The organism is Mycobacterium sp. IDR2000157661, assembly GCF_022317005.1.
Lineage (GTDB): Bacteria > Actinomycetota > Actinomycetes > Mycobacteriales > Mycobacteriaceae > Mycobacterium.
On the sequence record NZ_CP081006.1, the window covers coordinates 917,568 to 973,500 of the forward strand.

Annotated in this window: 54 protein-coding genes, 2 tRNA genes and 1 pseudogene (1 of these 57 running past the window's edge); 22 read left to right on the forward strand and 35 right to left on the reverse strand. The window is 68.3% G+C overall.

What is annotated here, in order from left to right; genetic code table 11:
- The first annotated feature begins 169 nt into the window (after positions 1-169).
- Both K3G64_RS05270 and K3G64_RS05275 read left to right on the forward strand, forming a co-directional pair.
- Complete coding sequence (locus K3G64_RS05270) at positions 170-310, forward strand: hypothetical protein (protein WP_238889487.1); 141 nt, start codon at positions 170-172, stop codon at positions 308-310.
- The gene (locus tag K3G64_RS05275; RefSeq protein WP_238889489.1) at positions 294-1,481 is read left to right on the forward strand and encodes a N(5)-(carboxyethyl)ornithine synthase; all 1,188 of its coding nucleotides are present in this window, start codon (positions 294-296) and stop codon (positions 1,479-1,481) included. The genes K3G64_RS05270 and K3G64_RS05275 overlap by 17 nt, the downstream gene beginning before the upstream one ends.
- 28 nt (positions 1,482-1,509) lie before the next feature.
- On the opposite strand, the gene K3G64_RS05280 is transcribed toward K3G64_RS05275, so the two are convergent.
- From K3G64_RS05280 to K3G64_RS05310, 7 genes are all read right to left on the reverse strand, one after another.
- The gene (locus tag K3G64_RS05280; RefSeq protein WP_238889490.1) at positions 1,510-1,869 is read right to left on the reverse strand and encodes an HPF/RaiA family ribosome-associated protein; all 360 of its coding nucleotides are present in this window, start codon (positions 1,867-1,869) and stop codon (positions 1,510-1,512) included.
- 60 nt (positions 1,870-1,929) lie between these two features.
- Positions 1,930-2,082, reverse strand: a complete 153-nt coding sequence (locus K3G64_RS05285) for a DUF6307 family protein (protein ID WP_238889491.1) — start codon at positions 2,080-2,082, stop codon at positions 1,930-1,932.
- Positions 2,083-2,188: 106 nt separating this feature from the next.
- Positions 2,189-3,664 (reverse strand): glycoside hydrolase family 130 protein, encoded by a 1,476-nt coding sequence (locus K3G64_RS05290; protein ID WP_238889492.1) that lies wholly within the window; start codon positions 3,662-3,664, stop codon positions 2,189-2,191.
- Positions 3,661-4,683: a glycosyltransferase gene (locus tag K3G64_RS05295; protein ID WP_238889493.1), complete on the reverse strand. Its 1,023-nt coding sequence runs from the start codon at positions 4,681-4,683 to the stop codon at positions 3,661-3,663. The genes K3G64_RS05290 and K3G64_RS05295 overlap by 4 nt, the downstream gene beginning before the upstream one ends.
- Positions 4,680-5,858, reverse strand: coding sequence for a glycosyltransferase (locus K3G64_RS05300; RefSeq protein WP_370647105.1), 1,179 nt, complete (start codon positions 5,856-5,858; stop codon positions 4,680-4,682). Before K3G64_RS05300 ends, K3G64_RS05295 begins: the two co-directional genes overlap by 4 nt.
- Positions 5,859-6,040: 182 nt before the next feature.
- Positions 6,041-7,549 (reverse strand): serine/threonine-protein kinase, encoded by a 1,509-nt coding sequence (locus tag K3G64_RS05305; RefSeq protein ID WP_238889494.1) that lies wholly within the window; start codon positions 7,547-7,549, stop codon positions 6,041-6,043.
- A gap of 63 nt (positions 7,550-7,612) precedes the next feature.
- The gene (locus tag K3G64_RS05310) at positions 7,613-8,176 is read right to left on the reverse strand and encodes a YceI family protein (RefSeq protein WP_238889495.1); all 564 of its coding nucleotides are present in this window, start codon (positions 8,174-8,176) and stop codon (positions 7,613-7,615) included.
- Between the two features lie 152 nt (positions 8,177-8,328).
- Between K3G64_RS05310 and K3G64_RS05315 the strand changes: the two genes are divergently transcribed.
- Positions 8,329-8,541 carry a hypothetical protein gene (locus K3G64_RS05315; protein ID WP_370647106.1) on the forward strand — a complete coding sequence of 71 codons (213 nt, stop codon included), beginning with the start codon at positions 8,329-8,331 and terminating at the stop codon, positions 8,539-8,541.
- Here the strand turns inward: K3G64_RS05315 and K3G64_RS05320 are convergent, their stop codons facing one another.
- Positions 8,542-9,474 carry an NAD(P)/FAD-dependent oxidoreductase gene (locus tag K3G64_RS05320; protein WP_238889496.1) on the reverse strand — a complete coding sequence of 311 codons (933 nt, stop codon included), beginning with the start codon at positions 9,472-9,474 and terminating at the stop codon, positions 8,542-8,544.
- Positions 9,475-9,517: 43 nt separating this feature from the next.
- The gene (locus K3G64_RS05325) at positions 9,518-10,327 is read right to left on the reverse strand and encodes a DUF1206 domain-containing protein (RefSeq protein ID WP_238889498.1); all 810 of its coding nucleotides are present in this window, start codon (positions 10,325-10,327) and stop codon (positions 9,518-9,520) included.
- 142 nt (positions 10,328-10,469) lie between these two features.
- Between K3G64_RS05325 and ppk2 the strand changes: the two genes are divergently transcribed.
- Complete coding sequence (gene ppk2 / locus K3G64_RS05330; RefSeq protein WP_238889500.1) at positions 10,470-11,357, forward strand: polyphosphate kinase 2; 888 nt, start codon at positions 10,470-10,472, stop codon at positions 11,355-11,357.
- On the opposite strand, the gene nrfD is transcribed toward ppk2, so the two are convergent.
- The 3 genes from nrfD to fdh are packed head-to-tail and all read right to left on the reverse strand — an operon-like array spanning position 11,354 to position 16,436.
- Positions 11,354-12,298: an NrfD/PsrC family molybdoenzyme membrane anchor subunit gene (gene nrfD / locus K3G64_RS05335; protein WP_238889501.1), complete on the reverse strand. Its 945-nt coding sequence runs from the start codon at positions 12,296-12,298 to the stop codon at positions 11,354-11,356. The genes ppk2 and nrfD overlap by 4 nt on opposite strands.
- On the reverse strand, positions 12,295-13,200 hold the full coding sequence (locus tag K3G64_RS05340; RefSeq protein WP_238889503.1) for a 4Fe-4S dicluster domain-containing protein: 906 nt from the start codon (positions 13,198-13,200) through the stop codon (positions 12,295-12,297). The genes nrfD and K3G64_RS05340 overlap by 4 nt, the downstream gene beginning before the upstream one ends.
- Positions 13,197-16,436, reverse strand: a complete 3,240-nt coding sequence (fdh, locus tag K3G64_RS05345) for a formate dehydrogenase (RefSeq protein WP_238889505.1) — start codon at positions 16,434-16,436, stop codon at positions 13,197-13,199. The genes K3G64_RS05340 and fdh overlap by 4 nt, the downstream gene beginning before the upstream one ends.
- Positions 16,437-16,571: 135 nt before the next feature.
- Here fdh and K3G64_RS05350 point away from each other — a divergent pair, with 135 nt between their 5' ends.
- On the forward strand, positions 16,572-17,411 hold the full coding sequence (locus K3G64_RS05350; protein WP_238889507.1) for a glycoside hydrolase family 16 protein: 840 nt from the start codon (positions 16,572-16,574) through the stop codon (positions 17,409-17,411).
- A gap of 56 nt (positions 17,412-17,467) precedes the next feature.
- On the forward strand, positions 17,468-18,931 hold the full coding sequence (locus K3G64_RS05355) for a glycosyltransferase family 39 protein (RefSeq protein WP_238889508.1): 1,464 nt from the start codon (positions 17,468-17,470) through the stop codon (positions 18,929-18,931).
- Between the two features lie 3 nt (positions 18,932-18,934).
- Here the strand turns inward: K3G64_RS05355 and K3G64_RS05360 are convergent, their stop codons facing one another.
- Entirely contained in the window at positions 18,935-19,489 is a 555-nt protein-coding gene (locus tag K3G64_RS05360) for a hemerythrin domain-containing protein (RefSeq protein WP_238889510.1), read from the reverse strand.
- Positions 19,490-19,613: 124 nt separating this feature from the next.
- Here K3G64_RS05360 and K3G64_RS05365 point away from each other — a divergent pair, with 124 nt between their 5' ends.
- Positions 19,614-20,615: a TerC family protein gene (locus K3G64_RS05365; RefSeq protein ID WP_238889511.1), complete on the forward strand. Its 1,002-nt coding sequence runs from the start codon at positions 19,614-19,616 to the stop codon at positions 20,613-20,615.
- A 17-nt stretch (positions 20,616-20,632) separates the two neighbouring features.
- Here K3G64_RS05365 and K3G64_RS05370 read toward each other — a convergent pair whose 3' ends face one another.
- The 4 genes from K3G64_RS05370 to selA all read right to left on the reverse strand — a co-directional run bounded on the left by K3G64_RS05370 (position 20,633) and on the right by selA (position 26,867).
- On the reverse strand, positions 20,633-21,997 hold the full coding sequence (locus tag K3G64_RS05370; RefSeq protein WP_238889513.1) for a glucose-6-phosphate dehydrogenase: 1,365 nt from the start codon (positions 21,995-21,997) through the stop codon (positions 20,633-20,635).
- A 5-nt stretch (positions 21,998-22,002) separates the two neighbouring features.
- Entirely contained in the window at positions 22,003-23,832 is a 1,830-nt protein-coding gene (locus K3G64_RS05375; RefSeq protein ID WP_238889515.1) for a glycoside hydrolase family 15 protein, read from the reverse strand.
- Positions 23,833-23,919: 87 nt separating this feature from the next.
- Positions 23,920-25,599: a selenocysteine-specific translation elongation factor gene (locus K3G64_RS05380; RefSeq protein ID WP_238889517.1), complete on the reverse strand. Its 1,680-nt coding sequence runs from the start codon at positions 25,597-25,599 to the stop codon at positions 23,920-23,922.
- Positions 25,587-26,867: an L-seryl-tRNA(Sec) selenium transferase gene (gene selA, locus K3G64_RS05385; RefSeq protein ID WP_238889519.1), complete on the reverse strand. Its 1,281-nt coding sequence runs from the start codon at positions 26,865-26,867 to the stop codon at positions 25,587-25,589. The genes K3G64_RS05380 and selA overlap by 13 nt, the downstream gene beginning before the upstream one ends.
- Positions 26,868-26,911: 44 nt before the next feature.
- On the opposite strand from selA, the gene K3G64_RS05390 reads away from it, so the two are divergent.
- On the forward strand, positions 26,912-27,067 hold the full coding sequence (locus K3G64_RS05390; protein WP_238889521.1) for a hypothetical protein: 156 nt from the start codon (positions 26,912-26,914) through the stop codon (positions 27,065-27,067).
- 12 nt (positions 27,068-27,079) lie between these two features.
- Here the strand turns inward: K3G64_RS05390 and K3G64_RS05395 are convergent.
- Positions 27,080-27,174: transfer RNA gene (locus tag K3G64_RS05395), tRNA-Sec, on the reverse strand.
- A gap of 39 nt (positions 27,175-27,213) precedes the next feature.
- Here K3G64_RS05395 and selD point away from each other — a divergent pair.
- On the forward strand, positions 27,214-28,206 hold the full coding sequence (gene selD, locus K3G64_RS05400) for a selenide, water dikinase SelD (RefSeq protein ID WP_238889522.1): 993 nt from the start codon (positions 27,214-27,216) through the stop codon (positions 28,204-28,206).
- A 99-nt stretch (positions 28,207-28,305) separates the two neighbouring features.
- Here the strand turns inward: selD and K3G64_RS05405 are convergent, their stop codons facing one another.
- The 4 genes from K3G64_RS05405 to K3G64_RS05420 all read right to left on the reverse strand — a co-directional run bounded on the left by K3G64_RS05405 (position 28,306) and on the right by K3G64_RS05420 (position 33,874).
- Complete coding sequence (locus tag K3G64_RS05405) at positions 28,306-28,509, reverse strand: cold-shock protein (RefSeq protein ID WP_238889524.1); 204 nt, start codon at positions 28,507-28,509, stop codon at positions 28,306-28,308.
- Positions 28,510-28,662: 153 nt separating this feature from the next.
- Entirely contained in the window at positions 28,663-29,157 is a 495-nt protein-coding gene (locus K3G64_RS05410; RefSeq protein WP_238889526.1) for a DUF5994 family protein, read from the reverse strand.
- A gap of 303 nt (positions 29,158-29,460) precedes the next feature.
- The gene (locus K3G64_RS05415) at positions 29,461-31,269 is read right to left on the reverse strand and encodes a bifunctional serine/threonine-protein kinase/transporter substrate-binding domain-containing protein (protein WP_238889528.1); all 1,809 of its coding nucleotides are present in this window, start codon (positions 31,267-31,269) and stop codon (positions 29,461-29,463) included.
- Positions 31,270-31,408: 139 nt separating this feature from the next.
- Positions 31,409-33,874 (reverse strand): CocE/NonD family hydrolase, encoded by a 2,466-nt coding sequence (locus tag K3G64_RS05420; protein ID WP_238889530.1) that lies wholly within the window; start codon positions 33,872-33,874, stop codon positions 31,409-31,411.
- 403 nt (positions 33,875-34,277) lie between these two features.
- Here K3G64_RS05420 and K3G64_RS05425 point away from each other — a divergent pair, with 403 nt between their 5' ends.
- Positions 34,278-34,616, forward strand: a complete 339-nt coding sequence (locus tag K3G64_RS05425) for a hypothetical protein (protein WP_238889532.1) — start codon at positions 34,278-34,280, stop codon at positions 34,614-34,616.
- A gap of 1 nt (position 34,617) precedes the next feature.
- On the opposite strand, the gene K3G64_RS05430 is transcribed toward K3G64_RS05425, so the two are convergent.
- Positions 34,618-35,997 carry a cytochrome P450 gene (locus K3G64_RS05430; RefSeq protein ID WP_238889534.1) on the reverse strand — a complete coding sequence of 460 codons (1,380 nt, stop codon included), beginning with the start codon at positions 35,995-35,997 and terminating at the stop codon, positions 34,618-34,620.
- A gap of 41 nt (positions 35,998-36,038) precedes the next feature.
- Entirely contained in the window at positions 36,039-37,025 is a 987-nt protein-coding gene (locus tag K3G64_RS05435; RefSeq protein WP_238889536.1) for a PQQ-dependent sugar dehydrogenase, read from the reverse strand.
- A 163-nt stretch (positions 37,026-37,188) separates the two neighbouring features.
- On the opposite strand from K3G64_RS05435, the gene K3G64_RS05440 reads away from it, so the two are divergent.
- From K3G64_RS05440 to K3G64_RS05455, 4 genes are all read left to right on the forward strand, one after another.
- A complete protein-coding gene (locus K3G64_RS05440) occupies positions 37,189-38,850 on the forward strand; it encodes an alkaline phosphatase D family protein (protein WP_238889538.1) in 1,662 nt (553 codons plus the stop codon).
- Positions 38,851-39,043: 193 nt separating this feature from the next.
- On the forward strand, positions 39,044-41,419 hold the full coding sequence (locus tag K3G64_RS05445; protein ID WP_238889540.1) for a flippase-like domain-containing protein: 2,376 nt from the start codon (positions 39,044-39,046) through the stop codon (positions 41,417-41,419).
- 253 nt (positions 41,420-41,672) lie between these two features.
- The gene (locus tag K3G64_RS05450) at positions 41,673-42,614 is read left to right on the forward strand and encodes a cyclopropane mycolic acid synthase family methyltransferase (protein WP_305071276.1); all 942 of its coding nucleotides are present in this window, start codon (positions 41,673-41,675) and stop codon (positions 42,612-42,614) included.
- A gap of 128 nt (positions 42,615-42,742) precedes the next feature.
- Positions 42,743-43,594 (forward strand): cyclopropane mycolic acid synthase family methyltransferase, encoded by an 852-nt coding sequence (locus K3G64_RS05455; protein WP_238889542.1) that lies wholly within the window; start codon positions 42,743-42,745, stop codon positions 43,592-43,594.
- 4 nt (positions 43,595-43,598) lie between these two features.
- Here the strand turns inward: K3G64_RS05455 and K3G64_RS05460 are convergent, their stop codons facing one another.
- A complete protein-coding gene (locus K3G64_RS05460; protein ID WP_238889544.1) occupies positions 43,599-44,849 on the reverse strand; it encodes a KasA/KasB family beta-ketoacyl-ACP synthase in 1,251 nt (416 codons plus the stop codon).
- A gap of 88 nt (positions 44,850-44,937) precedes the next feature.
- Here K3G64_RS05460 and K3G64_RS05465 point away from each other — a divergent pair, with 88 nt between their 5' ends.
- A complete protein-coding gene (locus K3G64_RS05465) occupies positions 44,938-45,324 on the forward strand; it encodes a DUF2237 family protein (RefSeq protein WP_238889545.1) in 387 nt (128 codons plus the stop codon).
- A gap of 11 nt (positions 45,325-45,335) precedes the next feature.
- Here K3G64_RS05465 and K3G64_RS05470 read toward each other — a convergent pair whose 3' ends face one another.
- Entirely contained in the window at positions 45,336-45,584 is a 249-nt protein-coding gene (locus tag K3G64_RS05470; protein ID WP_238889546.1) for a hypothetical protein, read from the reverse strand.
- Between the two features lie 203 nt (positions 45,585-45,787).
- On the opposite strand from K3G64_RS05470, the gene K3G64_RS25525 reads away from it, so the two are divergent.
- Positions 45,788-46,120 (forward strand): helix-turn-helix domain-containing protein, encoded by a 333-nt coding sequence (locus tag K3G64_RS25525; RefSeq protein WP_255728076.1) that lies wholly within the window; start codon positions 45,788-45,790, stop codon positions 46,118-46,120.
- Positions 46,121-46,196: 76 nt separating this feature from the next.
- Positions 46,197-46,367, forward strand: a complete 171-nt coding sequence (locus K3G64_RS05480; RefSeq protein WP_238889547.1) for a hypothetical protein — start codon at positions 46,197-46,199, stop codon at positions 46,365-46,367.
- A gap of 3 nt (positions 46,368-46,370) precedes the next feature.
- Here the strand turns inward: K3G64_RS05480 and K3G64_RS05485 are convergent, their stop codons facing one another.
- The gene (locus tag K3G64_RS05485; protein ID WP_238889548.1) at positions 46,371-47,486 is read right to left on the reverse strand and encodes a 6-phosphofructokinase; all 1,116 of its coding nucleotides are present in this window, start codon (positions 47,484-47,486) and stop codon (positions 46,371-46,373) included.
- 165 nt (positions 47,487-47,651) lie between these two features.
- Positions 47,652-47,737 (reverse strand) — tRNA-Tyr (locus tag K3G64_RS05490).
- An 81-nt stretch (positions 47,738-47,818) separates the two neighbouring features.
- Between K3G64_RS05490 and K3G64_RS05495 the strand changes: the two genes are divergently transcribed.
- Together K3G64_RS05495 and K3G64_RS05500 are read left to right on the forward strand one after the other, a co-directional pair.
- Positions 47,819-48,310 (forward strand): YajQ family cyclic di-GMP-binding protein, encoded by a 492-nt coding sequence (locus K3G64_RS05495; RefSeq protein ID WP_238889549.1) that lies wholly within the window; start codon positions 47,819-47,821, stop codon positions 48,308-48,310.
- A gap of 179 nt (positions 48,311-48,489) precedes the next feature.
- Entirely contained in the window at positions 48,490-49,515 is a 1,026-nt protein-coding gene (locus tag K3G64_RS05500) for an NAD(P)H-dependent glycerol-3-phosphate dehydrogenase (protein ID WP_238889551.1), read from the forward strand.
- A gap of 4 nt (positions 49,516-49,519) precedes the next feature.
- Here K3G64_RS05500 and K3G64_RS05505 read toward each other — a convergent pair whose 3' ends face one another.
- The 3 genes from K3G64_RS05505 to grcC1 form a co-directional block, all read right to left on the reverse strand.
- Positions 49,520-50,059, reverse strand: coding sequence for a hypothetical protein (locus tag K3G64_RS05505; protein WP_238889552.1), 540 nt, complete (start codon positions 50,057-50,059; stop codon positions 49,520-49,522).
- Between the two features lie 92 nt (positions 50,060-50,151).
- Positions 50,152-51,036: a zinc metalloprotease HtpX gene (htpX, locus tag K3G64_RS05510; RefSeq protein WP_238889554.1), complete on the reverse strand. Its 885-nt coding sequence runs from the start codon at positions 51,034-51,036 to the stop codon at positions 50,152-50,154.
- An 81-nt stretch (positions 51,037-51,117) separates the two neighbouring features.
- Positions 51,118-52,125: a nonaprenyl/(2E,6E)-farnesyl/geranylgeranyl diphosphat synthase gene (gene grcC1, locus K3G64_RS05515; RefSeq protein WP_238889556.1), complete on the reverse strand. Its 1,008-nt coding sequence runs from the start codon at positions 52,123-52,125 to the stop codon at positions 51,118-51,120.
- Between the two features lie 63 nt (positions 52,126-52,188).
- On the opposite strand from grcC1, the gene menJ reads away from it, so the two are divergent.
- Complete coding sequence (gene menJ, locus K3G64_RS05520; RefSeq protein ID WP_238950425.1) at positions 52,189-53,403, forward strand: menaquinone reductase; 1,215 nt, start codon at positions 52,189-52,191, stop codon at positions 53,401-53,403.
- On the opposite strand, the gene K3G64_RS05525 is transcribed toward menJ, so the two are convergent.
- Positions 53,400-53,624 (reverse strand): hypothetical protein, encoded by a 225-nt coding sequence (locus K3G64_RS05525; protein WP_238889558.1) that lies wholly within the window; start codon positions 53,622-53,624, stop codon positions 53,400-53,402. The genes menJ and K3G64_RS05525 overlap by 4 nt on opposite strands.
- Before the next feature lie 21 nt (positions 53,625-53,645).
- On the opposite strand from K3G64_RS05525, the gene K3G64_RS05530 reads away from it, so the two are divergent.
- Both K3G64_RS05530 and K3G64_RS05535 read left to right on the forward strand, forming a co-directional pair.
- Positions 53,646-54,098, forward strand: coding sequence for a GAF domain-containing protein (locus K3G64_RS05530; protein WP_238889560.1), 453 nt, complete (start codon positions 53,646-53,648; stop codon positions 54,096-54,098).
- Between the two features lie 79 nt (positions 54,099-54,177).
- Positions 54,178-54,402: a hypothetical protein gene (locus tag K3G64_RS05535; RefSeq protein WP_238889561.1), complete on the forward strand. Its 225-nt coding sequence runs from the start codon at positions 54,178-54,180 to the stop codon at positions 54,400-54,402.
- Here K3G64_RS05535 and K3G64_RS05540 read toward each other — a convergent pair.
- The 3 genes and pseudogenes from K3G64_RS05540 to K3G64_RS05550 form a co-directional block, all read right to left on the reverse strand.
- A pseudogene (locus K3G64_RS05540) lies at positions 54,399-54,627 on the reverse strand (alpha/beta hydrolase fold domain-containing protein); the annotation flags it as partial. The gene K3G64_RS05535 and the pseudogene K3G64_RS05540 sit on opposite strands and share 4 nt — an antisense overlap.
- Before the next feature lie 167 nt (positions 54,628-54,794).
- Positions 54,795-55,481 carry a demethylmenaquinone methyltransferase gene (locus K3G64_RS05545; protein WP_238889563.1) on the reverse strand — a complete coding sequence of 229 codons (687 nt, stop codon included), beginning with the start codon at positions 55,479-55,481 and terminating at the stop codon, positions 54,795-54,797.
- Between the two features lie 61 nt (positions 55,482-55,542).
- Positions 55,543-55,933, reverse strand: partial view of a glycosyltransferase family 4 protein gene (locus K3G64_RS05550; RefSeq protein ID WP_238889565.1) — the 3' end only. The gene runs 815 nt beyond the window's last position; only the last 391 of its 1,206 coding nucleotides appear in the window; its start codon lies beyond the right edge, outside the window; it ends in the stop codon at positions 55,543-55,545.

Sequence of the window (55,933 nt, forward strand, 5' to 3'; positions counted from 1 at the left end):
GAGCGGACGACCGGTCGAGACGAAGGTGACGACGAAAGCGCGTCGGCGTTACCTTCACTGTACGTGGTACGGCGCGAGTGCCGGCCTCGCTTCGTCAGGCGGCTCAGGCCTGCCGGAGTAGAGTCGGGGGATCGGGACCACCCAGGCCCCCACGAGCAAGGGGTCAGCGATGTCTGACAAGTCCCCCCGGCACACGATGACCAAGAAGTCCGGCAAGTCCCTCAAGGAAAAGCGCGCCGTCAAGCATGCCAAGCAGCAGGCTGCCCGGGTCTCGTCGACCGAGGCTTTGCTCCATGTCAAGAAGCGCTGAGGCACAGCCGCTTTCGCTGGGCGTCCTGGCCCGCTACCGTAAGCCGGACGAGCGCCGGCTTCCGATCCATCCGGCGCATTTCGCCAAGATCGACGATCGCATCCTGCGCCGAACGCTCCTCGAGCGCGGCTATGGCGCGCACTTCGGGGCCACAGACGACGAGCTGGGGCAACTCGTCGCCGGGATGCGGACCCGCGAGCAACTGGTCGCCGAGTGTGACGTCATCCTGCTGCCCAAGATCCAGGCCGAGGATCTGGCCGAACTCAGGATGGGGCAGATCGTCTGGGGCTGGCCGCATTGCGTGCAGGATGCGGCGCTGACACAGGTCGCCATCGACCGGCGGCTCACGTTGATCGCCTTCGAGGCGATGAACCACTGGCAGGCCGATGGCGGTTTCGGGCTGCATGTCTTTCACAAGAACAACGAACTGGCCGGATACTGCTCCGTTCTGCACGCCATGCAGCTGGCCGGCATCACCGGAAGTTACGGCCGGCGTCTGCGCGCCTCGGTCATCGGCTTCGGTGCGACCGCCCGCGGCGCGGTCACCGCACTCAACGCCCACGGCGTCGACGACGTGCGGGTGCTCACCAATCGCGAGGTGGCCGCCGTCGCCGCGCCGATACACTCCACCCAAATCGTCCAGATGGGCCACGACGACGGAGCTGCGCCTGAAGCAACCTGGGCCGACAGTCCCGACGAGGGGGTCATACCGGTCGCCCGCGTTCTCGCCGACAACGACATCGTCGTCAACTGTGTGTTGCAGGACCCCGGCAACCCGTTGATATTCGCGACCGAGGGGGATCTGCCCTCCTTCGTCCCGGGCAGTCTCATCGTCGACGTGTCCTGCGACGTCGGCATGGGCTTCGACTGGGCACGCCCGACGTCATTCGCCGAGCCCGTCATCGAAATGTCGAACGGCGTGAAGTATTACGCCGTCGACCACAGCCCGTCACATCTGTGGAACTCGGCGACGTGGGAAATCAGCGAGGCGCTGTTGCCGCACCTCGAGACGGTGCTGAGCGGACCGGTGGCGTGGGACTCGACTCCCACGATCGCCCGTGCGATAGAGATTCGCGACGGTGTCGTCGGCAACCCCGCCATCCTGTCGTTCCAGCGTCGAGCCGATACCTATCCGCACCCGGTGCGCAGCGAACAGGCTGCGGCTCGGTGAGCGGCCGGAGCAGAGGCTTCCGGGCCGATCATCGGAGATCTTCGGCGTCCGAATGCGGCGGTGCGCTTGGGTGCCGAATGGTGGTACGCCTGCCCCGGCGGTTGTTCATGGGGTCCTGAGCGGACTTCTGGTGCTTGAGTTGACGAATCAGCTCCCGCTTGGCTTCACTCAACGCGTGGGCCACATCGGGGTTGTCGGCCGTCGCGACCAGCATCGGGAGCCCTGGCAGCCGCGCCCGCACCGTCACGCGTTGCTGGCTGCCACCCCGGTCCTGCAGAGAGACATCGATCTCCACATCGCGGGGGTCCCACTTGCCCAGATGCGGTCCCAACGCCGACAGCGACTCGAGCACGAACGAGCGCTCTTTGGCAACGAATCCCGTGCCCACGCGAATTGCGTTGTCACGAAATCTTTTTCGGTCGACTTCGGGCAGGCCGGGTATCATCGCTCAGCGCATCTTTTCCGGGATGGAGTTCAGCGCGTGCAACACATGCACGGCCAATTCCTCCGCTGCCGCTCCCTTGAGCTTCGAGTAGGTCATGATGGTGTCGGCTACCAGCTCGACACGTTCGGCATAGGGTGTGCGCAGACTTGTGGTCATCGTCGAATTTCCTTTGACTCTAGGGCATTTTGCGCTCGGAGCCGAGCTGCCCGATACCCTTTACGGTACACCCGTTTGCGGAGCTGGGTACCCGTAACGGGGTCGCTCACGACCTCAGCTCGGCGAGCAGAGCATCCATTGGCACCGTGGCGAAACCGACTGTCGCGTCGCCGATACCGTAGGGCAGCACCAACGTAGCGCGGTGTACCAGTGCGCCGCACGAGTAGACGACGTTGGGGACATAACCGTCCTGCTCGTCGGGGGTAGGGCTGAGCAGGGGCGCACGGAGTCGACCGATGACCCGGGTGGGTTCCTCGATGTCGAGCAGAATGGCCCCGATGCGGTAGGTGCGCATCGGACCGACTCCGTGGGTGAGCACCAGCCAGCCGGCTTCGGTTTCGATGGGCGGTCCGCAGTTTCCGATCTGCACAGCCTCCCAGGCGCGCGTCGGCTGCTGGCACGGTTGCGAGGTGGTCCACTCGAAGGGGTCGTCCGAGAAGGCGACGGCGTTGGATTCGCGGTCCGATCGCGACATGGCGGCGAACCGACCCCTTATCCGCCGGGGAAACAATCCCAGACCCTTGTTGGCCGCGGCCCGACCCACCATCGGAGTGGACGTGAACGAGTGGAAGTCGGTAGTCGTCAGCAGTTGCTGGCTGATGTGCGATCCGTCGTAGGCGGTGTAGCTCGCATAGAACGTCACGGTTCCGTCGTCCTCTACGAACCGGACGAACCGCGCGTCTTCCATCCCCGCTCGCTCGGCTTGCATCGCCGGCCAGAGGACCTGCTCACTGATCATTCCGGCGGACAGTTCGACGCCGTACATCCGATCCGCGATGGCGCGGATCAGCGAGATCGTCTCGGCGGCGCGACCGCGTGTACGGCGGTGATCCTGCAGCCGGTCGATCCGTTCATCGAGATCGGCTCGGGTGAACCTGCCGCCGAGGCCGTCGAGGACGAAGTCGGCCGCCTCACCGGTGCCATGCATGCGGCGCAACTCATTGCGGAACACCGGCCCCTCGAGCAGTGTCGGCACGACCGCGCCCACCGTCGCGAATTCGGGTGGATCGTCGAGCACGACCGCACCGAAGTCATCGACGATGCCCGTCCGAAATCCGATCGAGGAGATGTGTCCTTCACCTATCCCGCGCACGCTCATCACGAAGCGCAAGCTGTGGGCGGCCGTTCCCGCCTGGTCAGGGTGAGCCACCATGCTCGGATTGCACAAAGCTGCGCCTTCGATGGCGTACTCGCTGGTGAACACCGCTCCCATGAGGAGCAGCCGAGCCTCGGACGCCGCAGCGGCCGGGTCCAGGCGGTCGGCGATCTCATAGGCGTGCCTGCGAAGGATGCCGAGCAGATCGCGATGCCGTCCGTCGAACCGCGCGATCACATCGTCCAACGCCGTGTGCACCTCGTCCTCGTCGAGAGCCAGGACGCGGGCGAGCGCCGCGCCGGCACGGGAGTCCTGCTCCTCGAAGCCCTCCGCGCCCGGTACGAACAGGCGAGCGATCACCCTGGATCTGTTCGATGCGAGCCGGTGGGTGCTGCGCGTGACCTGCTCGGCGACGGCCGAAGTCACTGCGGCACAGTCGATAAGCGGCGCGCCTGCTGAAAGGTCGAGATGAGCGCCAACGTCGACTCCGCGCCCTGATTCTTGTTCACGCCGTGGGCGTGCAGCCCGTCGAATCCGCCTCCGGTGCGCGGGTCCCACATCGGTGTGCCCGCGTCGTTGTCACCAAGGAACCATGCCGCGGCGGCACGGATGCCGTCGCGCCAGATCGGGTCGGCGTCCACGGCGGCGGCGCGCGCGCAGGCGTCCGCGATCGTGGACACCTCGATCGGCTGCTGATCGAATGCGGGCCTGATGTCCTGCGGGCCCCTGCCCGCGACGGGTGTCGGTGACAAGCGGCCGTCGACCGACTCGGTTCGGATGAGCCAGGCCAGCAGGTCGAGGCCGCGTCGAGTCAGGATCGAGTCGTCCAGAGCGGTGCCTGCGGCGATCATCGCCTCGGGCAGAACGGCGTTCGCGTAGGTCAACCGGGGCTCGGGCCAGGGCCACGACGGGTCGGCACCGTCGGCGGGCACCGAAGCGGCGTAGTCGGTGATCAGCGCGCGCGCCGAACGGTGCTGCGGGTCGACCGCGAGTACTTCGGCTGCACCCAGGACCGCGAACGCGCTCGCGCGCGGCCACACCGACCGTTGCTGGGCGGCCCGGTCGAACTGCATCAGCGCCGACTGCCGGGCCCAGGCCACCGTGCTGTGGGCGGCCGCGGTGCCCAGACCCCAGAGACACCTCCCCCAGGCGTCTTCGAGCGCCGGTTCATCGGTCCACTTGCCGTCCCGGTCCATCCGATTGTGGCAGGGGCCGGTGAGGGTCTGAGCCTCGTCGAGGAACCGCAGCGAAAGTCCGGCAAGGCCGTTCAGCGCGCGGTCGCCGCCCGAGCCGCGAGTGGTCACGACCAGGACACGGGCGACATCATCGGTGCAGTACCCGTGCTCGGGCAGCGGTTCGGTGAGACATGCGTGCTCCAAGGTGCCGCGGCGGTCGGTCAGCCGCATCAGATGGTCGAACACCGGCGGCGGCGATACCGCGCTCATCTGCGTGTCTGTCGTTGCGCGAGCAATCGCTGCGCCACGTCGACATAGGTGCGCGCCACAATCGGCCACGCCATCTCCGGTGCCAGTCGTCGAGCCTCTGCCGCCATCGCCCCTGCCAGGCGTGGTTGCGTCAGCACCCGGCGCAGCGCGGCCTCCAGCGCTTCCGGGTCGTCGTGATCGACCACGATCCCGGCGCCGCTCGCCAGCAACTCGACCGCATGCGGGAACGCGGTCGCGACCACGGGCCGCCCGCTTGCTATCGCATCGACGAGGACCCCCGATGTCACCTGATCGGGCGAATCATAAGGCAGGACCACCACCGCTGCAGACCGCGCCAGCGCCATCAGCATCGCGACGTTGCGGTATCCGGTGTCGAAGACGACCGAGTCCGCTACACCGCACGCACGCGCCTGTTCGACGAGGGCGGCGCGATACGCCTCACCGTCGGCGGCCAGCACTTTCGGGTGTGTCCGGCCCGCAACCACATAACGCGGGCGACCGGGCAGGTTCCGCAGCGATCTCATCGCCTCGATCACTCGCTCAACACCCTTGCCCGGACCCAACAGACCCCACGTCAACACCGTCGGCCGGCTGCCCCGGGAGCCGTAGGCGCCCATCGGCACGGTCGCGCCGTGCGGGATGGTGGTGATCTTGCCGCTTTCGACGCCGAAGCCGGCGCGCAGCCGCTCGGTGGCGGCCTGCGACATCGCGATCAGCTGATCTGCCCGGGCCGCAACGGCTTTCAGAACCATTCGCTGGTGGCGCGTCGGGTCTCGAAGGACGGTGTGAGCGATGACGATCGACGGTACGCGCAGCCCGTCGAGAACATCGACGACCTCGTCGCCGTCCCTCCCGCCGTAGATGCCGTACTCGTGCTGGATGACCGCGACATCGCTGCGGTTCAGCAGGTCAGCACACCGTGAAACGGACGATGGTGAGCCGGTGTGATATTCGCCGATGACGCGACCACTGGTGGTGGGATCGCCATCGGCAAGACGCACGATGCCGACCTCGGCGCCCTGGGAAACCAGACCTTCGGCGAGCGCGGAACTGAACGTCGCCAGTCCGCAGGGCGTCGGTGGATAGGTGCTCAGAATGGCAAAGCTGGGAACTTCGGAGAAGCTCTCAGCGGCAACGGGGTTCGACAGGGTGGGAAACGTGGAAAGGGTGGTCAAGGTGATCCCTACGGGCGGTAGTCACCTGCGTACCCGGCGTGAGCGGTTGCTCGTCGTGGTCAGCGGTCAACCGGCTGACGCATCCCGGATTGGCTGGATTTCCAACTCTCTGAACCATACACGACGGCTTGCACCGGGCCGCGAAGCGCGTCCGCGGTTCCGTCGGGCCACGGACGGACCCGCTAGCCGGATGCGCCGTACTCCAGTGCCGGCTCGGCCGAGTCGACGGTGCCGTTGCTGATGATGGTCAGCATGTTCGGCTGCACGTCGTAGCGCGCGCCGTCGGCCGGGTTGGTGACGGTGAACCCGGCGCCCGAGGGTTGCGCGCCGGCCAGTTGGATGTTGGCGCCGTCGCTGAGGCGCTCGCCGCGGTAGACGTACTCGCCGTCGCCCGTTTCGCAGATCACCGCAAGTGACTGCGCCGTCCTGATCGCGGCGGCCGGGGCGTTGCCGGGTGCACAGCGGGCCGTGTGGCCGACGAAGCCCCGCGAGTCGGTCCCGGACACGCCGGCGATCGGCGGCCCGCTGGTCGTCGGTGTCGGGCTCGTGGTGGTGGCCCTCTGGCCGGACGGCGGGACCGTCTCGGTGGTGGTCGACGGCGGCACGGCCAGCCGGGTCTGCGGCGCGGTGCCGGAGTCCTGGCCGGTGAGGACGAGTACCGCGGCAAGCACCACCGCTGCGGTGAACATCACGATCGTGGCCACCACCAGCGCGACCTGCGTGTTGCTGGCGCGCTTCTTGGGCGGCGGCGGCGGGCGACGCTGATAAGCCGTGCGCGCCGGGTTCGGGTCGACGGCGGAGAATTGCCGCGTGCCGGGCGGCGGCGGCGGGGGTACCGGCGCCGCAACGGGTGGCTGGTCGGCGGCCGCAGCGGCGGCTTTGGCCAGGTCACCGGCGGTCGGGAACCGGTCGGCCGGTTTCTTCGCCATGCCCCGCGCGACGACGTCGTCGAACCCGCGGCCGACGCCGCGGCGCATGATGCTCGGCCGCGGCGGCGCGGTGAACAGGTGCGCGCCCATGACCTCGCGCAGGTCACCGGCCTCGAACGGCGCGCGGCCGGTGAGGCACTCGTAGAGCAGGCAGGCCAGCGAGTAGACGTCGGAGGCGGGGCCGCCACGCTCGCCGCTGATGCGCTCCGGGGCCATGTACGCGCAGGACCCGAGGACCAGGCCGGTCTTGGTGACGCTGGCCTCGCCGCCGCCGTGGGCGATGCCGAAGTCCACCAGGTAGACGAAGTCGTCGGGGGTGAGCAGGACGTTCTCGGGTTTGATGTCGCGATGCACCAGGCCGTTGCCGTGCGCGGCGTCCAGCGCGGCGGCGACCTGGCCGATGACGGACACCGCGCGCGACGGGGGCAGCGCCCCGGCGGTCCGCAGTAGTTCCTTCAGGCTGGCGCCTTCGACGAGGCGCATGTCGATGTAGAGGACGCCGTCGATGTCACCGAAGTCGTGCACCGGGATGACGTGCGGTTCCTGCAGGCGGGCGGCGACGCGCGACTCGCGGCGGAACCGTTCCTGGAAGTCGGGGTCGGCGGCCATGTCCGCACGCAGCACCTTGAGCGCGACCGTGCGCTCTCTTGCCGTGTCGTAGGCGCGGTAGACCTCGCCCATTCCCCCGACCCCGATCAGAGACTGCAGCTCATAGGGCCCGAACGTGGTGCCCAGGCGAGAGTCGCCGTCACGCGAGCTCACATGCAATCCTTCCGTCGGTCCCGGAATCGGGGCTTCAGCAGTGTTCCCGCATCGCGAGCCTGGTTAACGTGGCGAGGCGGTGGCCCGTTCCGCGGTGAACGACACGGTGACCGCGTCGGCGACCTTCATGGCGCCCATCAGCATCGAGTACGGCTTGACGCCGAACTCGGTCTGACGGATCTGCACGTCACCGGACATCTGCCATCCGCCGGCGGACTCCTCGACGTTGAGGTCGACCACGCAGTCCCGGGTTGTTCCGTGTATCTGCACTGTACCGGCGAGGCGGTAACCGGTTGGCGCGCGTTCGATCGTCGTCGTCTCGAACGTGATCTGCGGGAAGCGCTTGACGTCAAGGGTTTTCAGAGCGTTGGTGCGGGCCAGCATCTTCTCCGGACCGGTCAGCGGCGTAACGCCGCCTTCGCCGCCGATGACCTCAAGGGAGGCCACGTCGACGGTCATCCGAACCTCGGTGGGTTCGCCGTGGGTCCAGTCGACCCCGGCGTGCCAGCTGTTCATGGCGATGGTCAGCCGGTGACCCATCTTCGCTGCCCGGCCCGTGACGCCGGTGCGGACCAGCAGCCGGCCGTCGCTCTGGTCGAGGTGCCACGCCTGTGGTGTTTCTGACATCCCGCCATTGTCGGGTGTCGACGGGTGTGACGCGCTACTGACCGGGTAACCGCACCGCCAACACGATTCGGGGAGAACCGCATGAGCGTGGTGGACGGCGCCAAGGCGCAGGTGAAGCAGCTCGCCGAGAGGATCACAGAGAGAGTGTCCCGATGGGCATGCTGATGAACAAGGGGCTCACCCTGCGGACCGCCCAGCAGCACGGCCAGCGCTACATCAGGCAGTTCTTCGACCACGTGCAGCAGGGCGACCTGGAGCCCTCGATGCTGATCACCCACGACCTGCCGCTCAGCGAGGGGGTGCGCGCCTACGACCTGTTCAAGAACAAGTCCGACGGCTTCATCCGAGTCGCGTTGCGGCCGTAGTCAAGTGGGCGGATAGGGCAGCCCGTACTCGTCGGCGAGCAGGCTCTGCACCACGATCATGGCAGCCTGTGAGCCCGACTGGATCGCGCCGGCGATGTGCGGTTGCTCGGTGCACACGTCGCCCGCCGCGAACACGCCACTGGCCTCCGTGCGGTGGATCTGGTCGACGGCGATGGTGTCGGCGGCCAGCGGGCCGGGAGCGCACGTCGCCCCCAATTGCTCGGCGAGCGGCGTGCGTTGCCGCAGCGGCGCTTCCACGAGCAGGCCGTCGCGGGCCAGGCGGGTGCCGTCGGCGAACGCGATGGCGGTGAGCTTGCCGTCCTCACTGAGCAATTCGACGACACGACGGTCGTCGATCGTGACACCCGCCGACGTCAGCGCGTTCGTCTCGGCCGGCGAGAGATCGGTACGGCCGTCGGTGAGGATGACGACGTCGTCGCTCCAGCCCCGCAGCATCAACGCCGAGTGCACCGCCTCCTCCCCGGCGGCCAGGCTGGCCAGCCGGGCGTCGCGCATCTCCCAGCCGTGACAGAACGGGCACTGGAACACCGAGGTGCCCCACAGTTCGGCGAGCCCGGGCATATCGGGCGGGCAGTACTGCATGCCCGTGGTCAGCAGGACGCGCTTGGCGTGGATCTCGCCGCCGTCGGTTTCGAGGAGGAAGCCGCTGTCGACGCGGCGCCCGCTGCGGACCCGGCCGTGGCGGTATTCGACGCTGGGATAGGCCGCGAGCTCGCGGCGACCGGCGGAGTACAGCTCGGCAGGCGGCCGCTGGTCGTAGCCGAGCAGGCCGCCGATGGAGGCCGACGCCCGGTTGCTCTGTTCGTCGGCATCGACGACGACGGTGCGCCGACGGGCGCGGCCCAGCACCAGGGCTGCGCTCAGCCCGGCCGCGCCCCCACCGATGACGGCACATTCCCACTGCTCACTCATGGCCCGTGGGGTACCTCCCTGGCCGTTGCCGGAAACGCCGGGCTCACATGCGTGCGTAACGGGTCAACGCGAAACTGTAGAGCCCGTAGGCGGCGAACCCGGCGGCGGCGATCGACAGCAGCGCCGTGCCGAAGCGGGCGTGGCTGATCTGTTCGACCGCCCCGTCGAGACCCGTCGCCTTGGCCGGATCGCTCAGATAGGTCGCGCCGATGACGGACAGACCCGCGCCGAACAGCACCGCACCCTCGGCGACGTGACCGCACAGTCCGAGGGCGGTGACGAGCCGGCCCGGCGGCATGCACAGGTCGTCGAGGAACTTGCGGGTGGCGCCCTTGTGGACGTAGTAGGCGCCGATGACGGCGATGACCAGGCCGACGGCGACCATGATCACCTTGCCGCCGTCGGACTGCATCAGCCGCGCGCTCAGCCCCTCGGTCTGCTGACCGCTGCGCAGGCTCGCGCCCAGCGCGAACTGCACCGCGGTGTACGCCACCGCCGCGTAGACCAGTGCCAGTCCGAACGCCTTGAGCCTGCTCAAGACTGGTGATCGCCGGGTATGCGCGTGGGGACTCTCCCCCGGGTGCAGGCCGATAGCGGTCTCCGCGAGTCGCCACATCGCCAGGGCGAGCAAACCGGCGGCCACGAGCCACAGCGACACGGCTCCGCCGCCCTGGCGCGCCACGGTCGCCAGCGCCCCGTACTGGTCGGCGTCGCCCTCCGATCCCAGCGCGATCCGCCCGATCATGTAGGCCACGAGGACGTGCAGGACGCCGCTGATCGGGAATCCGGCCCGCGCGAAGTACTGCATCGCACGACTGTCGGTCGCACGGTTCACCGCGTACTTGACGCTCATAGGACGAGCAACACCGACTCGACGCGCTCGCTTTGCACGGGAGGCGGTTTCCCGAAGGCGGGGCACGGGAAACCCCCCGCCGTGTGGTGGGCGGCGTTTTCGGCTCGGCTCGGGCGGGAATTGAGTCGTCGAGGAGCCATCGATGACTGCTGAGACCATGATCGACCTCGACGCCCTGTCGACCGATGGGCACGGCTTCACCGTCGACGACCAGGACGACGACGATCCGGTGCTGCTGGACCGCAACGGCGACCCGATCCAGACCTGGCGGGAGCATTACCCCTACGACGGGCGCATGGACCGGGCCGACTACGAGAAGGTCAAGCGCCGCCTGCAGATCGAACTGCTCAAGCTGCAGCAGTGGAGCCAGCGCACCGGTGCGCGCCACGTGATCGTCGTGGAGGGCCGTGACGCCGCGGGCAAGGGCGGGACGATCCAGCGGTTCACCGAACATCTCAATCCGCGTGGCGCCCGCGTGGTGGCGCTGGAGAAGCCCACCGATACGGAGAAGTCGCAGTGGTACTTCCAGCGCTACGTCAACCACCTGCCCACCGCCGGTGAGATGGTGTTCTTCGACCGGTCCTGGTACAACCGTGCGGGGGTCGAGAAGGTGATGGGGTTCTGCACACCTGAGCAGCACGCCGAATTTCTCCGGCAGGCACCGCTTTTCGAGGAGATGCTGGTCAACGAGGGCATCCACCTGACCAAATTCTGGTTCTCGGTCACACCGTCTGAGCAGCGCACCCGGTTCGCGATCCGGCTGATCGACCCGTTGCGGCACTGGAAGTTCTCCGCGATGGACCTGGAGTCGCGCAACCGCTGGCAGGAGTACACCGAGGCCAAGGAGGAGATGTTCCTGGCCACCGACACCGACCACGCGCCGTGGATCGTGGTGAAGAGCAACGACAAGAAGCGCGGCCGCATCAACGCCATGCGCTACCTGCTGAGCAAGTACGACTACGACGACAAGGACCACGACGTCGTGGGCGAACCGGATCCCCTGATCGTCGGTCGCGCTCTGGAGGACTAAGCGCGAACGGACTCCGCCGCCGCGAGCCGTTCGCGTTGCGGCAACACCACGTACTTCGGATCCTTTGTCGACGCCTTCCCGGCTTCGAACACCGCGAACCGCTGCAAAGCGCTGCCGACGAGCAGCGCCGCGCCCGACGCCGCGACCACCGCACCCCGCCGGCCCACCACAGCGCCGACCGCCCCGCCGACCGTCAGCAGCTCCGACAGCCGGCGCAGCCGATGCGGCCTGCCGGTGGTGTACGCCTCGCCGACGAGGCCGAGACGCCGCTCCATCACCCGCGACGCGGCCACCTCCATGCCCGCGCCCAGCACCGCCATCCGGCGCGCCGGCGCCGACTCGCCGACGGGACCCAGCAGCATCCCGAGCCCGCCGCCGCTGGCCGCGGCCGACCCCGTGAACACGAACGGAAGATACGGGTGCGCCTCCCGCCAGGCCGGAACCGCCGTCTGCGACAACAGCACCGCGGTATACGACGCGACGCCCGGTGCCATCGCGGCCCCCCACGCTCCCGCGGGGCGGGCCAGCCAGCCGGCCAGCCGGCCGAGCCCTGTGCGCCGAACCCGCCGAGGCAGAAGCTCCGCGACCCCGGCCAGTCCCGCGCCCGGGCCGTATGCGAAGAGAATCCACGTGCCGACGCTCATCGGTGAACTCGGCTTGGCCACCCGCAACATGTGGTGGAAGCGCTCCGGGCGGCCGAGGTCGGCGATCAGGAAGTACAGGCTCGCGAGAACACTGAACAACGCACCGATCCGGCTCACCCGGCGAAGCCCGGGCCGGCCCGTCAGGTCCGCCCCGGCCGCCAGCATCGCCGACCCCGCCGACAGCCCGCCGGAGAACAGGTAGGCCGCGATCTTCCAGTCCCACACCGGCTTCTTCAGAATGGGCCGTCCGTAATATGACCGGAACTCGGCGTGCGGCACCGCCAGTTGGTCTCTCATGCCCGCCCCACGAACGCCGACACCGCGATACCGACCAACGCCGACGCGGCCATCCCCGCATAGCGCCACATCGCCCCAGCGTCGCGTGTCGGCACCACCGGATCCGGCGGCAGCCCATAGACTTCCGGCTCGTCGAGCAACAGGAAGAACGCGCCGTCGCCACCGACGCCGTCGTTGGGGTCCTCACCGTAGAGGCGGGCCTGCCTCACGCCGCGCGCGTGCAGATCCTCGACGCGGCGGGCGGCCCGCTCCCGCAACTCGTCGAGCTCACCGAACTGGATCGAGTCCGTCGGGCAGGCCTTGGCGCACGCGGGTTCCAGGCCGTCGCGCAACCGGTCGTAGCACAGGGTGCACTTCCACGCGCGGCCGTCACCTTCGCGCCGCTCGATCACGCCGTAGGGGCAGCCCGACACGCAGTAGCCGCAACCGTTGCAGATGTCCTGCTGCACAACGACGGTGCCGAACTCCGTGCGGAACAGCGCGCCCGTAGGGCACACATCCAGGCAACCCGCGTGCGTGCAGTGCTTGCATACGTCGCTGCTCATCAGCCATCGGAAATCGGTGCCGGTGTCGACGCTCATCGCCTCCCCGGGCCGCTCGAAGCCCGGCATCCCCAAGTCCACCGTCGGCTCATCGCTTGCAGGTTGCTCGATGAACGCCACGTGCCGCCACGAGTTGGCGCCCAGTTCGCCGGTGTTGTCGAACGACATGCCCAGCAGGTTGAACCCGGCCCCGGCTCGGGCGTCGGGCACCCCGTTCCATTCCTTGCAGGCCACCTCACATGCCTTGCAGCCGATGCACACCGAGGTGTCGGTGAAGAAGCCCATCCGCGGCGGATGATCGTCGTAGCCCGCCTCACCGGCCACATCGGCCAGCGGACCGTAGAAGCTGTTGTCTCTCATGGCTTCTCCTGTGTGATACCCGCACGCTGCCGATACTGTTCGAGGTAGGTCAGTAGCTCATGCCCGCGCGGCCGTCGGCCCGGCTGGATGTCGCACGTCGCCACCTTGCTCTCCTGGATGAAGACGTTCGGGTCGACCACCACTCCGAGGAGGTCGTTGACCACGTCGCCCTCGACCAGCCCGGCGTTGCCCCAGTGATACGGCATCCACACCTGGTGCACCGTGGTGTCCTCGATGCGCAGCGGCCGCATCCGCTCGGTCACGAACACCCGCGCGTCGACCGCCGCCCGGCTGGTCACCACGTGAGCCCAATCCATGTGCGCCAGGCCGCGTTCGGCAGCCAGCGCCGGTGACACCTCGACGAACAGACCGGGCTGGAGTTCCGACAGATACGGCAGCTGCCTGCTCATCCCGCCGGCGGTGTGGTGCTCGGTGAGCCGCGCGGCGGTGAACACGAACGGGAACACGTCGGTGTGTGCCACCGGCCCGGAGGGATTCGACGGGTTGTCGGCACGCGGGTAGGCCTTGCGCGCCGGGTTGCCCTGTTGGCGGTAGAAGGCGTTGCTCACCGGCGACTCGTGCGGTTCGTAGTGTGTGGGCAGCGGGCCGTCGAGCACACCGTTCGGCGCGAACAACCAGCCCTTGCCGTCGGCCTGCATCACGAACGGGTCGTCGCCGCGCAGCGCCTCCACGCCGACCGCGCCTTCGGGTGGCCGGTAGTCCGGCGGCTTGGTCTTCTCGAAGTCCGGTACGTCGTGACCCGTCCACTCACCGCTCGACTCGTCCCACCAGATGAGCTTCTTGCGCTCGCTCCACGGCCGGCCCAGCGGGTCGGCCGACGCGCGGTTGTAGAGCACGCGGCGGTTCATCGGCCACGTCCAGCCCCACTCGTTGTCGTAAGGGCCCTGCTGGTCATGGGGTTTGCGCCGAGCGGCCTGGTTCTCCTCGTCGGCGTAGACGCCGCTGTAGATCCAGCAGCCGCACATCGTGCTGCCGTCTGCCTTCAGCTCGGTGTAGCCGTCGACGGCGCGACCCGTGGTCAGGTCGATGCCGTTGATGCGCCGCAACACGTCCTCCGCGGACGGCTCGTCACCGTCCATCGCGTAGTCCCATGACAGGTCGAGCAGCGGTCGGTCGCGTTGATCCGTTGAGCCGGAGAGCTTCTCGCGCAGGATCCGGCCGAGGTGATAGAAGAACCACAACTCCGAGCGCGCGTCCCCCGGAGGTTCGACGGCCTGCTCACGCCACTGCAACATGCGCTGCGTCTGGGTGAATGTGCCCGCCTTCTCGACGTGCGAGGCGGCCGGGAACAGGAACACCTCGGTGCGGCACGTCTGCGGGGAGATCTCACCGGTCTCGATCTCCGGCCCGTTCTTCCAGAACGTCGCGCTCTCGATCTCGACGAGATCGCGCACCACCAGCCAGTCGAGGTTGGCCATGCCCAGGCGCTGCAGCCGTCCGTGCGCCGATCCGACCGCCGGGTTCTGACCTAGCAGGAAATAGCCGAACACCTTGCCGTCGACCATGTCCATCACCGTGCGGTACGTACCGTGGTCGCCGTTGATGCGCGGCAGGTAGTCGAAGCAGAAGTCGTTGTCGGCAGTCGCCTTCTCGCCCCAGTACTCCTTGAGCAGCGACACCAGGTAGGCATCGGCGTTGTGCCAGAAGCCCTTCTGGTTCTTGCCCCGGATGTCGTCGACGTACTCGGCCAGCGTCTCCTCGCCTGCGTGCGGCATCCGCAGATAGCCGGGCAACAGGTTGAACAGCGTCGGCACATCGGTCGACCCCTGGATGCTGGCGTGTCCGCGCAGCGCGATGATGCCGCCGCCGGGCCTGCCGATGTTGCCCAACAGCAGCTGGATGATCGATCCCGCGCGAATGTACTGGGCGCCGACCGAGTGCTGCGTCCAGCCGACGCTGTACACCAGCGCGGCGGTCCGCTCGCGGCCCGAGTTGGCCGCCCACGCTTTGGCGATCTCCAGGAACTGCGCGGCGGGCACCCCGCACACCCGCTCAACCATGTCCGGGGTGTAGCGGGCATAGTGCCGCTTGAGGATCTGGTACACGCAGCGCGGGTGCTGCAGCGTCGGGTCCGACGGGATGTGGCCCGCGCCGCCCTCGATCTGCGGCCCGCCCGACCCCTGCTGATCCGGCGCGGCCTCCTCCTTGGCGTCCTCACCGCGCTCCCCGGCTTCGCCGGCTTCGTCGCCGCCGGTGTCGGTCGACTCGTACTGCCAGGTCGCCGGGTCGTAGGCCGCCGACTCCTCGTCGTAGCCGGAGAACAGCCCGTCGAGATCCTCGGTGTCGGCGAAGCCCTCATCCACCAGGAAGGACGCGTTGGTGTAGGCGGCGACGTACTCGCGGAAGTCCAACTCGTTGCTCAGGATGTAGTTGATCACCCCGCCGAGGAAGGCGATGTCGCTGCCGGCCCGCAGCGATACGTGCCGGTCGGCCAGCGCACTGGTGCGGGTGAACCGCGGGTCGATGTGGACGACCTCGGCGCCGTTCGCCTTGGCCTCCATCACCCACTGGAAGCCGACCGGATGCGCCTCGGCCATGTTCGATCCCATGATGACGATGAAGTCCGAGTTGGCGAGATCCTGCTGGTAGTCCGTCGCCCCGCCGCGACCGAAGGAGGCTCCCAGACCGGGAACCGTGGCGCTGTGTCAAATACGCGCCTGGTTCTCGATCTGCAATGCGCCCAGCGCCGTGAAGAGCTTCTTGATCAGGTAGTTCTCTTCGTTGTCGAGGGTCGCGCCGCCGAGGCTGGCGATGCCCATGGTGCGCCGCAAGGTGTTGCGGTCGGCGTCGAACTGCTGCCAGCCCTTCTCGCGGGCGTCGAGAACCCGGTCGGCCACCATGTGCATCGCGGTGTCGAGGTCGATCTCCTGCCAGTCGGTCGCGGAGGGCGGGCGGTAGCGCACCTTCGTCAGCCGCTGCGGGCCGGTGACCAACTGCTTGCTCGCCGACCCCTTCGGGCACAGCCGGCCCCGCGAGATCGGGCTGTCCGGATTGCCCTCGATCTGGATGACCTTCTGGTCCTTGACGTACACCGTCTGCGCGCAGCCGACCGCGCAGAACGGGCACACCGAGTGCACGACGTGGTCGGCGTCGGCGGTGCGCGGCGCCAGGCCGGCCGATCGTGGTGATTGAGCGGCCTGCCCGCGGCCCAGCCGGTCGTCGCCGGTGAGCTGCCGGTACACGGGCCACGACCGGATCAGCTTGCCGATGTCCACCTGAGCCTCCTTACCCGGGCATGACGGGCTGAAACCATGCCGCGGACACTGTGAGGTTACTTCCGTCGATGGGAACTTCTCGTGATCATCGGCTCGACCCTTTATGGTGCTGGGGTGCCTGATTTGCATCGCCCTTTGGATCGACGAAGCATGATGATGATGTCCGGGATGGCCGCAGTGGGGGCCGCCGCGCTACCCACCGCGAACGCATCGCCAGTCCGCCCGTCCCCGCCGACGCAGCCACCGCCCGACGCCGCGGTGGGCTCCTACCTCTTCGTCGACGAGTTCGACGGCCCGGCCGGTTCGGCGCCGGATCCGGCCAACTGGATCGTGCAGGACTGGGACGACCCGGTGACCCCGCCGCTGGCCGGGCATTACCGCAACGACCGCCGCAACGTGTTCGTCGACGGCAACTCCAACCTGGTGCTGTGCGCCACCAAGGAAGAGAACCAGTACTTCAGCGGCAAGGTGCTCAGCCAATTCCGGGGCCAGATCGGCACCACCTGGGAGGCCCGGATCAAGCTCGACTGCATGCACCCGGGGCTGTGGCCGGCGTACTGGCTGCTGAACCAGGACCCGCTGCCCGACGGCGAGGTCGACATCGTGGAGTACTACGGCAACGGGCTGTGGCCGCCGGGGACGACCGTGCACGCCGCATCCAACGGTAAGACCTGGAAGGGCAAGTCGATCCCGGGACTCGTCGACCCGGCGTGGCACAACTGGCGCGTGTTCTGGGGCGAGGAGGGCTTCTCGTTCTGGCGCGACTACGTCGACGGCGCCGAGCCGTACTTCACGGTGAACAACAACCCGATCCCGGTCCACGGCCGGCCCGGCGACCTGCGCTGGCCGTTCGGCATCCCCGGCTACTGGATGCAGGCGATCCTGAACCTCGCGGTCGGCGGTTCGGGCGGCGGCGACCCCGCGCTCGCCCCCTACCCGTCGGTGATGCTGGTGGACTGGATCCGCGTCTGGTAGACGCCGGGTCCCGTGGGGCCGGCCGGCTGGCGCGCCTGGACCCGCTGATCGTCGCGGTGTTCGCCGCCGCGGTGAGCCTCGCGGGCGCCGCGCGGCCGTCGTTCTGGTACGACGAGGCGGCGACGATCTCCGCCTCGTACAGCCGGTCACTGTCCGACCTGTGGCAGCTGGTCGGCGAGGTCGACGCCGTCCACGCGCTGTACTACCTGCTCATGCACGGCTGGTTCGCGGTCGTGCCGCCCACCGAGTTCTGGTCGCGCGTACCGAGCGGCCTGGCCGTCGGCGGCGCCGCCGCGGGCCTGGTGGTGCTCGGCAAGCAGCTGTCGTCGCGGACGGTCGGCGTGACGGCCGGGGTGGTGTGCGCGATCCTGCCGCGAGCGACATGGGCCGGCATCGAGGCGCGACCCTACGCCCTGTCGATGATGCTCGCGGTGTGGGTGACGGTCGCACTGGTGTATGCGACGCGGCGCGCGGCGTGGTGGGCGTGGGCGGGATACGGCGCACTGCTCGCCGTGTCGATCCTGCTCGAGGTCTACCTCGCGCTGTTGGTGTTCGTCCACATCGTCTACATCGTCCACGTGGCGTCGTTTCGGCGCAGGCGCGCGGTGGTGGTGCCGTTCGCGGTCACGTCGGCCGTGGTGGTCGGCGCCACGGCTCCGTTCGTCGCGCTGGTCGCCGGGCAGGTCCAGCAGATCGCGTGGATCACACCCATCGGCGGGCGCACCGTCGAAGACGTTGCGGTGCAACAGTATTTCGATCGCAATCCGTACTTCGCGGCGATGGCCGCGCTGGTGATGCTGACCGCCGTCGTGGTGTGGGTGTGCACATCGCGACGCGCCGATCGCGAGGCGGTGGTGCTGTCGGCGGCCTGGCTGGTGATCCCCACGGCGTCGATCGTCGGGTGGTCGGCGGTCGCCGATCCGCTGTACACCCCCCGCTACCTGTCGTTCACCGCCCCCGCGATGGCGCTGCTGCTCGCGGTGTGCATCGCAGCGCTGTCTCGTTCGGCGTGGGTTGCCGCGGCTGTCGTCGTCCTCTTCGGTGTCGTCGCCGCACCCACTTACGTTGCGGTGCAACGTGGTCCCTACGCCAAGTACGGGATGGACTACAGCCAGGTGGCCGATCTGATATCCGCCAACGCCGCCGCGGGTGACTGCCTGTTGGTCAACGACACCGTCACCTTCCATCCGGCACCGATGCGGCCGCTGCTGGCGGCACGCCCCGACGCGTTCGGCGCACTGGCCGACGTCAGCCTCTGGCAGCGAGCGGTCGAGCGCCGCAACGTCTTCGACACGAACCTCATTCCGCAGGCCTCGGTCGGCCCGCTGCAGCAGTGCGGGACCGTATGGATCCTCACCCAGGCCGATCCCGCGGCGCCGGAACACGAGCAGGGTGTCGCGATCCCGCCGGGACCGCTGTTCGGCGGCACACCGGCGTTCGCGGTATCCCATGACATGGGGTTCCGGCTGACCGAGCGCCGGCAGTTCAACCTGGTTCAGGTCATCCGGGCGCAGCGCTAGCAGTCAGGCGTTGCGCCCGGAGAGTGCATCGCGCAGCCGGTCGACCAGACCGGCGCCCGGCGCGAGGATCTTGTTGGCCGGCGGACGGTCGGGAAAAAGTGGATGCGGCCGCGTCGGCGCCGTGCTCTTGGCCCGCTGAAACTCCGCGCTCAGCTCGCGCAGTTGTTCCGGCGGACACGTCTGGCGAAGTTTGGGCAGCAGATGCGTCTCCTCCTCCTCGAGGTGATGGCGCATCTGGTGGATCAGCTTGCGCACCAGATCGTCGTAGTGCGGGTCGTCGGCACCGGCCTTCTCGATGGCCTTCATGATGTCCTCGCCCTCGGCATGCTCCTCGATCTCGTGCTCGGTGACCTCGTCACCGTCGGTGAGTGCCTTTCGGGCCACCGGGTAGACGTATGTCTCCTCGGCGACGGCGTGGCGCACCAGCTCGGCGATGACATGGTCGACCAGCTCCGGTTGCGTACGGGGATCGCCGCCGGTTTCGATCTCGGTGAAGACGCTCTCGAACTCGCGATGGTCGGTGATGATGTCGTCGACGATGTTGCCGGTGTTTGCCATGTCAACCTCCTCTATGGCTGCGGGCGTACCCCGGTCAACGTCGGCCAAACCGGAGTGCTTTGACGGTACGGCCGATTGCAGTGAGGATGGATTCAACCGAAGCGACCGAGAGTTGGACCACTGAATGCTCAATATCAGCCTGCTGACGTGGGGCGTTACCGTCGCCGTGATCGTGGTCCTTCTCGCCGTGGATCTGACGCTTGCGGCGTTGCGACCACATCGGGTCGGGTTCCGCGAAGCCACCGCGTGGTCGGTGTTCTACATCCTCGTCGCTATCGCGTTCGGGGTGTGGTTCACGCTGGCCTACGGCACCGACCCCGGTACCGAGTACTTCGCGGGCTACCTCGTCGAGAAGAGCCTGTCGGTCGACAACCTGTTCGTGTTCGTCATCATCATGTCGACTTTCGCGGTTCCCGAGGAGCACCAGCACAAGGTGCTGACGTTCGGCATCATCCTGGCGTTGATCCTGCGCGCGATCTTCATCGCGATCGGCGCGACGCTGCTGTCGCTGTTCTCGTTCATGTTCCTGCTGTTCGGTGTGCTGTTGATCTGGACGGCCGTGCAGTTGTTCCGGCATCGAGACGAGGACCCCGACGTCGAGAACAACGTCGTGGTCAAGGCGACCCGGCGCTTCCTGCCCATCAGCAGCGAGTACGACGGCGGCAAGGTGTTCACCCGTGAGGACGGTCGCCGCGTGGTGACACCGCTGCTGGCGGTGCTGATCTCGATCGGCAGCGTGGACGTGCTGTTCGCGCTCGACTCCATCCCCGCCGTGTTCGGCATCACCGCCGAGCCCTACATCGTGTTCACCGCCAACGCTTTCGCGCTTCTCGGCTTGCGCGCGTTGTTCTTCCTCGTCAAGGGCCTGCTCGATCGGTTGGTCTACCTGTCGACCGGCCTGTCGATCATCCTGGCGTTCATCGGCGTCAAGCTGGTGCTGCACTGGGCGCACGTCGACATCGACGAGCGGATCCCGGAGGTGCCCACCATGATCAGCCTGGGCGTGATCGTGGTCATCCTGACGATCGTGACGGTGGCCAGCCTGATCAAGACCCGCCGCGACCCGACGGCCAAGGCCCACGCGGGTTCGTTGCGCGGTCACACCGAAGACGAGCACCAACGGTGATAAGAGCGGCGGCCGCGTTACCGGATCGGTGCGGACGATCCGGCCGGGTAGTCGCGCAGCGGCGCGACACCGCGTGACCATGCATCGAGCACCGGATCGATGATGCGCCAGGCTTCTTCGGCCTCGGCCGCGCTGATCGACAGCGTCGGGTCGCCGGCCAGCACGTCCTGCAACAGCCGTGCGTAGGCAGGCAACTTCTGCGGCGCGAGCGTCGTACTCAGGTTCGCCTGCTCCAGATCGAACGGGTCACCGGCGCCGTTGAGGTTCAGGCTCAGCCCGATGCGGTCGGGGTCGAGGCCCAGTTCCAGCACATTGGGCTCCGGGTCGTGGGGGTCGCAGAACACCAGGTGCGGCACACTGCGGAAGGTGATGGCGATGGCTTTGCGGCTCCCGCCGAGCGCCTTGCCCGAGCGCAGTTCGAACGGCACACCGGCCCATCGCCAATTGTCGATCCAGCAGGTCAGCTGCGCGTAGGTCTCGGTCTCGTTGGACGGTTGCACACCCGGTTCGGCCACGTAATCGGGAACCTCCCGCGAGCCGACGGCACCGCTGGTATAGCGGGCGCGAACCGTGTGGCGGGCGACATCGTCGTCACCCGGTGTGCGCACCGCCCGCAGCACATCGGCCTTTCGCGCATGGAAGTCGTGCTGGGTCAACGACAGTGGCGGTTCCATGGCGGTCAGGCAGAGCAACTGCAACAGATGGTTCTGCAACATGTCCCGCAGCGCACCGGTGTGGTCGTAGTAGCCGGCACGGCCCTCGAGTGTGAGTTCCTCGTCCCAGACGATCTGCACCCGCTCGATGTGCGCAGCGCTCCACAGCGGCTCGAAGATCCGGTTGGCGAACCTGAGCCCGATGACGTTCTGCACCGTCTGCTTAGCCAGGAAGTGGTCGATGCGGAACGTGTACGCCTCACCGGTCACCTCGGCGAGCAGGTCGTTGAGCGCGCGGGCGCTGCGCTGATCGGTGCCGAACGGCTTCTCCACCACGATGCGACTGCCCTCGGGCAGACCGGCCCGCTTCAGCGCCTCCACGACCGGCGCGAACACGCTCGGCGGCAAGGCCAAGTAGCAGGCCACCGGTCCAGGCAGCCCGTCGAGGGCGGTGGCGACGTCATCGGGATCGGCGGCGTCGGCTGGTACGTAGTCGAGCGTGGCGAGCACACCGTCCTTCGCCTCGCGGGGGACGTGCGCTGCGTGCTCGTCGAGTTTGTCCGACACCCGAGAGGCGAAGTCGGCGCTACCGTAGGTCTCCCGCCCCGCTCCGCGGATCCGCACTTCGTCACCGAGACCGCCGGCGGCACGCAGCTGCGCCAATGCGGGGAACAGGTACCGCGACGCCAGATCGCCTGTCGCGCCGAAGATCAGCAGCGATCGCACCATGTCGCTCACTGTGTCCTCCGATCGGCCAGGGACCGGGTCAAGTTGATGCCCGACGAGATCACCCCGATGTGGCTGAACGCCTGCGGATAGTTGCCCAGGAAGGCGCCGGTGCCCGGGTCGATCTCCTCCGGCAGCAGGCCGAGCGGTCCGGCGCGTGCGCACAGCGAGTCGTACAGCTGCAGTGCGCGGTCCAGCTCGCCCTGGTAGGCGAGGTTGTCGACCAGCCAGAAACTGCACAGGAGGAAGGCGCCTTCGTGGCCGGCGAGCCCGTCGGGTGAACTGTCGGGCAGATACCGGTACATCAACCCGTCGCCGGCACCGAGGCGGGCTTCCACCGCGCGCGTGGTGGCGACCATGCGCGGGTGCGTGGCGGGCAGCACGCGGCGCAGGGGCAGGGCGAGCAGGCTGGCGTCGAGCGCACCGCCCCCGAGTTGTTCGGTCAACGACTGCATGCCCTCGTCCCACGCATCCGCCAGGATCAGCTCACGCAATTCATCCGCTTGGGCGGCGAACCGCTGGATATCACAGGGCATTTCGAGGCTGCTGCCGAGCCGCGCGGTGCGGTCCAGTGCCACCTGACACATCGCCACCGAGTACGTGAACGGACGCCCGCTGCTGCGCACCTCCCAGATGCCGTGGTCGGGCTTGCGTACGTTGGCGGCCGCCGACTCGGCCATCGACAGCAGGTGACTCCAGATCTCGTCGTCGACGGCGTTACCGGCACGGGCCCACTGGTAGACGCAGTCGGCGATCTCGCCGTAGACGTCATGCTGGGTCTGCTCGGCCGCGGCGTTGCCCCACCGCACGGGAGCAGAGCCGCGGTAACCGGAAAGCTCCCGGTCGAGCACCTCCGGCGGCGGCGCGACACCGTCGAGCGTGTACATGACCCGGGGCACACCGTCACGCTCCACCGCGTCGAGGACCCAGCTCATGAACCGATCGGCCTCCTGGGGCAGACCGATGCGGCGCAATGCGTAGACGCTGAACGCCGCATCCCGCACCCAGGTGTAGCGGTAATCCCAGTTGCGCTCTCCGCCGATCTCTTCGGGCAGGCTCGAGGTCGGAGCGGCGACGATCGCTCCGTTCTGCGTGTAGTCGAGCAGCTTCAGGGTGAGCGCCGAACGGCGCACCAGATCCCGCTGTGGACCGTCGTAGTCGATTTCGGCGGCGAACGTGCGCCAGGCCGACACGGTCGGGGACAGCTTGCGCGGCCAGTCCGTGCGCTGCAGCCGTGCCGACCCCGGGGCCCACCGCAGCACCACGTCGGCCCCCTGACCGGACTCGAGCACGACGGGGCTTTCGGCGTCGAGCGCCGGGTCGACGAACAGCCGAAGCTCCGGCACCCGATCGTCATCGGGCTGCAGCAGCACCCCGGCCCAGAATCTCGATCGCACTGCGCCACAGCGGAGTTGAATGTCCGGACGGATCGCGACACGGCCCGCCAGCACCTGGACGCGGCGCAGTAGCTCGCCGGCACCGGCATATGCCTGCCGACTGAGGTCGGCATCCGGGGACAGCAAAAACGCATCGACCACTTCGGCTATGCCGTGCGCTGTCTGCACGCGGGTGACCGTCACCCCGGTGTCCGGCTCGTAGAACTGCGACGCGGCCAGGACCTCTTCGGCCAGGATGCGGAACACCCCTCCGCGCTGGGGATCGAGCAGGCCGCAGATCGCCGGCGGATAGTCGAACCGCGGGACGCACAGCCACTCGATCGCCGTGTCCCTACCGACCAGCGCGCATCCGTTTCCGTCCCCGATCAGCGCGTAGTCGGCGATGGGCAGGTGGCCACCAATGCGTCGTACCGGACGCAGGTCGTCGATTGTTTGCGTCATGTCACCTTGTCGCCTTCACGGTGGAAGGTCCCGTTGGCGGTGTTCATCACCCACCGTAGCAAAATGCGCGTGGTTGGCCAGCCTGCCTCAGACGGTGACTCTCGTGCCGTCGGCGTTACGCCTGGTAAGACGTTGAGCGTCAAGGAGTTCCAGCAGCGGAATGGCCACGCGCCGAGTGGTGTCGAGGGCGCGTTTGGCTTCGGCGGCAGTGAACGGCTGCGGCAGCGACCGCAGGACGGCGGCGGCGCGCTCGACAGCGTCGGCGCCGAGCACCACACCGTCGGCGATCCTGGTGAGCCGCCCGGCGCGGATCGCGGCGGCCAGCTCACGCGGGCCGAGCAGGAGGTCGGCCAGTTCGTCGGCCTCCGGCGCGCGGAACGGCTCGGCGGTCAGCCACTCCTCCACGGTGCACACCGCCTTGTCGACGCGCTCGGGCAGGCCCGCCCCCAGCTGCCGAACGACACCGTCGCGCACGCTCAGGTCCGTGCCGTGCAGCAGCGGGGCGAGCAGATCGGTGGCGGGCAGCCCGGTTCGTCGGCGCAACGTCTCCAGCGGCATGCCTGCCGCGACGTCGTTGCCCGCCGACCACTCCTCGACGGCGGCCAGCATTCGCCGACGCCGCTGCGCCCACCACCGCTCGTCGACGATCCAGTCCCCGACCTGCAGACCGTCGACCGGAAATCCCATGGCGCACAGTTCGTTCGCGAGTGCACACGGCGTGGGTGACACCCGGCCGGTCGCCAGTTCCTCGGCTCGCGCGCGCGCCGCCCCGCGTCGTCGCAGCGCCGGTGGACGCACGTCGAGGACTTCCACGCCTGCCGCGATGCGGTGTTCACCCGGGTCGCGCAGCACGCCGACGTCGCCGATGCGCAGCGGCAGCGGATGCGCCATCCGCAGTCGCGCCCCGACGTCGCCGAGCGGCCGCACATGCACCGGCACCGCGGCTGACCCGATGTGCAGCACCAGTTGACGGTGCAGTTCGCCGGGTCGCCGCAGCGCGACGTCGACTTCTGCGGTGTCCAGCCATGCATTCGGTGTGCACAGCGTGTCGCCGCGGCCGATGTCGCCGCGGTCGACACCGCGCAGGTTGACCGCCACCCGCGCCACCGCGCCGACCTCCGTGCGGTCTCGGCCCAGGGACTGCAACCCGCGCACCGTGACGCGCCGCCCGCGGTGTTCGAGCACGTCGCCAACGCGGACGGTGCCCGCCGCCAGCGTGCCCGTCACCACCGTGCCCGCACCACGCACCGTGAACGAGCGGTCCACCCACAACCGCACGGCCGCGTCGAGGTCCGGTGCAGGTAGCCGGTCCACCAGCGAAACCAATTCAGCGCGAACGCTGTTCAGGTCGGTCCCGACTGCGACCGGCGCCTCGGGCAGCCGCAGGCGCACCTGTGCGATCGCCGGGCCGGGATCGGCGAGGTCAGCCTTGCTGATCACCACGAGCACGTGCCCCACGCCCAGCGCCTGCAGCGCGTCGAGGTGCTCGTCGGACTGCGGCATCCAGCCTTCGGTCGCGGCGACGACGAACATGATCGCCGGGACCGGTCCGACGCCCGCGAGCGTGTTCGCGACGAAGCGTTCGTGGCCGGGCACGTCGACGAACGCGATGTCGCGGCCGTCGATCCGCGCCCAGGCGAAGCCGAGGTCGATGGTCAGCCCGCGGCGCTGCTCCTCGGCCAGGCGGTCGGGCCACATCCCGGTCAGCTGCTCGACGAGGGTGGACTTGCCGTGATCGACGTGGCCCGCGGTCGCTACGACATACACGCCCGCACCGCCTCGACGAGCAGGCGGTCGTCGTCGGGCGCGACCGTGCGGAGGTCGAGTAGGCACCGCGCGCCCTCCAGTCGCCCCACCACTGCGGGGGCGCCGATGCGCAGCGGCGCGGCGAAGGACTCGGGAAGGCTCACCGCGGCGCTGGCCAACGCGACACCGGGTGCGCCGCCGCCGCCGACGGCCGCCACGCAGTCGACCGCCGCGGCGCCGGGCAGCTGAGCCGCCAATCGTTCGGCGCGGCTGCGTAATTCGGCGACGTCGGCCGCCAGCGCGGACGCCACCGGCGACGGTGGGCCGATGAGGGTGGCCTCCAGCGCCGCCAGGGTGAGCTTGTCCACCCGCAGCGCCCGCGCCGCCGGATGCCGTCGCAGCCGCTCGATGAGCTCCGCGGAGCCCAACAGCAGACCCGCCTGCGGTCCGCCGAGCAGCTTGTCGCCGCTGGCGGTGACGAGGTCGGCGCCTTCCCGCAGGGCGGTCGTGGCGTCGGGCTCGTCGGTCAGCAACGGATGTGGTGTCAGGAGCCCGGAGCCGATGTCAACGACGAGCGGCGGGCTCAGGTCGGCCAACTCCGCCACGCTGACCGACGAGGTGAACCCGCTGACGGCGTAGTTCGACGGATGCACCTTGAGGATGAACCCGGTGTCGGGGGTTATCGCCTCGGCATAGTCGCGCAGGTGGGTGCGGTTGGTGGTGCCCACCTCGCGGATGCGTGAGCCGGTCGACTCCATCAGCGCGGGCAGTCGGAAGCCGTCGCCGATCTCGATCAGCTCCCCACGGCTGACCACCATCTCCTTGCCGGGCGCCAGGGTCATCGCGGCCAGCAGCAGCGCGGCGGCGTTGTTGTTGACCACGTGCACGTCCCCGGCGGTCGGCACGGCGCGGCTCAGCGCGGCAAGTGCCCCGCGGCCGCGGCGGGCGCGTCGGCCGGTCTGCAGGTCGAACTCGACGTCGGTGGCACCGCTGGCGGTGACCACCGCCTCGACCGCCGCCCGCGACAGCGGCGCCCGGCCGAGGTTGGTGTGCACCACCACACCGGTGGCGTTGATGACCGGGCGCAGGCTCGCCGCTCCGGCAGGCAGTGCCGCCACCGCGTCGTCGGCGACCTCCTCGGGTTCGATCTCGCCGGACCGGGCACGCTGCTGAGCCTGTGCGACAACGGTTTTCACCAGCTCGCGACCGAGCACTCGGGAGGCGTCGACCAGACGCGGATCGGCGAGCAGCACGTCGGTGCGTGGGACACGCCGCCGCGGGTCGATCATGGGTCCATCATGTCAGGCGGCTCGCTCGCGGGTATATCGATGGCATGCCGATCTCGGTGGGTCACGACACCCTCGATCGAGCGGGGCTGCTGCGACTACTGCGGGTCTGCCACCTCATGCACGACGGTCGGCTGGTCGCACACGCGCCGTCGGAGAAAGCGCGGCTAGGGGTCGACGGCCGGATCGTCTGGGACCGGTGAAGCAGGAAGAAGTGGCGGAGGTGGACGGGAATCGAACCCGCCAGCGACAGGATCTGCCGCTCAGCGATTTTGAAGACCGAGCCGGTCACCAGACCGGATACACCTCCCTGGCCCATGCACCGATGATGCCAGGCAGCATGGGGGTCATGAGCTACCGTCTCACCCAGTACGCCCACGGCGGCGGCTGCGCCTGCAAGATCCCGCCCGGTGAACTGGAGGAATTGGTGCGCGGCCTGACCGGTGCCGCGCCACGCCACCCGGCCGGTGAACTGCTGGTCGGGCTCGACGACGGGGACGACGCGGCCGCCGTGCGCATCGACGGCAACCTCGCCCTGATCGCCACGACGGACTTCTTCACGCCGGTGGTGGACGACGCCTACGACTGGGGCCGCATCGCCGCGACGAACGCGCTCTCGGACGTCTACGCGATGGGCGGGCGCCCGGTGGTCGCCGTGAACCTGCTGGGCTGGCCGCGTGACGTACTGCCGTTCGAGCTGGCCGCCGAGGTGCTGCGCGGCGGGCTGGAGGTGTGCGCCGCCGCGGGCTGCCACCTGGCCGGCGGTCACAGCGTCGACGACCCCGAACCCAAGTACGGGCTGGCCGTCACGGGGATCGGTGATCCCGACAGGCTGCTGCGCAACGACGCCGCGAAGCCCGGGCTGCCGCTGTCGTTGACCAAACCGCTCGGTGTCGGCGTGCTTAACAGCAGACACAAGGCCACCGGGGAGATCTTTCCGGAGGCCATCGCGGTGATGACGACACTCAACGCCGCGGCCGCCGCGGCAGCGGTGGCTGCCGGTGTTCAAAGCGCCACGGACGTCACCGGTTTCGGCCTACTCGGGCACCTGCACAAGCTGGCCCGGGCCAGTGGGGTCACCGCGGTCATCGACGCGGCGGCGGTGCCCTACCTCGACGGGGCCCGCGAGGCGCTCGCGGCCGGCTATGTCAGCGGCGGCACCCGGCGCAACCTCGACTGGGTGGCGCCGCATGCCGACCTGACCGCCATCGACGGCGCAGAGAAGCTGTTGCTCGCCGATGCGCAGACCTCGGGAGGCCTGCTGATCGCCGGCGAGATACCCGGCGCACCCGTCGTCGGCGAATTGATACCGCGAGGTGAGCACACGATCGTCGTGCGCTGAGGACTGGCCCTGCGCCGGTGCCGAAGCAGCTTCACGCCAGCCTGAAAACGGACAGTGGGCCGATGGTTCACCCACCGGCCCACTGTCACGAAGTGTGTGTCAGACGGCTGTCACTCCCACCGCCTGCGGACCCTTGCCGCCCTGCTCGATGTCGAACTGGACGCGCTGGTTCTCCGCAAGGGTGCGGAATCCGCCGCCGCTGATCTCGCTGTAATGGACGAAGACGTCCTTCGCACCTTCATCGGGGGCGATGAAGCCAAAGCCCTTGTCTTCGTTGAACCATTTGACGGTTCCCTGTGCCATACTTCTCAACTTCTCTCATAGTGAACGGATGTCGACAGACATCCACGGTCAACAGTAGCACGGCGAATACACCCGGGCGCGCACACACGTCCCCATGTGACACCGAAGGCGTTGTAGCCCAACAGACTTCGATGAGTCAGCGAGCGATTGCGCTCACGTCGCCGCGACGTCCCTCACGCCGCCGCCCCACAACACGCTCTGCGCCTGCGCATCGGAGACGACTTCCTGGGCCGACGTGCACCACTGGCTGTCCTGTTGAGCGGCGTCGAGCGGCTTGCCGGCCGCACACCGCATGACGAGGATGCCCAGCGCGGCTGTCGTCATATGGGGCAGGACAAGGAGTTTGGCAGAGGCTGTGCGGCCGATGACCGCCATCAGTCGGTGATGCCGGCGGGAGGGGACCTTCTTGGACCCGACACCGTTGAGCAGGGAGTCGAATTCGAGCGCACCCTGGGTGGCTGACCAGTTCACCCGCAGATCGACGATCTCGCCGAGCGGCTTGTGCAAGGCCTCGATCAGAGCGGGCAGTTCGCCCGCCACCGAGCCGGTATGGGGCCACCACGCACCGTCGAGCGCAGACCCCAGCTCATGTGCCAGCACGAGGCGGACGGGCCGGGCCAGTCGGCGCGCACCCGTCAAACCGTTCATGAATTGGACGAGTTGGAAGATGACTTTCGGTCAGGCCGGTCGGAGAATTCCGGGTTTTTCACCGGTTCGTCCGACCCGCGGTCGGGCGCGACGAACTCGGCTTCCTGGGGATGGGAGAACAGATCGGATGACTTCATAAAGCAAGTCCTTAACTAGTGCGGCTCGGCCGACACCCTTCTGTCGGCCGGCCGTGGGAACACAGGGCACATCGATAGATCTAGAGAAAGGTGTAGCGACGGCACTGCCGGACCGTTTGCGGCCTTTCTCAAGGCTACACGTAGTGGTCGTCGACCGCGCGGGTGGTCACCGGGTCGCACCGTTGATGACCGGTGTCGAGATCATGCCCTTCTCGACACCCCACATGACCGCGATCGTGCGGTATTCACCGGTCGAGATCAGGTGCGCCAACGCCTGGCGCAGCGACTCCGCCAGCGCCGACCCCTTGGCCACCGGCCAGCCGTACGGTGCGGAGTTGTACACGTCACCGGCCGGTTCCAGCGCTCCGCCGGAGGTCTTGATCGCGAACCCGGTCACCGGCGAGTCGGCGGCCATCGCGTCGACCTCGCCGTTGATCAACGCCGAGTTGAGGTCGTCCTGGCTGACGTAGACCACCTTGTCGATCGGCGCGTTCCCGGCGGCGACACAGTCCTCGCTCTTTTCCGGAATGTCCTCGGTTTCCTGCAAGCTCGCGTAGGACACTCCAACCCGCAGGCCGCAGGCGTCGGCCGGGGTGATACCGGAGCCGGCGCGCTGCGCCCACAACGTTCCTGCCCGGAAGTAGGTGACGAAGTCGACGGACTCCTCACGCTCCCTGGTGTCGGTGAACGAGGACATGCCGACGTCGAAGTCGCCGGCACGCACCGAGGGCAGGATCGCCTCGAACGCGGTTTCGCGGTACTCGGGCGCCAGTCCCAGGGTGCGCGTGATCGCGTTCATCAGGTCGACGTCGAACCCGACTATCTGGCCGTTCGCATCCTTGAATTCGTTTGGCGCATAAGGGGTGTTGACACCGACGACCAACCGCCCCGACGCCCGGATGTCCTCGGGCACCGTGGCCGCGATGGCCTCCACCGCACCCGGGGCCGCCACTGGCGTCGCCGTCGACGAACTCTCCGCGACGCTCGCGGGCCTGGTGTCGCTGCGGCCGGGCCCGCCCCGCCACTGCAGCACCCCGAAGGTGCCCACCGCGGCTACCAACATCACCGATGCGGCCACCGCCAGCACCCGCCGCGACACGCGCGTCCTCTTCACCGGGGCGCGCCGCGCCGCGTGCCGTCCGCTGCCCGTCGCGCGCACCGGGGCGTTGAGCGCCCGCCGCGCGGCCTCGGCCAGTTGACCCGCGGTTTGATATCGCTTGGCCGGCTTCTTGGCCATGCCCTTGGCGATCACCTCATCGAATGCCGCCAAGCGCGGGTCGATGGCCGAGGGCCGCGGCACTTCCTTGGTCATGTGCCCGGCGATCTGCTGCTCGAGGCTCTCGGCCGGGTACGGACGCACTCCCGTCAGACACTCGTAGAGCACGCAGGCCAGGGCATAGATGTCGGCGGTGGCGTCGACCGGCTTGCCCTCGAACCGCTCGGGGGCCATGTAGGCCATGGTGCCCAGCGTGCTGCCCGCGGTCGTGAGGCCCTGCTCACCTGCGGCCCGGGCGAGGCCGAAGTCGATTAGGTAGACGAAGTCGCGGTCGGTGATCAGGATGTTCGACGGTTTGATGTCGCGGTGGATCAGACCCGCCGCATGCGCGGTGTCCAGCGCGGTGGCGACCTGCTCGACCACTGCGACCGCCAGCGTCCGGTCGATCGGTTTGCCGGTATCGGACAGGATCGTGCCGAGATTGCGGCCCTCGATCAGCCGCATGTCGAGGTACAGCCGCCCGTCGATCTCACCGAACCCGTGAATCGGGACCACGTGGGGATCGTTGAGCCCGGCCGCGGCCTGCGACTCGCGGCGGAACCGCTGCTGAAAGACCTCGTCGGCGGCCATGCCCGGGGGCAGCACCTTGAGCGCGACGATGCGGTCGGTCCTGGTGTCGTAGGCGCGGTAGACCTCGCCCATGCCGCCGCGACCGATCAGCCGCTGCAGCCGGTAATGCCCGAATGGTGTCGCATCCACCGTGTTAACTCCTCGGCGGCCAACCCCGCATCGGTGTGTCGATTGAAGTTACATCACGTTTGCCAGGAGATCTTAGTGGTTGCCGACGCGGAATTTGCCGTTGCGCGACAGGTCCGCCGCCCGGCGCCATCCTTGCTGGTCAGGCCGCCGTGACGACGTCCGCCGACGGCGTGGTCATGACGGTCGCCGCATCCGCGGTCGGCAACGAGAGCTCGATGCTCGTCACCTTGATCGCGCCCCACGACAGGAACCTCTGGTACTGGACCGCCGACGCGACGATCTGCAGCGTCACCGTCTGACCGGGCGCCAGCGTGTGGGCGATCTGCTCGAGCGGCACCGTCGCGACCCGCGTGCGCCCGTCGAGAATCACCGGTATCGGAGTCACCTGGTTGCCCAGCACCAAACCCGTTGTGTCGTCGACGAGCTGGGCGTAGACGTGCCTGCTGACACCTGTGCCCGAATAGGTGAATGCCAGCTGTGGCGCGCCGACGAGGTACTGGGTCGTCGCCTGCCTCGGCAAGGTGAGCTCCACGGCGTTGACGGCTTCCGACGCGGACAGGATGCCCAGCAGCGCGCCGATTGGACCGGCTTGCAGCGCACGGAAATTCGGCCCGGATCCGCCGAGCAGCGGCCACAGTGGCAGGTTCTGATTCGTCGCGGTAGCGACCTGCAGCGACGGTCCCCGCTTGACCGGATAAGTATCCGATCCGAAGATCCGCCCGTGCTGGTCGACCCACTCGAACTGCGGACCTGTAGACACCGGCTCACGCTTGACGTAGCGGTCGAGCCAGTTCATCGTCGCCCGTTCGACCAGCGTGCCGTCCTCGCCGGAGATGCACGCGCCGTGACCACCGCAGAACCACACGACCTTGGTTGGCACCCCCCGGCGAAGCAGAACCTCCGCGTTCTCGTGCGCCTCCTGCAGCGAGAAGAGCGTGTCGACGGTGCCCTGCAGCAGCAGGGTCGGCGCGGTGATCTGTCCGAGCAGCCGGTCTGGACTGCGTTCGTCGAGGAACCGGACCTGCGCGTCGGTGAGTCGGCCGGTCAGCAGGCCCGTCGCCACCGCCGCATAGATGTTGGGGTTGGACCGCGAACCGGTGAGTAGCAACGCCGCGGTGAGGATGGCGCCCCAGCTGGTCTTGGTTGCCTCCGCTTTGTACAGCGAGGTGTTGAGGTTGTTCCACGCGATCGTCGGGGCGATCGCGTCGACCCGCTTGTCGATCGCCGCGGTGACCAACTGGATTCCGCCGCCGTAGGAGGCGCCGACCATGCCGACCCGTGGATCACCCGTGGCGTCGAGCAGGGCCTCCGGCTGCTCGGCGAGCCAACTGATGATGGCCTGCATGTCCCGGCCCTCGTAGTCCGGATGGTCGATCTGCAGCACACCGCCGGACTGCCATTCCCCGCGCGGGTCCCACGTGACGACGTTGTAGCCGCTGCGCAGCAGGGGCGCCATGCCGATGACGTCGTTGGGCATGAACGGGTTGTCCTCGGCGAGCGGGTTGGTCTCACCGGGCAGTCCGAGGCCGGGGCCGTTGAGGATCGTCGGCGCGACCTTGCCCTTGTTCACGCCCTGCGCCGGGAAGAAGTGCACGTAGATGGGAGTGCCATCGGCCGAGTACACGACCACATCGCGCGGTGTCGTCCCACCGGTGAAGCCGATCGGGTAGCCGATCAGGGGGTGCAAGATGTCACCGATGAACGGCAACTGCTTGAGCACCGCGACGACGGGCGTGACGAAAAGCGGTCCGACCACGGGGATGTACTGCAACGGGGTCAGCAACGGTACGGACGCGACTGCGACGACTCGAGGTTGCGGCTCCTCGACGGTGACCGCGGCGAGTTCGCGCCGTGCCGCCGCGGCCAGCGTCCACCCCAGCGGAGTGTCGGCAGGCCCGGCCGGCGCACCGTCCAGACCGGAGTTGGGGCCGACGAGCGCCGAGACGATGTGGGAAACCGTCGCTACGACAGGCGGTTCCGTCTCGGCCGGCTCGGCCGGCGTGGCCGACCAGGTGGTCGTGGGCTCGACCACCATGGTGACGCTGCGCATGACCGTCGCCGGTGCCGGGTAGGCCGTCGGTTGCGGGGCGCCGACGGCCGGCACCGACTCGGTGGTCTTGACGTCGTCCGACGTGGTCGCGCCCTCGACGATCTGTGTCGACGAAAACACTGCACCGGGCTCCGACTCGTCACTCGAGTCGCTGGTGGCCTCGTCGTCCTGGTCGGTCTCCCACCGCTCGTTCGAGTGCTTCTGAGTGGTCGGCGACTGCTCGGTCTCGTCGTCGGGCGCCGATTCGTCGTCCTCTAAGCCTTCAGAGTCGTCGGTGTCGTCGGTGTCCCCGAAGTCATCGGGGTCCCCGAAGTCGTCGGTCTGATCGGTGGCATCGATGCCCGGGTCGTCGGTGTCAGCCGACTTGTCCGTCGCCGTCGAGGCGGACGTGTCCGTCGCCGTGGAGGTTTCCGTCGCCGAGGATGAGGGCGCATCGCTCTGCGAGGAATCGGCCGGTTCAGCCGAGGCAACCGCGTGGCCCATGAAGAGCGCCGACCCGATACCGAGGGCGACAGCCAGCCCGCCGATCCGACCCACATACCTCCCCGCATCCATGCCCATGTGTCTACCGGCGCAGCCGACGATTTGTGCTGCTTTTCCGGTCAATCGGCGCACGTTCGTTGACAGCGCCCCCGGCCGCGCTCACCAGATTTGTCGCACTTGCCAAGGCCGTTCAGGAGTGATCGAGGACTGACTCGGGACTGACGCAGGATTGTTACAGGAGTGTCGTGAAATTTTGATGTTTGAAGTGTTCATTTCGCGGCAACAGCACCGCCATGCTGACCACACTCAGGAACTTCTCGCCGATACTGCTTGCCGGCGCGGCGGCTGCTGCCATCGCGGCGGCCCCCGCTGGTTTCGCTTCTCCGTCGTTCCTCCCGGCAGGAGGCCCGGCCGGGTGCTATGACCCGTACGGCACCGGCTGCGCGGCGCCCCCGCCGCCGCCTGCCCCCGCCGGATGGGCGCCCGCGCCGCCACCGCCTCCGGGTGTCTACGTGCCGCCTCCCCGCCGCCCCCCGGCGTTTTCGTTCCGCCTCCGCCACCTGGTGTCGTCGCCCCCGGCGGTGTCGCGGGTCCCGCGGGCGCAGCGGGTGCCATCCCCGGCGGTCCGGCCGGCGTGGCCGGCCCTGAGGGTGCCGCGGGCACGATCCCCGGTGGGCCGACCGGCGCAGCCGGACCCCAGGGAGCGACCGGCGCGATTCCAGGTGGCCCGTCCGGCACTGCCGGCCCCGAGGGCGCGGCCGGCTGCATCCCCGGTGTGGGATGCGCCAGCGTGCCGGCCACCGACGTGCCCTGAGCTAACTCCGCGTCGCGGATGACGTGTCGGCGGCGGCGGGACAGGATCGCATCTGGCCCGCCGCCGCCGGCACGTTCCTCTTTGCCCGGACCGTGATCCGCGCGCCGCGCTGCGGCGTCAGGATCACATGCTTGATCTTCGCCCGCTCGCCGGTGGCGGTCGTGGTCTTCAGGTCCACCCGTCGCAACACCTCGCGCAGCACGACGCGCATCTCGACCATCGCGAATCCCGCACCTAGACAACGCCGATTGCCGCCGCCGAACGGTAGCCACGTCGCCGGGCTCAGCGTGGCGCCGACCATCCGGTCCGGGTCGAAGCGTTGCGGCTGCGGATACAGGCCGGCGTCGTCGTGCACCAGCGTGATGCTGGGGACCACCATCACTCCGGCCGGCAGGCGATGGCCGCCCATTTCCACCGGCTCGGTGAGGATGCGCCCGACGTCGGGCACCACCGGCCGGACCCGCAGTGTCTCCTTGGCGATCGCGTCGAGGTACTCGTCGTCGCCCTCCTCGGCCGCGCGCACCGCCTTGGCGAGGATGTCCGGGTGACGCGTCAGCCGCTCCAGCGCCCACGACAGCCCGGTGGCAGTGGTGTCGTGGCCGGCCACGAGCAGGGTCATCAGCTGGTCGCGCAGTTCTCGGTCGCTCATCGGTGCGCCATCGTCCGTTCCGGCCCGCACCAACATCGCCAGGGCGTCGGTGCGCTCGGCCAGCCTCGGATCCGCGCGGCGCTCGGCGATCTCGTCGTAGAGCAACCTGTCCGCGGCGGCGATGTTGCGCCGCAACCGGCGCCACGGGAAAAGCTTCTGCAGCCTGGGCTTGGCGATCGCCAGCGACTCCCACGGGCCGACGCTCAGCAGTCGCGGCATCACGTCGCGCAGCGCGGCCAGCCGAGCGGGGTCGCTGGCGCCGATAACCGTCCGCAGAATCACTTCGAGCGTGATCTGCGACATCCTCGGCGCCACGGCGAACGGCGTGCCGACGGGCCAACCCGCGATGTTCTCGACGGCGATGTCGGCCATCACCCCGGCCTGCGCGGCGACGGCGTCGCGGTGGAACGGCGCCATCATCAAGCGACGGCGCTCGCGGTGCACATCGTCGTCGACCACGAGCACCGAACTGTCGCCCAGCAGCCCGGCAAGCATCGAATTCGCCTCGCCCGCATGAAATATTCGTGGGTCGCCGGCGAACACGGTCTTGATGTCGGCCGGATCGGCCAGGTACACCATGTCGCCCATCACGGAGTTGCGCAGTGTGAAGACGTCGCCGTAGCGGCGCCTGCAAAGCGCCACCACCTGCGGCCACCACCTCATCATCAGCAACAGCAGGGCGAACGAGGGCAGCCGCGGACCCGGCGGCAGAGCCGGCGTTGTTGGACTCATGCCTAATAGCGTACAACCGCGCGCCCGCTAGGAGAACCGTTTCACGGCCGGTACCGCAGGATTTTGTCGTCGCCTTCTCGTGGATTGCCGCGTCCGTCACGGTTGCTGGTGGTGAACCACAGGCTGCCGTCGGGGGCGGCGACCACGGTGCGCAGCCGCCCGTACCGTCCGACGAACAGCGATTCCGCTTCGCCCAGCATGCCGTCGGCCCCGACCGGCACCCGGAAGAGTCGTTGTCCGCGCAACGCGGCGACCCACAGCGCGCCGCCGTAGAAGGCCAGCCCGGACGGCGACGCCGCCTCGACCGGCCACTGCAACATGGGGTCGGTCAGACCTTCGATTCCCGCACGGCCCTCGGCCATCGGCCACCCGTAGTTGCCGCCGGGCTTGACGAGGTTGAGCTCGTCGAGCCGGTTCGCGCCGTACTCGGTTGCCCACATCCGGCCGGTCGAATCCCACGCCAGGCCCTGGACGTTGCGGTGGCCGAGCGACCAGATCGGCGAGCCGGGGAAGGGGTTGTCCGGTGGGACCGAGCCGTCGGGATTGATCCGCAGTATCTTGCCGCCCAGCGACGACCGGTCCTGCGCCAGCTGCGGTTCACTGGCCTCTCCCGTCGCGACGTACAGCTTGCCGTCCGGCCCGAACGCGATGCGACCGCCGTTGTGGATCGCGGCCACCGGTATGCCGGTGAGGATGGGGGTCTGCGCGGTGAGCGCGGCACCGTCGAAACCTGTTCGCACCACCCGGTTGTCCTGCCCGGTGGTCAGGTAGGCGAACACGTCCGGTCCGCCGGTGGCCAGACCGAGTAGACCTCCTTCGGGGCGCGCCACCACGCCGTCGACGTTGCCGACCGGACTCAGTTGGTCCGGCGCCGTCATGTGCTTGATCGCGCCGGTGCTGCGCTCGGCGACGAGTGCGCTGCCGTCGGGCAGAAACGCGATACCCCATGGCACATCGAGGTCGGTCGCGATGACAGTCGGTAGGGCCGTACCCGGCTGACCCTGCGACTCGCTGTGCGCACATGCCATGAGCAGCAGGAATGGGCAAACGAGAGCGGCGATGGTCCGGATTCTGAGCGGGCGGGTCACTGCGACCGATTACCCGTTTTGCCCAGCGGGATCCGGTGCAATGCGATCGGTTTCTGCCCCCGTCGACTCGGCTATACGACGCGAAGACCGAGGAGGGCTCGACATGGATCAGGGCGCGGCACACGACCAGCTGTTGGTGGGCCCGCTGCTCAGGTATGTCGGTCACAACGACGCGACGATCTGGGTGGAAACCCGAAACGCGTGCACCGTCGACATACTCGGCCGATCGGCGGACACCTTCGAAGTCGAGGGACACCACTTCGCCCTCGTCTGCATCGACGGCCTCGACCGGTCCGTCGAACATCCCTACGAGGTGCGCCTCGACGGTGTCACGGCGTGGCCGCCGCCGGACTACCCCTTTCCGCAGCCCCGCATCCGGCTGATGCCCGACCCGGGAAATCTGCGCCTGCTGTTCGGATCCTGCCGGGCGTCTGCCCCCCACCATCCGCCATACACCTACAAGGGGTGGTGGCATCCGAAGGGCAAGGGCATCGACGTGCTGCAGACCTACGGGATGCGAATGCTGCGCCAGCCCTCGGCGCTGTGGCCGGATGCGCTGATGATGATGGGTGATCAGCTCTACGCCGACGACGTCCCCGCCACCGTCGCCGAGGAGGTGGCCGGACGCCGGGTGCACCCCGACGGGCCGGTCGAGGTGCTCGAGGACTTCACCGAATACTGCACCGGGTACCGCGACGCCTGGACCGATCCGATCGTGCGCTGGATGCTCTCGACGGTGCCGACCTCGATGATGTTCGACGACCACGAGATCAACAACGAATGGAACATCTCCCGGCACTGGCTCGAGCAGATGCGTGCCACCAGCTGGTACGAGGACCGGGTCCTCGGCGGGCTGATGGCGTACTGGGTGTATCAGCACCTGGGCAACCTGTCGCCGCAGGAACTCGCGGAAGAGGAAACCTACCAACGCATCTGCCAGACCCGCGACGGCACCGCGCTGCTGCGCGACATGGCCGAACAGGCCGAGAGCGACGAGGGACTGTCCCGGTTCAGCTACTGCCACGACTTCGGCGACGCGCGGCTGATCATGATGGACGCCCGCACCGGCAGGCAGCTCGAACCGGGCAAGCGCCAGATGATGACCGACGACGAGTGGGAGTGGATTCGCGACAGAGCCGACGGGGACTACCAGCACCTACTGCTCGCCAGCTCGTTACCGTTCCTGTTGCCCAGCGGCCTGCAGGACACCGAGGCATGGGCGGAGGCCGTCGGGGACCGCGCCTGGGGCAAGCGGATGTGCGGGGTGGCCGAGAAGATCCGGCGCACCGCCGACATGGACCACTGGGCGGCGTTCCAGCGCAGCTACCGCGAGTTCGAGGAGCTGGTAATCGACGTGGCAACCGGCAAGCGCAGTGAGCCGCCCGCGACGGTGCTGATGTTCGGCGGCGACGTGCACCACTGCTGGGTTTCCGAGGTGAGCCTGCCCGACGACGTCCCGCCCGCACGCAGCAAGATCTGGCAGATGGTGTGTTCCGGCTTTCGCAAAGATCTACGGATCAACGAGCGAATCCCGTTGCTGTTCGGCCACACTCGCGTTGCAGCGCTGCTCGGGCGCGCGCTGCTGGCCACCACGCGCGTCGGCAGGCCGCGGCTGCGGTGGGCGCCGGTGACCAAGCCGCACTTCCGCAACCAGATCGGCACGTTGGAGATCGCCGGCGGCGAAGTGGGCGTGCGGATGGAGGAGGTCACCGGCAACTGGCGCAAGCCGCGACTGGTCACCGTGATCGAGCACAAGCTGCTCTGACGTATAACGGCGGCTGGGCCGGGTAGTAAAGCCCGACCGCACCGCATCGCCGACTGCGGCTGGCCAACTCCACCGAGCACTGGGTCTCGGTGCAGCACCAGCCCAGGCAATACGCCATCTGAGCCCCTTCCGGCGTTAAGTTGTCGGCGGGTCGCTACCCGACGCGGCCACGACTCCGGAAGATCGTTGACATATGCGCGTTGACGGACGGGACATCACCGTCTCGGGCAGCCTGCTGCAACCGTTGACACGCCGGACCAACGACATCGTCCGGGTCGCCCTGGCCGCGGCGCTCCTGGTCGTCGTGACCATCAGCTCGCTGATCACCCGCAACGAGTGGGTGGCGCTGGAGCAGTCGATCTCCGAGATCGTCGGCGTCCTCACCCCCACGCAGGCCAACCTCGTGTACCTGGCGTACGGCATCGCAATCGTCGCGCTGCCGTTCGTGATCCTGGTGAGCCTGATCGTCTCGCGGCAGTGGAAGCTGCTCGGCGCGTATGCGGCCGCCGCAGGCATCGCCGGCCTGGCGCTGTCGATCAGCGGTGTCGGCATCGCGGCGCCGCGCTGGCATTTCGACCTGTCCGAACGGCTCGACACCTTCGCCTCGCAGTTCGTCGACGACCCGCGCTGGATTGCGATGCTCGCGGCGGTGCTGACCGTGTCGGGACCGTGGCTGCCCGCACGCTGGCGGCGCTGGTGGTGGGCGCTGCTGCTGGCGTTCGTGCCGATCCACCTGGTGATCAGCGCGGTGGTGCCGGCCCGCTCCCTGTTCGGGCTGGCCGTCGGGTGGTTCGTCGGGGCGCTCGTCGTCCTGGTCGTCGGCACGCCCGGGTTGGAGGTGCCGCTGGACAGTGCCGTGGTCGCGATGGCCCGGCGCGGATGCGTGGTGTGCGGCCTGACCGTGCTGCGGCCGGCCGGCGCAGGCCCGCTGTCGCTGAGCGCGACGTGTGAAGGGCATCGGTCGACCGCGGTGATGGAGTTGTACGGACCCCACCAGCGCGGCGGCGGCGTGCTGCGGCAGCTGTGGAGCAAGGCGCGGCTGCGCGACCGGGAAACCGCGCCACTGCACGCGTCCATGCGCCGCGCGGTCGAGCACCGCGCGTTGATGGCCATTGCGATCGGTGAGCTGAAGCTGGCCAACACATCGACGGTCGCCGTCGCCGCATTGGATCGCGGCTGGACGCTCTACGCTCACACACCCGCCCGTGGGGCGCCGCTGGATGACCGCGCCGAGACCATTTCCGTTGTGCGCGTTTGGGAATCGCTGAGCGAGCTGCACGACTGCCAGATCTCGCACGGCGACCTGCGCAGCAGCGAGATCACCGTCGACGGCGACGCGGTGCTGTTCGGCGGATTCGCCTACGCCGAGTACGGCGCCACCGACGCCCAGCTGCGATCCGACATCGCCCAGCTGCTGGTGACGACGACGCACCTCTACGACGCCGAGTCGGCGGTGCGTGCCGCGATCGACGCGTTCGGCAAGGACACGGTGCTGCTGGCGTCGCGCCGGCTCACCAAAGCCGCTGTGCCGTCGAGTATCCGACAGTCGGTCACCGACGCCAAGGCCGTCATCTCCGCAGCGCGCGACGAGGTCAAACGCCAGGCCCGGGTCGACGAGATCCGGGCCGAGACCGTCACCCGGTTCACCCGCAGTCAGCTGATCCAGCTGGTGCTGTTGACCGCCCTGGTCTACGTCGCCTACCCGTTCATCAGTTCGGTGCCCACGTTCATCACCGAACTGCGCACCGCGAACTGGTGGTGGGCGGCGCTGGGCCTGGCGGCGTCGGGCCTGACGTATGTCGGGGCGGCGGCGGCGCTGTGGGCGTGCGCGGACGGCCTGGTCAAGCTGCGTGGGCTGGTGGTCATGCAGGTGGCCAACAAGTTCGCCGCGACCACCACGCCCGCCGGTGTCGGCGGTCTCGCGTTGAGCGCGCGGTACCTGCAGAAGGGCGGCGTGAGCCCGATGCGCGCCACCACGGCGGTGGCGCTGCAGCAGTCGGTGCAGGTGATCACCCACATCGGGTTGCTGATCTTCTTCAGCACCGCCGCCGGTGTGTCGGCCGATCTCGCACGGTTCGTGCCGAGCGCCACCGTGCTGTATCTGGTCGCGGGCGTGCTGCTGGGCCTGATCGGCACCTCGCTGCTGGTGCCCAGGGTCAGGCAGTGGCTGGCCACCGCCGTGCGGCCGCGGCTGCAGGAGATGGTCGGCCATCTCGTCGAGCTTGCGCGTGAACCCAAGCGGCTGGCGGTGATCATGGCCGGTTGCGCCGCCACGACTCTGGGCAACGCGTTCGCGCTGTGGGCCGCCATCGAGGCGTTCGGCGGCGACACCTCCTTCATCACCGTGACGGTGGTGACGATGGTCGGTGGCACGCTGGCATCGGCGGCGCCGACCCCCGGCGGGGTGGGCGCAGTCGAGGCGGCGCTGATCGGCGGCCTCGCCGCATTCGGCATGCCCGCCGCGATCGCAGTGCCTTCGGTGTTGCTCTACCGGGTGCTCACGGCGTGGCTGCCGGTGTTCGTCGGGTGGCAGGTGATGCGCTGGATGACGACGAACGGACGGATCTGACGACGTCCAGCGCGGTGATCTGGTCTCGCGAACAGGGCGTGTACGGGATATTGCGGCACTCCAGTCGACGCGCCCGGTCTTTGCCCAGTTACATCCCGCGATCGACGCGGCGAAAGAGCGATAATCGACGCGCCGGTATATGTCGACGCTCAGCGGCGATGGAGCTTCCACGAGATGTATGGTCGGTGCGTCGTGTCGAGAGAAACTGCGCGATTGTTGAATACCGATCCCTCGAACTACCAAAGGGTGGACCGTGAGCGAGACCTCAAACGCAACGCAAAGCTCCCCGCAGGCGCAGTCCAAGTGGCTGTCGAAGTCCGCGTCGCAGACCCGCGGATCGGACAAGAAGGAAGTCCAGTTCCACTACGACATCTCCAACGACTTCTTCAAGCTGTGGCAGGACCCGACCCAGACCTACAGCTGTGCATACTTCGAGAAGGACGATTACACCCTCGAGCAGGCGCAGCGGGCCAAGGTCGACCTCTCGCTGGGCAAGCTGGGCCTGCAACCGGGCATGACACTGCTCGACATCGGCTGTGGATGGGGCTCGACGATCGCGCGCGCCGTGGAGAAGTACGACGTCAACGTCATCGGATTGACGCTGTCGGAGAACCAGAAGCAGCACATCGAGGACTACTGGTTCGCCAATCTGAAGAGCGACCGGAAGATGGAGGTGCGGCTACAGCCGTGGGAGGACTTCGACGGCAAGGTCGACCGCATCGTGTCGATCGGCGCATTTGAGCACTTCGGCTTCAACAAGTACGACGACTACTTCAAGAAGACGTTCAACTGGATGCCCGACGACGGCGTGATGTTGCTACACACGATCATCATCCCCGAGGATGAGGAGATCAAGGCCAAGGGACTGCCGCTGACCATGTCGCGGGTGCGCTTCATCAAATTCATCATGGACGAGATCTACCCCGGTGGCCGTCTGCCCCTGGGCTCGATGGTGAAGGAGCACGCCGTCAAGGCGGGCTACACCGTGACCCGCGAGCAGCACCTGCAGCCGCACTACGTCAAGACGCTGGACACGTGGGCGGCCAACCTGGAAGCCAAGAAGGACGAGGCGATCGCAATCACCTCCGAAGAGATCTACGAACGGTTCCACAAATACCTGACCGGTTGCGCGGATCTGTTCCGCGAGGGCTATACCGACGTCGCGCAGTACACGTGCGAAAAATCGCCCGCTTAGCCGATTACGAAAACTGCGATATACCGATTAGCCTGGCACGTCGCATTGGCTGAAGGACCGTTGGAGGAGGTCACCGGGAGATGTTAGAAGGCTCGGGGAAAGCGTCTGGGACGACATCTGGGACGGCCATGAAGGTGGCCTACGAAGACGTCCAGGCCCACTACGACATCTCCAACGAGTTCTTCGGCCTGTTCCAGGACCCCACGCGGACGTACAGCTGCGCGTACTACGAGCGCGAGGACATGACGCTCGAAGAGGCGCAGATCGCCAAGATCGATCTCGCGCTCGGCAAGCTGGATCTGCGTCCGGGCATGACGCTGCTCGACGTCGGCTGCGGGTGGGCCTCGGTGATGAAGCGCGCGGTGGAGAAGTACGACGTGGACGTCGTCGGGCTGACGTTGAGCCGCAACCAGCGCGCGCTGGGCCAGCAGATCCTCGACGAGATGGACAGCGACCGCTCCCGGCGGGTGCTGTTGAAGGGCTGGGAGGAGTTCGACGAGCCCGTCGACCGCATCGTGTCCATCGAGGCGTTCGAGGCGTTCCCCAAGTCTCGCTACAAGGCGTTCTTCGACACCTGCTACCGCATCATGCCCGACGACGGCCGGATGGTGCTGCAGACCATCATGGGCCATCCGCTCAAGCGCTGGCCGGAGATGGGCATCCCGATCGTGATGTCGGACCTGAAGTTCATGCGGTTCATCGCCAAGGAGATCTTCCCCGGCGGATCGGTGCCGTGCGACGAGGACGTCATCGAGTACTCCGGCAACGCCGGCTTCACCGTCGAGGCCCTCGACACCATGACCTCGCACTACGTGCGCACACTCGACACCTGGGCGGAGAAGCTGGAGGCCGCCAGGGACCAGGCGATCGCGGTGACGTCGCAGGAGATCTATGACCGATACATGCGCTACCTGATCGGCTGCTCGGACTTCTTCCAGCGCAACGTCAGCTACGTCGGACAGTTCACCCTCGTCAAGTAGGGGATCAGTACGCCCCGAACGCGAGCGAGACGTTGTTGCCGCCGAAGCCGAACGAATTGCTCAGCGCATAGCGGTAGCGCCCTGGGCGGGGCTGCTCGGTGACGACATCGAGATCGATCTCGGGGTCGAGGCGCGTCAGGTTGAGCGTGGGCGGGATGACGCCGTCGCGCAGCGCCTGCACCGTCAGCACGGCCTCGACCGCACCTGCCGCGCCCAGTGAGTGTCCCAGAGCGGCCTTCGGCGCGTACACCGCCGGATTGTGACCGCCGAATGCGCGGCGGATTGCGTGCGCCTCGGCGAGATCGCCTGCCCTGGTTCCGGTGGCGTGGGCGTTGACGTGGTCGATGTCCGCCGGCGCCAGGCCGGCCAGCTGAACGGCCCGCACCATCGCGTCGGCGGCACTCTCGCCACTGGGTTCGGGTACCACGAAGTCGTAGCCGTCCGAGGTGATGGCCGCGCCCATCAGGCGAGCCAGCGGGCGCGCGCCCCGCGCCCGGGCGTGCTCCTCGGTTTCGATCAGCAACAAGGCACCGCCCTCCCCCAGCACCATGCCATCGCGGTATTCGTCGAACGGGCGGCACGCGCCTGCGGGATCGTCGTTGTTGATGGAGAGGATCCCCTGCTGAAGAAACGCTGCAACGGGCACCGCCTCGATGTGGGTCTCGACGCCTCCGCAGATCGCGACGTCAGCCTCGCCCATGACCAGTTGCCGCCAGGCGTAGGCGATCGCCGCCGCGCCAGATGCGTCGGCCATCACCGGCGAGAGGATCCCCGCTTTGGCCTGGTGATCCAAGCCGACCGCAGCGGCGGCCCCGTTGGGCATGTACATCTGTATCGTCAGCGGCGACACCGCGCGCATGCCCTTCTGCCGCCAGTCGTCGTGCTGGGCGGGAATCTCCTCAGTCGAGCCCAGCGCCAGGCCGACGGACGCGGTCAGACGCCTCTTGTCGACGTCCGGGTCGCCTGCAGCTTTCCAGAGTCGGCGCCCGAGCACCGTGGACATCTTCTGCATGAACGATGTGCGGCGTTGTTCGACGCGGCTCAGCTCCTCATCGAAGCTGTCCAGGAGCAGGCCGCCGATCCGCACCGGCGAGTTCAGTTCCTCGACGAACCACTTGTCGAGCATGCCGATTCCGCTGGCGCACATCCGCAATCGCTGCCAGGTCTCTTCGGCGCCAACCGCCAATGCGGTCGTCGATACCACTGCGGTAACGACGACATCGGGAAACCCGTCGCCGGTTCTCAGCGCGGCCATGTCCGATACTCCTTAGACGTGCACTCGCCAGCTGATTAAGTTGAGGTGACCTTGACTAGCTTAAGACCCGGTTGGCGGTGAATGAGCGGTGCCTGAACGCAATGTGCTCGGGGGACCGCTGGAACCCTGCAGCACCGAACCGATGACCGGCTTCTACCGCGACGGCTGTTGTTCGACGGGTCCCGAGGACATCGGCAGCCACACCATTTGCGCTGTGGTCACCGCTGAGTTCCTGGCCCATCAGCGCTCGATCGGCAACGACTTGTCCACGCCGCGACCCGAATACCGGTTTCCCGGTCTGCGTCCCGGCGACCGCTGGTGCGTCACCGCGGTGAACTGGCTCAAGGCGTACCAGGACGGCTTCGCCACGCCGGTGGTGCTGGCATCGACGCACGAACGCACGCTCGAGGTGGTGGACCTGGAGGCACTGCGGGAGAACGCGGTGGACGTGCCCGACGACCTCGGTGGCCTGTAGCGCGACGGGTCCTACGTGTCGAGCACCGGGTCGTCGACCGCCGCGTGCGCCCGTCGCGCGCGGCGTCTGGCGATGGTCTGCGAGGTGGCGCGAACGAGAGCCCGCCACGGGAGGGAAACCGGCCACAGGAGGCCGAACAGCACCGAAACCGCAGCGTGGGCCGGTGAATTGAGGACGCCGGCGTTGGCACGCCAGAACCACCACCCAGTGGCTACACCGACGCCGACGTAGGCGATCAGTGTGAGTACGTGATCACCCACACCGCCATTATGGCTGCCGGGAGTCGACTGCGGCGCCCGGGCAAGGGCCTTCTGGCCTCAAGATCGGGGGCCTGTGCCCGTGCTGCCGAGTAGTTGCCATACCGTAAATTTTGCCTGGTAGCGCGCCCGATCGCCGTCTTTCCGGCGTGCAGTGAGCCGAAAGGACGTAGGTGCACAGTTCGAGCGTTGACGCTGACACGTCGGTGGGGTTCACCCGCGTCGGCGCCCACCGGTCGCCTCCGAAGTCACACCTGGAGTCGGCGGTCGACACCCGCGACAGGCCTCGGCGTCCCGTCGGCCGCCCTCGCGCCCTGTCCGACGGGGAGGTGGCTTTGGCGAATCGGCTCCATGCCAGCGGCGTGCCCAAGGCGGCCATCGCGCGCCGGCTCGGTGTCAGCAGGCCCACGATCTACCGGGCGTTGGCGGGCGGCTCGTCTACCGAGCGGGCCGGGACTGCACTGTCCGCTCGGTTACCGAGCAACACGCAATTGACGGACTTTGCGATGCCGGCTGCGCGAGATTCCCTGCTCAGGTAGGGTTCAGCGTAGCGGGGTCGCTCACGGGGAGGCGAGCGGGCTATCACGACGGCAGCGCAACGCGTTGGGGGGTTCGATGAGCGATACCGGTCAGCGGCTGGCCACTCTTGAAGCCGGCGCGGCACAGTTGCAGCACCGCAATGTGCGGTGTGCTGAGTGCGGCGCGGTGCACTGGGTGGCTAGGGCCATCAACGCCATGCCGTGCGGGCAGTGCGGCAAGACGATGAGGCTGACGGCGCGAGGCTGAGCGTCAGTCGCCGAAGCTCACCCCGATTTCGCGGGCTGTGAGCACCGCGTCGCTGTCGAGCGGAACCTTCTTCATTCGTCGCGTCGCCTCGGCTAGCGGCACATAGTCGACGTTCGGCGGGTTCAGCGAGACCATGACACCGTCGGCGCCCTCGGCGAGCCCTCGCACGGCCGCGGCTCCGAAGCGTAGACCGAGCACTCGGTCGAACGCCGTCGGCGACCCGCCCCGCAGCAGGTGACCCAGCACGACGGTGCGCGACTCCTTGCCGGTGAGCTCCTCGAGGCGGGCCGCAACCTGCGCCCCGATCCCGCCGAGGCGCTCGGCCTGGCCGATGCTGTGGCCCAGCACCGCCGTCTCACCGCCCCGGGGCGCCGCCCCTTCGGCGACCACCACGATGGAGAACTTCGCGCCACGGCGCTCACGCTGCCTGATGGTGTCGGCCACCGGTTCGAGATCGAATGGTATCTCCGGGATGAGGATCGCGTGGGCGCCGGATGCGATCCCCGCCTCAAGCGCGATCCACCCGGCGTAGCGCCCCATCACCTCGACCACGATGACGCGGCCGTGTGAAGTGGCCGTGGTGAACAACCGGTCGATGCACTCGCAGGCGAAACTCACCGCCGTGTCGAAGCCGAAGGTTTGCTGTGTCTTGTCGAGGTCGTTGTCGATGGTCTTGGGCACCGCGACGACGCGCATGCCCCCTTCGAACAGCCGGTGCGCGATCGCGAGCGAACCGTCTCCCCCGGCGGTCACCAGCGCGTCGATCCCGTTGTCTCCGAACAATTGCACCAATTCCGCGGTGCGATCGACGGTGAGGTAGCCCCCGTCCGGCTGACGCACCGGGTATGCCGTCGGATTGTTGCGGTTGGTCGTGCCGATGATCGTGCCGCCGCGGTGCAGGATGCCGCGGACCGACTCCCGTGTCAGCTCCACCAAGCCGCCCTCGGGATAGTGCTCGGGGTTCAGGAGACCGGTGAAGCCGTCGCGGATGCCGACGACGTCCCAGCCGCGATTGTGCCCCGCGAGCGTCACGGCCCGGATGACGGCATTCAGCCCCGGTGCGTCTCCGCCACCGGTCGACACCGCGATGCGCTTGATCGGACGATTGGTTGCGGTCACGCGCCGAGCGTACGTCGGCTCCGGCCCGAGCATTCGGGCGAGCGGTCCATCGCCGCAACCGACGCTAGGGTGAGTTCGGTGTCAGCCGCTGTCATCGAGCTCAAGCAACCCCCGCCCGCCGTCATGCTGGTGGCCATTCATCTAACGTAGGCAAGCTGAACCACATGGTGGCAGGTGCAGGATTCGAACCTGCGTAGGCGTAAGCCGACGGATTTACAGTCCGCTCCCATTGGCCGCTCGGGCAACCTGCCTGGTTTGGTGCGCATCGCAGGATACAACGAGGATGTACCCCAGACCCAAATCGAGCCCAACCACCGAGGAGGACCGGATCCATGGCGGATTCATCGTTCGACGTCGTCAGCAAGGTCGACCGCCAGGAGGTCGACAATGCCTTGAACCAGGCCGCCAAAGAGCTGGCCACGCGGTTCGACTTCCGCGGCACCGACACATCCATCGAATGGCAGGGCGAGGAGACGGTCGTACTCACCTCCTCCACCGAGGAGCGGGTCAAGGCGGCCGTCGACGTCTTCAAGGAGAAGCTTGTCCGCCGCGACATCTCGATGAAGGCCTTCGACGCCGGTGACCCGCAGGCCTCGGGCAAGACCTACAAGGTCAGCGGTCAGATCAAACAAGGCATCACCAGCGAGCAGGCCAAGAAAATCACCAAGCTCATCCGCGACGAGGGCCCCAAGGGCGTCAAGGCGCAGATCCAGGGCGAGGAGATCCGCGTCAGCTCCAAGAAGCGCGACGACCTGCAGGCGGTCATCGCGCTGCTGAAGGGGGCCGACCTCGACGTGGCGCTGCAGTTCGTCAACTACCGCTGACCCGCAGTCGCGAGAGAGACACCATGGTCGCGGTTGGACGCCCCGGCACAGCCCTGGTTTCTCGCTCGCGAAGGCGAGGGCGGGTCGCTCGCGAAGGCGAGGGCGGGTCGCTCGCAAAGGTGAGGGCGGGTCGTCGCAAATCGGCCCTCGAACTGGCCTGCGGTCATACGCTGATCGGCATGGCACCTGCGCAACGCGAACCCAAGGTCGTCGTTCTGGGCGGAGGCTCCTGGGGCACCACGGTCGCCTCCATCTGCGCGCGCCGCGGCCCCACCCTGCAGTGGGTGCGCTCGGAGGACACCGCCACCGACATCAACGAGAACCACTGCAACTCCAAGTACCTCGGCAACGAGGTCGTCCTGCCGGAGAGCTTGAAGGCCACCACCGACTTCACAGAGGCGGCCACGTGCGCCGACGTCATCGTCATGGGCGTGCCGTCGCACGGCTTCCGTGCCGTGCTCACCGAACTGGCCAAGGAGCTGCGGCCGTGGGTGCCGGTGGTGTCGTTGGTCAAAGGCCTCGAGCAGGGCACCAACTACCGGATGTCACAGGTCGTCGACGAGGTGCTGCCCGGGCATCCGGCCGGCATCCTGGCCGGGCCGAACATCGCCCGCGAGGTGGCCGAGGGGTACGCCGCCGCGGCAGTCCTCGCGATGCCCGACCAGCGCCTCGCGGCAAACCTGGCCCAGCTGTTCCGCACCAAGCGTTTTCGCACCTACACCACCGACGATGTCGTGGGCGTGGAGATGGCGGGCGCGCTGAAGAACGTCTACGCCATCGCTGTCGGCATGGGTTACTCGCTGGGCATCGGCGAGAACACGCGCGCCATGGTGATCGCGCGGGCGGTGCGGGAGATGTCCAAGCTCGGCGAGGCGGTCGGTGGACACCGCGACACCTTCGCCGGCCTGGCCGGCATGGGCGACCTCATCGTCACGTGCACCAGCCAGCGCAGCCGCAACCGGCACGTCGGCGAGCAACTGGGCGCGGGCAAGCCGATCGACGAGATCATCGGGTCGATGAACCAGGTCGCCGAGGGCGTCAAGGCCGCAAGCGTCATCATGGAGTTCGCCGACAAGTACGGCATCAACATGCCGATCGCCCGCGAGGTCGACGGTGTCATCAACCACGGCTCAACCGTCGAGCAGGCCTACCGCGGGCTGGTCGCGGAGAAGCCCGGGCACGAGGTCTACGGCGCGGGTTTCTGAGCGCTCAGTTGAAATACGGGTTCGTGCCCTCGGGCCGGTCCAGCAGCGGGTTCGTCGGGTTCAGAATGAAGCTGCCCGCCGGGCTGAGGACGAAACCCGACTGGTTGCGGGTGTCGACGCACGATGTCCCTCCTGTGTCGACGCCGCAGCTGACCGTCTGGTAGCTGATCCGCGAACCCACCGGTAGCGGCTTCACCTCGCCCATCCCGGGAAACACGTCGGCGTTGGCGTTGGCGAAGCCCGGGACCCCACCCATCGCGCCGCTCACGAGGTTCGCGTTCTTGGGGGCCGCCGGCAAGGGTCCGCTGCAGCCGTACTGGCCGGACCGTTGCAGCACACACGTCACCCCGTCCGGAGTCTTGAATGCGTACCACTGGCCATCCATCACCGCGTACTCGGACAGCTTCACCGGCGCGAGCGCGTTGACGTTGGGCAGCGGCGGCCGTGGCGGCGGTTCGGGTGGCTGGGCTCCGGCGATGCCCGGCACGCCGATGAGGGCCGCGCCCGCAGAGCCGAGGACGCCGATCAGGACTCTGTTCAGCACGGTGCACACCCTAAGGGGTTTGTTCGCGACTCGCAGCACACCCGGCACATCGGCGCAGGTCGAACGGGCGTTACCAGGGTCGGCCGGCGGCGCTAGTAGTACTGGCCGGGGCCCCGGCCCGCCATCGCCTCCAGTCGCGCGATGCGGTCGGCCATCGGCGGGTGCGTCGCGAACAGCTTGCCGATCTTCTCGCCGGCGCGGAACGGGTTGGCGATCATCAGGTGGGCCTGGTCGGCGAGCTTCGGATCCGGCGGAAGCGGCGCCTGCTCGACACCGGAGCTGATCTTGCGCAACGCGCTGGCGAGTGCGAGCGGATCACCGGTGAGCTCGGCGCCGGACTGGTCGGCCTGATATTCCCGCGACCGGGAGACGGCCAGCCGGATCACCGTCGCCGCGATCGGGCCGAGCAACGAAACCAACAGGATCGCAAACGGATTCGTGCCACCGTCACGGTTGCCACCGAACAGCGCGGCGAAGTACGCGATGTTGGCAAGCGCGGTGATGACAGCGGCCATCGCACCGGCGACGCTCGAGATCAAGATGTCGCGGTTGTAGACGTGGCTCAGCTCGTGGCCGAGCACGGCTCGCAGTTCGCGTTCGTTGAGGATCTGCAGGATGCCCGTGGTGCAGCACACCGCGGCGTTGCGCGGGTTGCGTCCGGTGGCGAAGGCGTTCGGCGCGGCGGTGTCGCTGATGTAGAGCCGCGGCATCGGCTGGCGCGCGGTGGTCGCCAGTTCGCGCACGATGCGGTACATCACCGGCGCCTGCATCTCGGTGACGGGCTGGGCGTGCATGGCCCGCAGCGAGATCTTGTCGCTGTTGAAGTACATGTAGGCGTTCATGCCGACGGCGAACAGCACGGCCAAACCGATCAGAGCGGTGTTCCGAAACATCGCCGCGATGGCCACTATCAGCGCAGAGAACCCCACCAGCAGCGCGAACGTCTTGGCGGTGTTCGCGTGCGGATGCCACGTCATCGCGCCTCCTCCTCAGTCAGATCCTGTCGAAACGAGGACTTCGCAGACTCAACGCTTAGCCGGGCTTCACAGGTTCCGTGCTCAGCCGTGACGGTTGACCGTGTAGTCGACGAGCGTCGCCAGCGCGTGGCGACCGGGGCCTTCCGGCAGGTTGGCCAGTTCCTCGCGGGCTTGTGCGGCGTACTGCGCGACGGTCTCCTTGGCCTTGACGATGCCCTCGGACGCCCGCAGCAGCCGCAACGCCTCGGCGACGTCGTCGTCGTTGTCGACGGGCCCGGCCAGCAGCTCGCGCAGCCGGTCGGCATCCGAGCCGGTTTCGCGCAGCGCGAACAGGACGGGCAGGGTGTGCACGCCCTCGCGCAGGTCGGTGCCGGGCACCTTGCCCGATTCGTCGGCGTCGCTGTCGATGTCGATGATGTCGTCGGAGATCTGGAACGCGGTGCCGACGATGCCGCCCAGCCGGCTCAGCCGCTCGATCTGCTCCTCACCGGCGCCGGAGAACGTCGCGCCGAACCGGCCGGACGCCGCGATCAGGCACGCGGTCTTCTCGTAGACGACCTTGAGGTAGTGCTCGACGCTGTCGACGTGGTCGGCGGCGCCGCGGGTCTCGCGCATCTGCCCGGTCACCAGCTGGGCGAACGTGTCGGCGATGATGCGCACCGCTTCGGGCCCGAGCCGACTGACCAGCCGTGAGGCGGTGGCGAACAAGTAGTCACCCGCCAGAATCGCGATGTTGTTGCCCCACCGCGCGTTGGCGCTGTCCGCGCCGCGGCGGACCTGCGCCTCGTCCATGACGTCGTCGTGGTAGAGCGTCGCCAGGTGCACCAGTTCGATGACGGCGCCTGCGACGGTGACCTGCCACGCCTCGGGCTCGGGGCCCAGCTGGGCGGACAGCACGGTGAACAGCGGGCGGAACCGTTTCCCGCCCGCCTGGAACAGATGCTGGACGGCGTCGGCCATCAGCTCGTCGGCTTTGCCCAGCTCAGTGGCCATCAGCTCCTCGATGCGGGCCACGCCGTCGCGGACGTCCTGCGCGAAAGCGGGGTTTCCGAAGTCGACGCCTGCCACCACGGTCGCCGGTGTCCTCACACTGCCAACATACTGGGAACCATGGACGGTTCGGCGGGCAGGAGCGATGCGACCGGGGGATCGATGAAGGCTGACGTGGTGGTCGTCGGGGCAGGACCGGCGGGTTCGGCGGCCGCCGCATGGGCCGCGCGTGCAGGCCGCGACGTGCTCGTGGTCGATTCGGCGCAGTTCCCGCGCGACAAGGCCTGCGGTGACGGCCTCACCCCGCGTGCGGTGCAGGAGATGCAGCGGCTCGGGCTGGGTCCGTGGCTGGCCGGCCGGGTGCAGCACCGCGGGTTGCGGCTGTCGGGCTTCGGCGCCGACGTCGAGATCGAGTGGCCGGGTCCGTCGTTTCCGGCTACGTCCAGCGCGGTGCCGCGACTCGAGCTCGACGACCGCATCCGGATGGTCGCCGCCGACGACGGCGCCAAGATGCTGCTGGGCACCAAAGCCGTTGGAGTCGAGCATGACTCGTCGGGCCGAGTGTCGTCGGTGCGCCTGGACTCGGGGGCCGCGATCAGCTGCACGGAACTCATCGTGGCCGACGGTGCACGCTCGACGCTGGGCCGGGCGCTGGGCCGGCGGTGGCATCAGGAGACGGTGTACGGCGTCGCGGTCCGCGGGTACATCGCCACGCCGCGGGCCGGCGAGCCGTGGATCACGTCGCACCTGGAATTGCGCTCGCCCGAGGGTGAAGTGCTGCCCGGTTACGGCTGGATCTTCCCGCTGGGCAACGGCGAGGTGAACATCGGCGTCGGAGCGCTGGCCACCGCGAAGCGGCCCGCGGACGCGGCCCTGCGGCCGTTGATGTCGTACTACACCGGCCTGCGTCGCGAGGAATGGGCGTTCGTCGGCGAACCGAGGGCCGGGCTGTCCGCGCTGCTGCCGATGGGCGGCGCCGTGTCCGGGGTGGCCGGACCGAACTGGATGCTGATCGGGGACGCCGCGGCCTGCGTCAACCCACTCAACGGCGAGGGCATCGACTACGGCCTGGAGACGGGCCGGCTGGCGGCCGAACTGCTGGGCTCCGGCGACCTGACCGCGGCATGGCCCGCGGTGCTCACGGAGCACTACGCACGCGGGTTCTCCGTCGCGCGACGGTTGGCGCTGTTGTTGACGATCCCGCGGTTCCTGCCTGCGACGGGACCGCTGGCCATGCGCTCACGGTTCCTGATGACCTTCGCGGTGCGCGTGATGGGCAACTTCGTCACCGAGGAGGACGAGGACTGGGTCGCCCGGGTGTGGCGCGGCGCCGGGCTGCTGTCGCGGCGCATCGACGAGCGTCCACCGTTTCGCTAGGCCGCCGGGCCGCCGGGTCCGCGCCTGTCCGGTTGCGTCGTCGCGGTCAGCCACAGCGCGATCAACACGTCGGCGGCGGTGATGAACAGCCCCCACCAGTAGGCCCACTTCAGGGTCGGGTCGGGCTGGGCCGCGAAGTACAGAACCAAGAAGATCGGGCCGACGATGCCGAACACCAGGGTCATGCCCTGGAAGGCGACGTAGCGCTTGAAGGTGGCCATTTCGGGTGAACAATAACGCGTATGGTCGATGTCTACCGGGCGCCGATGCGATCGCGGGACGACCGGGTGAACCCTCAGGCTTCGCTGGAGCGCGCGCTGCGGTCGAACCTCGTCGGGTTCGGATGCGCCGGAGCGGATCACCGCCTGCCGCGCCGCATCGAGCGACTCGCCGATGTCGCCGACGGATCCTTCGTCTGGACCCGAGACGCCGACGGGCGATACTGGCTCGGGCGCATCACGGGTGCCTACTTCCACGACGACTCGGTAGCGGCCGCCGCCGTAGACGTCGTGCATGTGCGGCCGTGCCGGTGGACCGACGAGCCGGTGCCCGAACCCCTTGTCCCGCCGGCGGTGGTTGCGACGTTCGGACGGGGTGGCCGCAACTTTCAGCAGACCCATTCGCCGACCGTCGGCGCCGAGACCGCCCGAGCGTGGGATTGTGTTGTGAGTCAAGCTAATTGTAAGCCGCACTAGACGAGCTGTTCATGTCCGCACCACGGGACTACTCTGACCGTATCCAGCGTTGATCATCGCATCGACGGAAGGAACCACGATGCGCGGTCCGACATTACGAACGGCGTTCGCCGCGATTGCCGTCGCGGCCGCCACGCTGGGTCCGGTGCCCACGGCCGCGGCGGCGCCGATCGGTCCGTGCGAGAACGTCACCTACGCCGGTATGTGCGACGTACAACGTGATGAACCGAACCGTCCGTCGCAGCAGGGGATGGGTGAAGTGCTACTGCCCGACGGGAACAACGTCGTGCAGACCGTCGGCTAGCCAAGCGATTTCGCGAAGCCGCTGACGTCACGGATCGAAGCGTCGAAGACCTCCGGCATGAAGGCGCCCTATGGCAGGTCGCCGCCGTGGCAGGTGCCCGCGACCACGTCCTGCCGCGGGCACGCTCGTGCGCAACAGACGGCGGTAGTACTTCAGGCTCTCGTCACGCAACGAGTCGAGCTCGTTGACCGAAATCACCTGCGGCGGAAGGCCCGTCAGCTCGTCGTGGCGAGTCGACCGTCAGCGGCGCGGCAGGAAGGCGGCCGTCGAGGCCGAAAGGAGCGAAGGTCGTTGACCGTTTGCGGATCGGAGCGGGGGGTCGGTGCCCAGGGTGCAGTCGGGTCGGCCAGACGTCCGTACATGTCGCGACGGTACAACTTCAGACGCGGGTTTCAGCGCTTGATGGCGGCGTGCAGAGCGACGATGCCGCCGGAGAGGTTGCGCCACCGCACCGCCGACCAGCCCGCGTCGGCGATCCGGCGCGCGAGGTCGGCCTGATCGGGCCAGGCGCGGATCGACTCCGCGAGATAGACGTAGGCCTCCGGGTTCGACGACACCGCGCGCGCGATTCTCGGCAGCGCCTGCATCAGGTACTCCTTGTACGCCGTGGCGAACAGGCGGTTGGTGGGCGTGGAGAACTCGCATACCACCAAGCGGCCGCCCGGCCGGGTGACTCGCGCCATCTCCTTGAGGCCCGCGGTGTGGTCGACGACGTTGCGCAGCCCGAAGCTGATCGTCACCGCGTCGAACACGCCGTCGGCGAACGGCAGCCGCGTCGCATCGCCCGCAACCTTGAGGACGCGGCGGTCACTTCCCGCGGCGAGCATCCCGACCGAGAAGTCCGCCGCCACGCACCAGGCACCAGACGCCGCGAGTTCGACCGTGGAAACCGCGGTGCCCGCGGCTAGGTCGAGCACCTTGTCGCCCGGCCCGATCCCCAGTGCCGCGCGCGTCGCCCGGCGCCAGAACCGGTCCTGGCCCAGCGACAGCACGGTGTTGGTCAGGTCGTACCGCCGCGCCACCGCGTCGAACATCGACGCCACGTCGCGTGGGTCCTTCTCCAACGTTGCGCGGCTCATGCAGCCACCGTAGCGGTGCCGGTTGCGGGACCGCCGGGCCATCGGCAGGGTCGGTGGCTGCCTACGCACTCTCGATGCGGCGTGAGCGTGCGCGCGCTGCCGGAATCCTGCGGCGGGTCGGGTGCAGACACGCACGTTCGCGGGAATTGGGTTCGCGGGAATTGGTGATGACGTCGTCGTAATGGGCGAGCAGTTCGTCGCAGATGGCCGGCCAGGTCCGGCTGAGCACGCTGCGGCGGGCCGCCACCGAATACCGTTGCCGTTCGGCGATCAGGTGATCGACCGACTCGGGCAGCCTGGCCTCGAACTCGTCGACCGCCAACAGCAACCCGGTGCGATAGGGCGCGACGAGGTCACGCGGACCGCCGGCGTTCGGTGCGATCACCGGCAAGCCCGAGGCCATCGCCTCCTGCACCGCCTGGCAGAACGTCTCGTGCTCGCCGGGGTGGACG

What these genes read in the sequence shown, in the direction of transcription:
- K3G64_RS05270 (WP_238889487.1), top strand. Translation starts at nt 170, where the DNA reads ATGTCTGACAAGTCCCCCCGGCACACGATGACCAAGAAGTCCGGCAAG.
- K3G64_RS05275 (WP_238889489.1), top strand. Translation starts at nt 294, where the DNA reads ATGTCAAGAAGCGCTGAGGCACAGCCGCTTTCGCTGGGCGTCCTGGCC.
- K3G64_RS05285 (WP_238889491.1), bottom strand. Translation starts at nt 2,082, where the DNA reads ATGACCACAAGTCTGCGCACACCCTATGCCGAACGTGTCGAGCTGGTA.
- K3G64_RS05295 (WP_238889493.1), bottom strand. Translation starts at nt 4,683, where the DNA reads ATGAGCGCGGTATCGCCGCCGCCGGTGTTCGACCATCTGATGCGGCTG.
- K3G64_RS05310 (WP_238889495.1), bottom strand. Translation starts at nt 8,176, where the DNA reads ATGTCAGAAACACCACAGGCGTGGCACCTCGACCAGAGCGACGGCCGG.
- K3G64_RS05315 (WP_370647106.1), top strand. Translation starts at nt 8,329, where the DNA reads ATGGGCATGCTGATGAACAAGGGGCTCACCCTGCGGACCGCCCAGCAG.
- K3G64_RS05320 (WP_238889496.1), bottom strand. Translation starts at nt 9,474, where the DNA reads ATGAGTGAGCAGTGGGAATGTGCCGTCATCGGTGGGGGCGCGGCCGGG.
- K3G64_RS05325 (WP_238889498.1), bottom strand. Translation starts at nt 10,327, where the DNA reads ATGAGCGTCAAGTACGCGGTGAACCGTGCGACCGACAGTCGTGCGATG.
- ppk2 (WP_238889500.1), top strand. Translation starts at nt 10,470, where the DNA reads ATGACTGCTGAGACCATGATCGACCTCGACGCCCTGTCGACCGATGGG.
- nrfD (WP_238889501.1), bottom strand. Translation starts at nt 12,298, where the DNA reads ATGAGAGACCAACTGGCGGTGCCGCACGCCGAGTTCCGGTCATATTAC.
- K3G64_RS05340 (WP_238889503.1), bottom strand. Translation starts at nt 13,200, where the DNA reads ATGAGAGACAACAGCTTCTACGGTCCGCTGGCCGATGTGGCCGGTGAG.
- K3G64_RS05360 (WP_238889510.1), bottom strand. Translation starts at nt 19,489, where the DNA reads ATGGCAAACACCGGCAACATCGTCGACGACATCATCACCGACCATCGC.
- K3G64_RS05365 (WP_238889511.1), top strand. Translation starts at nt 19,614, where the DNA reads ATGCTCAATATCAGCCTGCTGACGTGGGGCGTTACCGTCGCCGTGATC.
- K3G64_RS05370 (WP_238889513.1), bottom strand. Translation starts at nt 21,997, where the DNA reads ATGGTGCGATCGCTGCTGATCTTCGGCGCGACAGGCGATCTGGCGTCG.
- K3G64_RS05375 (WP_238889515.1), bottom strand. Translation starts at nt 23,832, where the DNA reads ATGACGCAAACAATCGACGACCTGCGTCCGGTACGACGCATTGGTGGC.
- selA (WP_238889519.1), bottom strand. Translation starts at nt 26,867, where the DNA reads ATGATCGACCCGCGGCGGCGTGTCCCACGCACCGACGTGCTGCTCGCC.
- K3G64_RS05390 (WP_238889521.1), top strand. Translation starts at nt 26,912, where the DNA reads ATGCCGATCTCGGTGGGTCACGACACCCTCGATCGAGCGGGGCTGCTG.
- selD (WP_238889522.1), top strand. Translation starts at nt 27,214, where the DNA reads ATGAGCTACCGTCTCACCCAGTACGCCCACGGCGGCGGCTGCGCCTGC.
- K3G64_RS05405 (WP_238889524.1), bottom strand. Translation starts at nt 28,509, where the DNA reads ATGGCACAGGGAACCGTCAAATGGTTCAACGAAGACAAGGGCTTTGGC.
- K3G64_RS05410 (WP_238889526.1), bottom strand. Translation starts at nt 29,157, where the DNA reads ATGAACGGTTTGACGGGTGCGCGCCGACTGGCCCGGCCCGTCCGCCTC.
- K3G64_RS05420 (WP_238889530.1), bottom strand. Translation starts at nt 33,874, where the DNA reads ATGGATGCGGGGAGGTATGTGGGTCGGATCGGCGGGCTGGCTGTCGCC.
- K3G64_RS05425 (WP_238889532.1), top strand. Translation starts at nt 34,278, where the DNA reads ATGGGCGCCCGCGCCGCCACCGCCTCCGGGTGTCTACGTGCCGCCTCC.
- K3G64_RS05430 (WP_238889534.1), bottom strand. Translation starts at nt 35,997, where the DNA reads ATGAGTCCAACAACGCCGGCTCTGCCGCCGGGTCCGCGGCTGCCCTCG.
- K3G64_RS05435 (WP_238889536.1), bottom strand. Translation starts at nt 37,025, where the DNA reads ATGGCATGTGCGCACAGCGAGTCGCAGGGTCAGCCGGGTACGGCCCTA.
- K3G64_RS05440 (WP_238889538.1), top strand. Translation starts at nt 37,189, where the DNA reads ATGGATCAGGGCGCGGCACACGACCAGCTGTTGGTGGGCCCGCTGCTC.
- K3G64_RS05445 (WP_238889540.1), top strand. Translation starts at nt 39,044, where the DNA reads ATGCGCGTTGACGGACGGGACATCACCGTCTCGGGCAGCCTGCTGCAA.
- K3G64_RS05455 (WP_238889542.1), top strand. Translation starts at nt 42,743, where the DNA reads ATGAAGGTGGCCTACGAAGACGTCCAGGCCCACTACGACATCTCCAAC.
- K3G64_RS05460 (WP_238889544.1), bottom strand. Translation starts at nt 44,849, where the DNA reads ATGGCCGCGCTGAGAACCGGCGACGGGTTTCCCGATGTCGTCGTTACC.
- K3G64_RS05480 (WP_238889547.1), top strand. Translation starts at nt 46,197, where the DNA reads ATGAGCGATACCGGTCAGCGGCTGGCCACTCTTGAAGCCGGCGCGGCA.
- K3G64_RS05495 (WP_238889549.1), top strand. Translation starts at nt 47,819, where the DNA reads ATGGCGGATTCATCGTTCGACGTCGTCAGCAAGGTCGACCGCCAGGAG.
- K3G64_RS05500 (WP_238889551.1), top strand. Translation starts at nt 48,490, where the DNA reads ATGGCACCTGCGCAACGCGAACCCAAGGTCGTCGTTCTGGGCGGAGGC.
- htpX (WP_238889554.1), bottom strand. Translation starts at nt 51,036, where the DNA reads ATGACGTGGCATCCGCACGCGAACACCGCCAAGACGTTCGCGCTGCTG.
- menJ (WP_238950425.1), top strand. Translation starts at nt 52,189, where the DNA reads ATGAAGGCTGACGTGGTGGTCGTCGGGGCAGGACCGGCGGGTTCGGCG.
- K3G64_RS05525 (WP_238889558.1), bottom strand. Translation starts at nt 53,624, where the DNA reads ATGGCCACCTTCAAGCGCTACGTCGCCTTCCAGGGCATGACCCTGGTG.
- K3G64_RS05530 (WP_238889560.1), top strand. Translation starts at nt 53,646, where the DNA reads ATGGTCGATGTCTACCGGGCGCCGATGCGATCGCGGGACGACCGGGTG.
- K3G64_RS05535 (WP_238889561.1), top strand. Translation starts at nt 54,178, where the DNA reads ATGCGCGGTCCGACATTACGAACGGCGTTCGCCGCGATTGCCGTCGCG.
- K3G64_RS05545 (WP_238889563.1), bottom strand. Translation starts at nt 55,481, where the DNA reads ATGAGCCGCGCAACGTTGGAGAAGGACCCACGCGACGTGGCGTCGATG.